Raw genomic sequence first — 57,671 nt, forward strand, 5'->3', positions numbered from 1 at the left:
AATGGATCCGGCCGCAATGGTCTATCACTACGGCCAAACCGTGTTTGAAGGGTTAAAGGCTTACGTGTCAGAGGATGACCATGTTCTGCTTTTCAGACCGGAAAAAAATATGGAACGCCTGAATCAATCAAACGACCGCCTTTGCATCCCGCAAATTGATGAAGAACAGGTTCTTGAAGGCTTAAAGCAGCTTGTCGCAATTGATAAAGACTGGATTCCAAATGCGGAGGGCACGTCCCTTTACATCCGTCCGTTCATCATCGCAACCGAGCCTTTCCTTGGTGTTGCGGCATCTCATACGTATAAGCTCTTGATCATTCTTTCTCCGGTCGGCTCTTATTACAAAGAAGGCATTAAGCCGGTCAAAATCGCTGTTGAAAGTGAATTTGTCCGTGCGGTAAAAGGCGGAACAGGAAATGCCAAAACCGCAGGGAACTACGCTTCAAGCTTAAAAGCGCAGCAGGTAGCCGAAGAGAAAGGATTTTCTCAAGTACTCTGGCTGGACGGCATTGAGAAGAAATACATCGAAGAAGTTGGAAGCATGAACATCTTCTTCAAAATCAACGGTGAAATCGTAACGCCGATGCTGAACGGAAGCATCCTGGAAGGCATTACGCGCAATTCAGTCATCGCCTTGCTTAAGCATTGGGGCCTTCAAGTTTCAGAACGGAAAATTGCGATCGATGAGGTCATCCAAGCCCATAAAGACGGCATCCTGGAAGAAGCCTTCGGAACTGGTACAGCAGCTGTTATTTCCCCAGTCGGCGAGCTGATCTGGCAGGATGAAACACTTTCGATCAACAACGGTGAAACAGGGGAAATCGCAAAAAAACTATATGACACGATTACAGGCATTCAAAAAGGCGCTGTCGCAGACGAATTCGGATGGACGACCGAAGTCGCAGCGCTGACTGAAAGCAAATAAGAAAAAAGCCGGCCCATTACAGGCCGGCTTTTTTTACGCTTCAATTTTGTTGAAAAACTGCGGCAGATACGCTTTGTGCGCCTCCAGCATTTCGTCTAAAATCTGTTTGGCCACAGTATCGGACGGGACAAGCGGGTTAATCGTCATGGCAAGGAGCGCAGTTTGATAGTCACCTGTAACTGCCGCTTCTGCCGCGACACGTTCAAAGGATTTGATTTGCTGGACAAGGCCGCGGACAGACACCGGCAAGTCGCCGACAGCAATTGGCTTAGGGCCGGTTTTCGTCATCACACAGTTCACTTCAACTGCGGAATCGTCTGGAATGCTCGCTATTGCACCATTATTGATCGTGTTCACCGGCTGAATGTCATGTTTATCATTATAAATGGAGCTAATTAAGTTACATGCTGCATCACTGTAGTAAGCTCCGCCCCGTTTTTCCAGCTGCGGCGGTTTGATCGCAAGGTTCGGATCTTTATAAAGCTCGAACAGCTCTTTTTCGACCTTCTGTACGACTTCAGCGCGGGTGCCCTCCGTTTGTGAAGCTTCCAGCTCGTGCTCCAGCATCTCTTTTGTTTTGAAATAGTAACGGTGATAGCCGCAAGGGATGACATTGAGCGCTTTTAAGAAATCCGGTTCCCATTCGGCGCCCGAGATGTTTTTCATCGTCATCGCGTTTTCCGGGTCGCCCATCGCCTCGATGACTTGCTCCTTCACACTTACGCCGTCCAAGAAAACATCCAGCCCAAATACCATATGGTTCAGTCCGGCGAATTGGACTTCTACGCGGTCCACATCTACATCAAGCGCTTTGGCTACGCCCATTTTGATGCCGATTGGAACATTACAGAGACCGACGACTTTCTTCAGGTTGGAGTAGCGAAGCAAGGCTTCTGTTACCATGCCGGCAGGGTTTGTGAAGTTAACAAGCCAAGCGTTCGGGCAAAGCTCTTCTATGTCCTTTGCGATCTCAAGGATGACCGGAATTGTGCGCAATCCTTTAAACAGGCCTCCCGGGCCGTTTGTTTCCTGGCCAATCACTCCGTATTTTAGTGGAATGCGCTCATCCTTTGCTCTTGCCTGCAAAAGTCCGACGCGAAATTGAGTCGTGACAAAGTCTGCGTCTTTCAGCGCTTTTCTCCGGTCGAGCGTAAGATGAATGTCAATTGGGACGCCAGCTTTTTCAACCATCCGTTTGGCGAGTGTGCCGACAATATTCAGCTTTTCTTCGCCCTCGGGGATATCGACGAGCCATAATTCACGGACAGGCAGCTCATCATACCGTTTAATGAACCCCTCCACTAGCTCGGGCGTATAGCTTGAACCTCCGCCAATCGTTACAATCTTCAATCCTTTTGTCATATGCTTGCTCCCCTTTGCTCGGTGATTTTTTCATATAACTCAATGATCTCTGCAGCCATATCCTTCACTGTCATTGCATTCATTAAATGATCCTGTGCATGAACCATCAGAAGCGTCATTTCCGTCTTTTCTCCGCCCGCTTCATTTTGGATCAGCTCTGTCTGATAATGATGGGCTTTTGACAATTCTTCAGCAGCGTCTTGAAGCTTTTTCCGCGCTTCTTCTGCGTCACCGCTTTTCGCAGCGGCAATGGCCTCCATTGCGGAGCTCCTACCGTTTCCTCCGTGAAGGATGATTTGAAAAATGATTTGTTCCATTTCCTCATTCACGCGATTCACTTCCTTTCTCTACAGAGCCGCTTCTTTGTCATCTGATGCTGCAGGCGTTTGAACCAGCTCCAGATCGTTTTCTTCTTTCAGCTTCTGTTTATCCCACATTCTGAAGAACGGGTAGTAGACAACAAAGGATACGGCGATATTAATGGCTTGCATGACCGCGCCTGAGACTTTTCCTCCTGTCGCCAAGTAGCCTGAAAAGATTGGCGGCATGGTCCACGGCACTGCGATACCCGCCGGTTTGGCGACAAGGCCGGTGCTCATTCCGATGTACGTGAGTGTCACTGTGACAAGCGGCGTGATGATAAACGGAAGTAAGAGCATTGGGTTCATGACGATCGGCATTCCGAATATAATCGGTTCGTTAATATTGAAGATGGCCGGGCCGACCGCAAGCTTCCCGAGCTGCTTCATTTGTTTGCTTCGGGCGCGCAGGAACATCGTGACAACCAGTGCCAATGTGGCGCCGCTTCCGCCGATATTGACCCAGATATCGAAAAATTGCTGGGTGAAAATCTTAGGAAGCTCCTCACCGGCTTGGAATGCGATCCGGTTGGCATCCATTGCCCCGTACCAAATCGGTGCCATGACGCCGCCGACAATGTTTGCACCGTGAAGGCCGCAGGCCCATAAAAGCATTTTGACGGCTTCGGCGACAAGGCTTCCTCCAAGGCTTCCTCCCAGAATGGAAAGCGGAGTCCCCAATAAAACGCTTACAATATTATGAAGGCTTTCAAACGGTGTCGCTTCAACAATCAGCCGGGCTGCCCAAATCAGGAAGATGACGGCAAAGCCGGGGATTAACGCGACAAATGACTTGCTTACCGCCGGCGGGACACCGTCCGGCATTTTGAAGACTAAATTGCGCTGGATAATAAGGCGGTAAATCTCTGTGGACACCATTGCGATAATCATGGCGACAAATAGGCCTTTGCTTCCCATGAGCGAAAGCGGAATCCCGCCGCCAACCATGATTTCTTTCGTCGCGCCATCCGGCATAAACGGCACTTGATAAGGTGTTGCTAATAAAAATGCCGCAAGGGAAATGGCTCCGGCCGACAAGGCATCAACGCCGTATTTCTCGGCGAGCCGGTAGGCGATGCCGAACGCGGCGACAAGACCCATAATTTCAAAGGTCGCGTCGACTGGGTAGGCCAGTTTTTCAGACCAGGAGCTGCCAAACGTTTTTGCCATAAACTCAGCGTATCCCGGGATCGGGAGGTTGCCAATGATGAGGAAAAAGGAACCGATGATAATCAGGGGCATCGTGAGGATGATACCATCACGCAGCGCCTGCAAATGACGCTGTCCCGCAATTCTTCCCGCTATAGGCATGACCTTTTCTTCTAAGATCTGATTGACTTTATTCACATAGCCCGCCCCTCTCTATGACACATGTCCAAGCTGTTCAGCTGATTTCAGCACTTCCGCCCCGTTGCACGTGCCATAATGGACGGTATTAATGACGTCTACCGGAACCCCCTTTGACTCTCCTAATTTTTTGAGCTGCGGAAGCATGTAACGAACTTGCGGACCGAGAAGCAATACATCCGCTTTATCGATATGATTTTGTACAGAATCGCCTGAAACTGCCCAAATGGTATAGTCTTTTCCCTGTTCCTGCGCACTTTTTTCCATCTTGCTCACCAGTAAGCTAGTAGACATGCCTGCTGCACAAACGAGTAATATATTCATGTAAAAGACCCCCTAGAGTTTGATCAATTTTGTAATGTCCTGCTGTTGCTTTCATCATATTATGAAATCGCTTTCATAAACACTCAGGGTTTTTCCGCAGGCAACGGAAAAAAGGTATATACAGGCTGTCAGCTCAGCATTTTTTGGTCAAACACATCCGAAAGCTCTTGATACGAACGGCATTTGACCAGCTGGTTCACCGCCGCCGGGTCATCCAAAATGCTGCCAAGCAGTTTATACATGCTTTGCAAATCTGCTTTGTTCTCCTTTTCGACACAAAGCAGACAGACAAATTGAACTCGCTGACTCTCCCAATCGATCGGTTTTTTGAGCGTACAAACGGCCCAAAACGTTGTTTTCGTCTGCGGAACAAGCGGGTGCGGGATGGCAACAAGATTGCCAAAACACGTTGGCGACATGTCTTCTCTTTCAAAAATGGAATCTATGATTTCTTCATCGGCAAAGCCGCATTCGACCGCTTTCTGCCCTAAAAATTGAATCACTTCTTCTTTTGAGCGCAGATCCTCCTGAAAAAAAACGAGTTCTTTTTTTAGGTAGCGATTGGCTTTTTCCTTTTCATCACTCAGAATAGATTCTATTTTTGTAAAGTCAGTTCCGCCTAAGATGGTGTTAACCTTCAGTACTGGTACAGGGAGCTCTTTTTTAATCGGAATGGTGCTGATGACAAAATCAATTGATTCGTAGGACATTTGTTCAAGACTATAATACTCAGCCGTTCCAAGAATATCGAGCCGCTTGCCGAAATGGGAACGCAGTTTTTCGCGCAGAAGCTGGGCGCTTCCGGCACCCGATGCGCATACAATGATACAGCGTTTCGGCGGGCTTTCTGTTTTTTTTCGTTCAATCGCGGCGCCAAAGTGGAGAGCCAAATATCCAATTTCGTTTTCATGAATCTCAATACCCGTTTGTTCCTTTATCACGATTCCGGCAATGATCCCGGCTTCAAAAGCGAGTGGATAATGTTCCTTGATCGCTGCCAGCATCGGATTTCGAAGATTCATGCCGTATCGGTTGCGGCTGATCGCCGGCTTCATATGCAGTGCCAAGCCGATTTTCAACTCTTTGTCATGCAGGATGCCAAGCTTCAGTTCACGATCAACAGCTTCGATCATGGCAAGTGTCAGCTGATCGGTTTCCTCTTCTACTGAAAATGTGTCCTCTCCGCATTGTGATTGTGTCATTCGTTTTGTGCCAAGGAGATGCATGGTGATGTAGGCTGTCTCGTCTTTCGGAAATGTAACGGCAAGCGCTGATTCCAGCTCTTTTACGATGGCTTCTGCAGCCTGGTACTCCTTTTGATGCAGGATATGATCCATATCTTTCGGGAAAAGAGATACATAGTTTTCCGTTCTGATCCGTTTACAGGCGATAGCAATATGGATAATGAGGTTATTCAGTCCCATGTTGGACAGAGGGATGCGGTCGTTTTTCATTTTTTTCAAGATGGCGGAACGGATGATCTCAATTTCTTCTTTTGGCAAAATATCAGCCTTTTCATTTAAAACATCTATCTCCGTTTCTCTTTCATCGACAATGTACTCCGCCATGCAGTACCTCATCTGCACCTCGTCCCCGCGCAGCTTGAAGCCGTAATTCGGACGTGTTTCCATGACGATGCGGTAGGGCAGCAGACGTTTCTTTACTTCCTTTAAATCCGTTTGGAGTGTAGATTTTGAGATAAATAGTTCTTCAGCAAGTTCATCGAGCTTGAGATAATGGTCCGCCAGCAGCAGACGTTTCATAAGATAGGCCATTCTCTCCTCCGGCAATACCGGCAGGCCCTTTTTTTGCTGAAATTCATCTTGCAGCAGTGTTCTGAATACTTGCTCGTCATCAATGCGGAGCTTGTAGCCGGAGCCTCTTACAGATTGTACAAAGGCACCGTGACCGCTTAGCACACCTTGAAGTTCCTTTATATCATTGCGGACTGTCCGCGTCGTTACGTTTAATTGCGCGGCAAAAAACGAACTTGTCACCGGGGCTTCAGCCGCCATCAGCAAGCGCAGAATATCACGTAGTCGCCCATGAAGCATGAGAAAAACCTCCTAACTAGTAGATGCAGGGATTCAGTGAATAGGCAGAAAGGATGATGAAGGGATGCGAAATGTATATAAATTCTATAATGGAGAGAATGGCAAGTCAATGAACATCCGGAGGACGAGAGGGAAAACTGACCTATAAAAAAACAGCCGGGATCAGCCGGCTGTTCTAGATGCGGACATATTCTTTTGTTTAGACGCCTTGCGATCCTTCATGATTTTTCGAACAATCGGGTAAATGACCGGCGCCCATTTGATAACGGTTTTGATCATCTTTTTCAAAGCTCCGATTCTCCCTTCTTTTTTCTCAACCATTCCCCTGATTGCCTCTTCCTTAAACATTCTAACGCGACACGTACCTGTTTCCCGTCACCCAGAAACGCCATGGATAATCGCGTGCCTCCCCGCTGTTGTCAATGCCGATGCGCGGGCCGGTTGAAATTGCTTCCGGTATGTACCCGCTTTCGATGTAAAGCGGCTGTTCCGTGATCCAGCGTCCGTAGTCATTCATCGTGACGCCAAGCGCTTTCGTCAGCTTTCCTGGTCCGTTTGTCCATTCCCTCGGACTCCTGCCCGGCCTTCTCTCCTCCATTAACAGCTGGCCTTCATGTGGCTCAATCGCCCTGATTAATACCGCTTGCGGGACATCCTCTTCCGCGGCAACGACATTCAGCAATGTATGGGTGTGCATCACGTATGTATATACCCGCCCAGCTTCTGCAAACATGATCTCAGTCCGCTTCGTCCGGCGGTTGTTAAAGCTGTGTGCCGCTCTGTCTTCAGCACCCATATAGGCCTCTGTTTCCACAATATAGCCTGACGCTGTGCCTTCGTCTGTTTCTTTTACAAGAAGGCAGCCCAGAAGCGATGGGGCAAGCTCAAGAGCGGTTTTTTGATAAAACGTGATGGGCAGCGGATTTTTTTCTCTCGTCACGAATCGACCTCTCCTTTTACCGATTTTTGTACATTGTACCATTCCCGAAGCAGATCAAAAAAAACGGCTGTTTTAAAATTTTTCCATTCAGGGAATATTGTTACCGTTCAAAAAAGGAGGGCCAACCATTGAAAGATGATCATCAAAACAAGCAGCACCAATCAAATGCCCAAGGGGGCGAGGAAGCGCTTTCCCATAAGACATCCGGGAAAAACGAGTCAGAGGATACCTTAACGAATAGGCAGGGGCATCCTGTTACTGACAACCAGAATGTGAGAACCGTCGGGAATAGAGGGCCTACAACACTTGAGAACTATGATTTTCTCGAAAAGATCAGCCACTTCGATCGGGAACGCATCCCAGAGCGGGTTGTTCATGCCAGGGGAGCAGGTGCACATGGATATTTTGAAGCGTACGGAAGCTTCGGAGACGAACCGATTTCAACATATACACGGGCCAAACTCTTTCAGGAAAAAGGCAAGAAAACACCGGCATTTGTCCGTTTTTCAACTGTGAATCATGGAAAACACTCTCCTGAAACATTGAGAGACCCGCGCGGTTTTGCTGTAAAGCTATATACAGAAGACGGAAACTGGGATTTGGTCGGGAACAACCTGAAAATCTTTTTTATCCGCGATCCGCTGAAATTTCCGGATCTTGTACATGCATTTCAGCCTGATCCAGTGACCAACATCCAGGATGGTGAACGTATCTTCGATTTCATTTCTCAATCTCCAGAAGCGACACACATGATCACCTTCTTGTTTTCGCCTTGGGGCATTCCGGCCAACTACCGGCAAATGCAGGGTTCAGGCGTACATGCCTATAAATGGGTGAATGAGGAGGGCAAGGCCGTTCTCGTGAAATACCATTTTGAACCGAAGCAGGGCATCCGCAACCTGACACAGAAGGAAGCAGAAGAGATTCAGGGGAAAAACTTTAACCATGCCACACAGGATTTATATGACGCGATTGAAAATGGCGATTATCCAGAGTGGGAAGTGTATGCTCAAATCATGAGCGATGATGAGCATCCTGAACTGGACTTTGATCCTCTTGATCCGACAAAACTGTGGTATAAAGACGATTTCCCATGGAAACCGATCGGCAAATTGGTTCTGAACAAAAATCCGGAAAACTACCATGCGGAAGTGGAGCAAGCTTCATTTGGAACGGGAGTGCTTGTCGACGGGCTTGATTTTTCAGACGACAAATTGCTCCAGGGGCGTACGTTTGCCTACTCTGATACGCAGCGCTACCGTGTAGGCGCAAATTACCTGCAGCTTCCGATCAACTCGCCGAAAAAGCATGTCGCCACCAACCAGGAAGGCGGGCAGATGCAATATCGGGTCGATAGAGCAGAAGGACAAAACCCGCACGTCAACTATGAGCCATCCATTATGGGCGGGCTGAAGGAAGCGAAGCAGGACGGAAAAGACCATACGCCGCATGTCGAAGGTGATGTAAAGCGTGAAGCGATTGACAGAACAAACAACTTCGGACAGGCTGGAGAAACGTACCGGAGATTTACTGAATTTGAACGGAACGAATTGATTACGAATTTGGTGAATACGCTTTCTACATGCCGAAAAGAAATTCAGGATCAAATGATTGAGAATTTCACAAAAGCTGATCCTGACTACGGAAAACGCGTAGCAGAAGGGCTAAAAAAGGTTTCCGAAAACAACAGCAACGGGCCGATCGGCACAACTGAAACGGAACAGGCTGCAAAGCAGGCTGAACAGGAGAGTCATCCGTCTGATCCGTATTAAAAACAGCGAACAGGGCTTTTTTTGAAGCCCTGTTTTTTTATTTTTCTATTGAAACGCTTTCAACAATTGTGTTGTACTGGAAGGAAAGGGGTGGAGAGATACGATGGAATTACAGCAGGACTTGATTCCTCAGAAAAAAACAATCGGCGCTTTAGATCACGCCGTTTTTTTATGCATGGTATTTTGTTTTTGGTTTTCAGGCTATATTTACGTTCCTATATTCAGTCTGTATTTGGAGGATCTGCACTTTTCATATGGCGCAATCGGCATCATTCTCGGCAGCTACGGGGTCACGCAAATCCTTCTGCGATTCCCGCTCGGCCTTTTGTCAGACATCCTGTTTTCCTTGCGCAAGCAATTGCTAATTGCCGGGTTCGGCATTTCTGTCCTCAGCAGCCTGCTTTTTCTGATGTTTGATTCTTTCTTCTTCGTGCTGGCCGCCCGGCTTTTCGCGGGAATCACTGCTTCTATGTGGGTGATGGCGACCATTTTATACGCACATTATTTCAACAATGGCAATGCATCAAAAGCAATGGGCATCATGCAGTTTTTTACCGTCATGCCTCAGTTTGCCAGCATTGTGTTCTGCGGGCTTGCGGCAGCCCATTTAGGCAGGCAGGTCCCGTTTTGGATGGCGCTGGCAGCTTCTGTCGCAGGTCTGGTGTTCTGCTGCTTTATTAAGGATCCGTCTGCTCCTCCCGCAAACCGTGACACCATTCGTGTCAATCAGTACATCAAAGATACATTGCGGCTGCCAAAGCTGAAGCTTTTCACCATCCTGTCTATGTCGGCCCATGCCGTATTATTTATCACAGTGTTTGGTTTTACGCCGCTTTACATGAATCAGCTCGGAATGGGCGACGCGGAGCTGCTTTGGGTGATGAGCGCCTTTTTCCTCCCACACGCAGCCGCCACATTAAGCTTTGTGTTTCTGCGCTTTACAAGCCGTATCGCTTACTCCGCGATGCTCATTAGTTTCGCAGTCACCGGGGGCTGTTTGCTATACGTTCCTTTTTCAGCTGCATTGTTCACGGTTTGCATCACACACGCCTGTATCGGACTGGCGCTCGGCTTCGTTTTTCCTCTGCTGCTAAGCCATGTTGTCGAAATCAGTTCTGCCCGATTAAAAATGTCAGTGATGGGGTTTTATCAATCATTTTATGCGCTAGGCATCTTCCTCGGGCCCCTTCTTGCCGGAAAAATCGCACAGCTTATCGGGCTTGCGGGAGTTTTTTATGGAGCCGGGTCTCTGGCATTTGCCGCCTTTTTTGTGATGCTCGCGCAAAAACGTAACATGATCAATTAATAGCTTTCATACCGCCGGAAGCGCCACACAGAAAACACGACCAGAAGCATGATGCACAGAATGGAGAAAGTGAGTGACCATCCGAAAAAATCTGCCCGCTCTCCATGAAGAAGGATATGCTCCGCCTGCTTGCAAATCTCGGCCGGAAGCCACTTCGCACCATCGGGAAATAGTGAAACAGCAAAGGAAACGGCTGCTGTAAGCCCGATCCCGCAAGCCGCAGCTGCTCCGACAGACCGGAATATCGTACTTCCGGCAAGGCCGGCGGTCACAATAAATATCACCCAAAGCGCGTAAAGGCCAAGGCTTGCGGCAAAGCGGCTGAATGATGCGTCCTCAAACAGCAGCCGAACGTAATAATAAGCAAGCCCGTATCCAGCTGCAAACGACATAATGCCGATCACACTTTGGATGAGCCATTTACTCACGATATAATGGGCTGCCGTCACAGGCCGCGACATAATCAGCGCTGTTACCCCTTGATTTCTTTCATTGGCTACACTGCCCATCACGCTAAAGATGACCAGAGCCATGCCAAGCGTGTTGAATTGAGAAAGCGTGCTGACCATCACTTCAGACCCGGAGGGCGTCGTAAAACTAATCTTCATGCCGTCAGGAAGGTTCCCTCCATGTGCGATGATTTCCGGCATATAATAAATGGTCAGCGGCTGTGTCAGCCCCACGATCATCATCGCAATCGGCAGCCAAATCAGCTTGCCGCTTTTCCATCCTTCCAGCCACTCCTTCTGCAATAGCGCCATCATCACCTTCATGCGTGCACCACCTTTAGATAGACGTCTTCTAGAGACTCCGTTTTCTGTTCAAATCGGGTGACGGTCAATCCCTTTCGGATACAGTCACTTAATAATGACCGGCCAGCGTGTATATCAGGCAGCTCGAAAACAGCTTGGGACGGATTCTTATAGACAATAGCTGAGACGTAAGGCTTCTCTTCAAGCCAGCCTTCCAGCTTCTCTTTCACTGAAAGGGTAAAAACGTTCGTTTGCTGCTGTTGTTTCAGCTCCTGTAACTCGCCTTTCCATGAAATTTCACCGTTTTTCATAATCACCACTTGATCACACACCTGCTCTGCATCGTGCAAAACATGTGTAGAAAACAGAACGGCCATATGCTTTTTCAGCTCACGCATCATGTCCAGCACCTCGAACCGTCCTGTCGGATCAAGTGCAGACACCGGTTCATCCAATATCAAAAACTTCGGTTTATGGAGCAGTGCCTGTGCCAGACCGAGTCTTTGTTTCATGCCTCCTGAATAGCCTCCGATCCTTTTGTGCGCCACTTCGTGCAAACCGACAAATTCCAGCATCTCGCCAATTTCCTCTTGGCATTTTCTCTTCGAAAGGCCGGACAGTCTTCCGGCAAATGTTAAAAATTCGTTTGCGGTCATCCATGAATAAAAAGCAGGATACTGCGGGAGATACCCAATCAAACGCCGATCCAGCTTTTTTTCTCCTAACAGCTTAATGTTTCCGGACGTTGGCGAAAGCAGTCCGGCCAGCATTTGCAGAGTCGTGGTTTTGCCGGCTCCATTAGGTCCTAATAGTGCGACACACTCATTTTCATTCACGTGAAAACTGACATTCCTTACAGCTTCATGATGCCTGTACGATTTGCATAATGATTCAATAGACAGCATATCGGCTTACCTTTGCTTTCTGCCGACGGTAAAAAATAAAATCGGCCCGATAATATTGATACATACGATGATTGCAGCCCACATCCACTTTGGCCCGTTCGTCCGCTCTTCTTTTATACAGCTGATGAGGGCAAACACCGCCAAAGCCAGCTGTAATACAATCAGCGGCAAAATCATTTCCCAAGAAATATTCATTGCTTGATCCCCCTTTTCTTCCGATCTGGCCTAATGACAAAAAAGTAATAACAAATCAGAGGCATCGGTGCTGTAATCAGTCCGACAATCCCCCAAACCCATGCCATGCGATTACGTTTTTTCGCATCAATAAATAAAAAGATTCCCTGCGCCAATACGATGAGATAAGCCGCAACCGTTATGACAATTTCTGTTTGTGTCATCTGCGTTTCACCTCGCATTCGCCGAGATGTCTTTTTTTCTCAGCCGCAATCAAAATCGGCAGCACCGCAAGCACACAAACCTGAAGCACAATAAACACAGCAGGAGCTTGAGTGAAAGCAAAGATTGCAGCACTCACAACCATCAGTGCGCAGAATACAAATAAAATGATCTCTTGAAGAAGTTTTTTTCTATATTCAGCTTTCATTTGTGACAGCTGGTGAAGCAGTTCTTTTTGAGTCGGTATAGAGGGATTGGCTGTTTGATCAATTTTTTTCCATTCTGACTTTAAATGATCAGAAAGCTTTTCTTTATTCATCGTCCCACTCCTTTCTGATTTGCTGGAGCCCTTTATGAACTCTGGACTTTACAGTGCCTTCTTTGATTTGAAGCATCCCCCCGATTTCGGCGTAGGTATAGCCGTAGTAATGCCTTAATAAAACCGGTGTGCGCAGTTTAGGGTCCAGCTTTGAAAACAGATCAAGCGTCTCGCTCCATTCTGCCCCTTTCACTGACACGTCCCACTTGATCTTGCGGATTGTTTCCTCCGTAACTGTCTGATTCCGTTTCCATTCTCTCTTTCTCTTTTTCTGGTGATCGAGATAGAGCCGCGATGCAATGGAGATCAGCCATGTGGAGAATTTTGAACGGCCCTGAAAGCTTCTTAAATGGATGTACCCTTTCAGAAAGGTTTCCTGAACAAGTTCCTCGCTGAGATCAGGGTGAAGGGAAAGCTTTAACAAGTATTTATATAAAAAAGAATAGTGATAGTGGAAAAGGGCTGTAAACGCCTCGTCGTTTCCCTCTTTCGCCTGCTGGATCAGCCGCTGTTCTTCATGTGTATGCAATGACCGTGATCCCCCCTTTTTTGTTTTTCTGCCTTATGAGACGACACCGGATTCAAAAGCGTTCATCTTTTTTACAATTCTTTTCAGCCATTGACAGATCAAGCTTCCCGGCCGTTTGGCTGCATATCCTTATTTGTAAACCCCCTTATAGTCTGTTAAGCTATGACTTTATGTCGATTTCAAAAAAACATCCAATATGGAGGACGATGCATTGAAAGTAGAAAGGCGAACGATTGAATATATTCCGAATGAAGAAAGACATGGTAAAGCGAAAGATTTATTTCCCGTATGGTTCGGGGCTAATATGCATATCACCACGTTAGTGACTGGCACGATTCCCGTTGCAATGGGACTTAATCTGTTTTGGAGTGTTGCCGCTATTATTTGCGGAACCTTAATCGGTGCCATATTTATGGCGTCTCATTCCGCGCAAGGCCCTCAGCTTGGCATCCCGCAAATGATTCAAAGCCGTGCCCAATTCGGCGTAATCGGAGCGATTCTTCCCCTCTTCTTAGTCATGTTTATCTACCTTGGTTTCTTCGCAAGCAGTACGATTCTGGCGGCTGGAACCTTAAGCAGCTTTGTTCCCATCCCGGGATCATGGAGCATTATAGGCTTAAGCGCCGTATGTTTTTTACTCACCATTTTCGGCCATGATTTGATTCACAAAATGCAAAAAATCCTTTCTTGGACCTCTTTTGCTGTATTTTTTGCTGCAACGATTCTTATTTTTCAATTGCCGATTCCGGCAGGCAGCTGGATACCCGGAGCGATTGATCTGCCAATTTTCTTGGTGGCAGTCAGCGCAGTTGCGACGTGGCAGCTTGCCTACGCGCCGTATGTTGCCGATTATTCAAGATATCTGCCAGTTAAAACACCGGCTTCAAAAACATTTTGGTACAGCTATGCAGGTACATCTGTCAGCTCCATCTGGATGATGCTGCTCGGCGCATTGCTGACAACCTCACTTCCTGACTTTACGGCAAACTCAGGCAGCCAGATTGTCCAATTGTTCGGTCCCTTCTCATTTATTATGCTGATCATTGTGTTATTTGGGCAAATGGCGATCAATGTTTTTAACCTGTATGGGGCTTTCATGTCCACGACAACAACGCTGGAGCCGTTTCTGAAATTAAAAGTAACGCCCAAAGTCAGAATCATCATGATCCTGGGTGTCACGCTTGTCGGCACAGTCTTAAGCCTACTGGGACAGAGCAATTTTATGGAGTTGTTTTTGAATTTTATCTTTTTCATCAGTTATTTCTTAATTCCGTGGACGGCAATCAATTTAGTCGATTACTACTTCGTCCGCCACGGAAAGTATCAAGTCAAAGCCATGTTCGACGTAAACGGGCCTTATGGAAAGGTCAATTGGATCACCACGATTGCGTTCGTTCTGTCTATCTTGCTGGAAATTCCGTTTATCAACACAAGCTTTTACATCGGACCGCTTGCCAAAATGTTTGGCGGCGGAGACATCGCATGGATTATCGGCTTGGCCGTGCCTTCTGTGCTTTACTATGTATTAATGAAACCGCGTCTGAAAAAACGGGCGGGGTATCAAGAAAAGCTGTCTTCTCTCTGAAGACAGCTTTTTTATCATTCAAATCGTTTCCACACGCGGGGCAACATGTCAGATAACTCATGAGCGAGCAGCGTATGAGCGGAGTGCTCGTCCGTCCAGAGCTCGGCGCACGCACCATGCAAATAGACCGCGTTTAATATGGCGTGCTTTGGATCTTCATGGCAGCAGAGCATCCCCAATATCATGCCCGTCAGTGTGTCACCGGTTCCGCCCTTGGCGAGCGCCCCGTTTCCGGTTGGATTGAGCCAGCAGTCTCCATCAGGAAACGCGATGACGGTTTGGTTTCCTTTTAACACAATGACAGTCTGCAGCTGAGCCGCCCATTCCTTTGCATATTCCGCTCTTTTTTTCTGCAATTCGTTCACGGGCATCCCTGTCATTCGGGAAAACTCGCCCGGGTGCGGCGTAAGGATGACGGGGGCCTCCCGTTTCGGATATGTGCGCTTCGCCAGCGCTCCGGCATCCAAAATAACAGGGCAATCAGCCGTAAGCACATGATCGACTGCCTGCTGTACGCTTTCCGTTTGCGGAAGGCCCGATCCGATGGCAATGGCCCGGTACGTCTCTTCAAGCTGAGCATCCGCCGCCTTTTTCCAGCCGTCACGCCAATAGGTCGCCTCGGGCAAAACAGGAACAATTAGCGGAATTACGCTTTCTGATGTACCGATGACAAGCTTGCCGAGACCGCTCCGCATGGCCCCAAGCCCTGCAAGCAGCGCTGCCCCCGGCATGTCGTCACTTCCAGCCAGCAGCAAAGCCGTACCGTACGTGCCTTTATGGCTCTCCGCATCTCTTTCAGGAAGCGTGGCCCTTACATGCTCTTCCGTCCAAAATGGAACATTCATCTCTATCCCTCCTCTGCTTTCTTTTCCTATTTTTCCTGTCCCTTTTCTTTTTCAAACAAAAAAGGCAGCCTTTTAGGGCTGTCTTTTATTTTACAGGAACATCAAGGTGATATAGGCGGCTGTACCGTTCGTTTGCCGCCAGAAGCTCCTCATGGGTTCCTTCCATTTCTGTTTTGCCGTTTTCGAGAAATACGATTTTATCAGCCGCTTCCACTCCCGCGAGATGGTGGGTAATCCATAAAATCGTTTTTCCTTTCAGCACCTCAAACACCGTTTCCATCAATTCACGTTCGGTAATAGGATCGAGGCCGACTGTTGGCTCATCGAGGATGATGATCGGTGTGTCCTGCAGCAAAATCCTCGCAAGTGCGATCCGCTGGCGCTCTCCACCGGAAAAACGGATGCCCGTTTCCTGTACAGAGGTATGATATCCGTCAGGCAATGACTCAATGTAGTCATGCAGCTTGACCTGCTTTGCGGCGCGGCGCACATCCTCGTCGCTTGCATCTCCGTTTCCGAGCCTGATGTTGTTCAAAATACTTGTATCAAACAGGTGCGGTTTTTGATTTAACACGGCCACCGCATCCGCAATCTGATCCTTTAACAGCGCTGTCTCCACTCCGTTTAACGTTACAGAACCGGAGTCCGGTTTCAAGGCGCCCTCGATTAATGCAAGCGATGTTGATTTCCCAGAGCCGCTTCGGCCGAGCAGCGCCATTTTTTCTCCTTGGCGCAGCGTAAAGGAAAAGTTGTCAAGCACTTGGCTGCTGTTGTCATAAGAAAACGTCACATCACGAAAGGCCAAGGTGACATCTTGAAGATCGAGCATTTGATCCCCTGATTCAGTTTGTGACGCCTCCGGCTGAGGAGCCACCTTGTTCATGCGTCTGATAGAATCCTGATAGCCCGGCACTTCGCCTAAGGCATCCGAAAGCGGCAAAAAGGCTTCCGTCAACGGAAACACCACTAGCACAAAAGCGGCAATCATCGTTTTAGCGAGCTCGCCGTCCGCTTGCTGTCCCGCTGTCCAAAACAGCATCAGCAAAATAAGGCCGGCGACAAGGCATTGCGCAGCAAAGTCCCGCCATCTCATAAAACGTTGTTTTTTCCGTTCAAGCTCAAACCAATCATGTTCCTCTTTTTCATAAGCATCAATAAAAGCATGCCGGCGTCCGCTGAACATCCAGTCGCTGACACCCATCACGGCATCTGTCAGACGGCTGTACAGCACATTCCGTCCGCTTTTCAGCTTCGCATTCTTCGCTCTCGTCACGAGCAAAGACACAACCGGAAACAATACAACAAGAACAAACAAATAAAGCGCAAGCAATATGGCAAACGGCCAAGAGAAGAAGCCGAGCGCTATCACTGACACAGCATACAGGAGCAAGGCTGAGATCGCAGGAAAAATCGTTTTTAAGAAAGCATCCTGCAAATGCTCAATATCCTCAGACAAAATGCCGAGCATATCCCCCGTGCGAAAACGGGAACGCAGCATCAAAGCACCCGGCTCAAGCATATTGTAAAGGCGGACGCGCATGTCGGATACGATTTTCAAAATGATGTGATGCCCGACGAGCCGTTCCACATATCGCGATACAGAGCGCGCAATCCCAAAGGTGCGCACTGCGACAATCGGCACATAAATGAGCAGAATGTTTTCCGGCCTTGTCGCCGCTTTAGAAATCAAAAACCCTGAGGTGAACATGAGAAAAGCAGCAGAAAAAATCGTCACCGCGCCCAAAAAGATAACCAGAACAAACAGGCGGGCATTTTGCTTGATATACGGCAAAATCCATTCTTCTTTCTTCATGCTCTTTCCCCCAGTTGTGCCTTCACGAGTTTGGTATACACACCGTTTTTCTCCAGCAGTTCATTGTGAGTCCCGATTTCCGCAACCCTGCCCCCGTCCAGCACGATAATTTCGTCCATATCGAGCATCCAGTGAAGGCGGTGAGTCGCGAGAAAGACGAGCTTATCCTCAAATAAATCCAGCATCGTTTCTTTTATTTCATATTCTGTTTCGATATCAAGATGGGCGGTCGGCTCATCCAGCAGCAGGATCGGACGGTTTCCCAAAAAGGCGCGGGCCAGCGCGACACGCTGTGCCTGGCCGCCGCTGAGCGCCCGGCCGCCTTCCCCGATCCGCCCCTCTAATCCTTCAGGAAGGCTATCCACCAGCTCCGCCAGTCCCGCCGCAGCAGCGGCACGGGCTGTATCCTCTGCCGAAGCGCTTGGATGGTAGAAGCGAATGTTGTTCCCAAGCTTATCATCAAAAATGTACGGATGCTGAGGGATGTAAAGAAGGTTCTTCTGCCAGCTGCCGTCCTGCAAATGGGACCGGCTTGTACCATTAACCTCAATCATCCCGCCATCCGGCTCTAAAAATCCGCCGAGAATATCAATTAATGTTGATTTTCCGGCGCCGCTTGCACCGATAATGCCAATTTTTTTCTTTCCTTTAAATGACAGATCAATATCGGACACTGATCGGCCGACTGACACGCCTGACAGCTTCAGCTCATCCTGATCGGACCAAGCTTCGAGCTGAAGCGGCGTCTCTTCTTTAAAACTAGGCTGCGACAAAATCTCTTGAATGGTTTTTCCTGCTTCTTGGCCGTTCAGCGTTGCATGATAATCATTCCCCACTTCCCGCACCGGCAAAAAATACTCAGGTGCCAGAATAAGCGCTGTTAAAGCGGGGCCAAGCAAAATATCGCCGTCAATGAGGCGCAGGCCCAGAAATACTGCGACTGTCGCCACCGACAGCATCGTGAAAAAATCGAGGGCAAATGAAGATAAAAACGCCACCCGGAGCGTGCTCATTGTTGCCTTGCGATACCGCTCACTCACGTAGAAAATATTTTTGCTGTGTGACTTGCTCAAACCTAGGAAACGCAATGTCTCCAGCCCGCGAAGAGAATCAACAAAATGATTGGAAAGTCTCTGATAGGATTTCCACTGACGATCTGCTTTTCTCTGCGCGACAAGGCCGAGAAGAATCATAAAGATGATCAGAATCGGCATAGCAGCGACTAAAATGACCGCTGATGTCCGATCCTGAAAAAACACATAAATGACAACTGCCGCAGGCACAATCGCCATGCTGACCATTTTCGGCAGAAACAGCTCCAGGTAGCGGCGGAACTGGCTGATGCCTTCCATCGCCAGCGTCACCATTTGCCCCGTCCCCTCTTTCTTTGCAAAGCGGGGGCCTAATCGGAACAGCTGATCAAGAAAACTTTTTCTCAAATCTGCTCCTGTCCGGGCGGCGTATTGATAGACGATTTTCTGTCGCGCCACCGTCACCCCGTGCCGGGCGATAAAAGCGATGAGGAAAAAGCCGATCACCGGAAAAAGGGAGGTAATGCCCTTCCCGTTGAACAGTCCGGTTACGGCCTCACTCAGCCACTCTGCCTGCATAATAATGGCGGCTGTCTGAATCAACGTTAAACTAGTAATCAAGGTGAGAATCCGCTTCATTCCTTTATATCGAAACAGGTCTTTTCCCATTAATAAGTCATAGGCTCCTTATGGCTGACGCGCTTCCGGAAGACATAATAGCTCCAGATCTGGCTGCCGATGACGAACGGCAGTAGCGTTAATGCTGCAATTGACATGACTTTAAGCGAATAATCTCCGGAAGAAGCGTTAGCTACTGTTAAATCGTATGCGCTATGAAGCGAGCTGACCATTACCCGAGGGAATAGGGAAATAAAGATCATTCCCACGGTCAGCGCCAGACCAGCGCCTGTCATCCCAAATGTCCAGCCGTCTTTTTTCTTACGAATCAATACAGCCGCGAGCATAAAGCAGATGACAATCAAAACAGCGAGCGGAATGGTAATCTCGCCGCGGCGTGTAAACATGTCTGTCTGATACGCAGAAAGGGCCGCGAAGGCAAGAACCGCTACAAAAACAACACCCATTATCTTTTGTGCCATTTTCCGGGCGCGGTTTTGCAAATCACCAATCGTACGCAGCGTAATAAACATTAAACCGTGCTGGAAGCAAAGAAGGGTTACCGTCACACCGCCAAGTATAGAATATACATTGATATAATCAGATACATGTGCGTGAATGTTCATGTCGGCATCAATCGGCATTCCGCGGAATAATGTCGTGAACAGAACACCAAGCACAAACGGAGGAATCAGACTGCCGAAGAAAACGACCCAGTCCCAAACCTTTACCCATTTTAAATGATCCACCTTGCCGCGGAACTCAAACGCGACCCCGCGGCCCATTAACGCAAGCAGCACAATGACAAACGGAATGTAGTAACCGCTCAGCATCGTTGCATACCAGTTTGGAAATGCCGCGAAAATAGCGCCTGCGCCAGTCAAAAGCCACACTTCATTCGCGTCCCAGAACGGTCCGATCGTGTTGATCAGCACTCTGCGTTCTAATTCATTATGGCCAAGAAAACGGGTCGCCATGCCGACCCCGAAATCAAAGCCTTCCAAAAAGAAGAATCCTACAAACAATACAGCAACGAGTATAAACCAAAGATCATGAAGAGATGCCATGGTATACCTCCTGACTAAATGGATCTGTTGATACAGGCACATCATGATGATCATCATGCTCGGCACCTTTTTTAATCTCACGGATAAACAAGAAGACAAGCAGCGCGCCCAGAATCATGTACATCACACCGAATGCGATGATTGAGAATAACAGGGAGCCCGCAGTTACGTTAGGCGACACAGATTGAGCGGTTGTCATTAAACCCATAACCGTCCAAGGCTGACGTCCGATTTCTGTCATAATCCAGCCCGCGGAGTTCGCAAGAAACGGGAAGGAAATCAACGCGATCATGATGCGCAAATACCATTTGCTGTTTTCTAGCTTTTTGCGGCGGTTTAACCAGAGGCCGCCTAACGCAGCAAGGATCATGACAACGCCTGCGCCAACCATGATACGGAAGCTCCAGAATGTCGTTTTCACTGGCGGAATGTAGTCGCCTTTTCCGTATATTTTTTCGTACTCAGCCTGAAGGGTTTTCATCCCTTTGACACTTCCGCTGAATTTCTGATAAGCCAAGTAGCTCAAGGCATAAGGAACTTTGATTTCATTTGAGCTTTTTTCATTTTTTGTATCGATCGTCGCAAAAGCGGTCCAAGCAGCAGGGTCACCGCTGTCTTCCCATAGGCCTTCACTGGCAGCCATTTTCATCGGCTGTGATTCCATCAAGTGCTCAGCCTGCATGTGTCCGCTAAGGCCGACGCCAAGACCGGCACAAAGGCCGACGATCATTGCGAGTTTAAAAGATTGCTTAAAGAACGGCACTTCTTTTTTCTTCAGCAGTTTAAAAGCACTCACTCCGGCAATAAAGAAAGCTCCAGTGGCAAGCGCACCGAAAATAACGTGCGGGAATTCAACCCAAAGCTGAGGGTTTGTAATCAACGCGCCAAAATCATTCATTTCCGCACGGCCGTTTTTGATCGTAAAGCCGACCGGCTCCTGCATAAAGGAGTTTGCTGTTAAAATCCAGAAAGATGACATGATCGTTCCGAATGATACGAGCCATATGCAGAGAGCGTGAATTTTCTTCGGCAGGCGGTCCCAGCCAAAAATCCATAATCCGATAAAAATAGACTCCATGAAAAACGCCAATAATGCTTCAATCGCAAGCGGAGCGCCAAATACATCTCCGACAAAACGGGAGTAATCAGACCAGTTCAGTCCAAACTGGAATTCTTGCAGAATCCCCGTTACAACACCGACTGCGAAATTTATTAAGAATAAGTGTCCCCAAAACTTTGCCATTTTGAGATACAGCTCATTTTTCTTTACAAGATAAAGAGTCTCCATCAACGCAACCATAAACACAAGCCCGATAGACATCGGCACAAACAAGAAGTGAAACAACGTTGTTGATGCAAACTGTATGCGGGCTAATACCAATTCACTCATGCTTTCTCCTCCATTTCCGGTTAAAACTGTAATTTGCTCACTACTTCACAAATAGAACCGAGACTTTGATCAGTAATTCACAAAATAGACGAAAAAAATATTGCTCAATATTTCACAAATGTGTCAAAAAGTCATCCAATATGATGCAAGATTGCCAGACTGACCAAATGACACAATCTCTGACTGGTTCATATTAAGTACTTTACAACGATTCATTTCAAAAATAAAGCCTAAAATACCTAAAAAGTCCCGCACTATGTGACGGATTTTTGTCTATTTTGTTGCTTATTTATGTCGGCTGCTAGGATAAATGACCCTTTATTATCGTACATCAACACATCGTTCCTTGCGAACAAAATGCTTGCCCCCGCCCCAGCACTCGAGTCTCAGCATTCCGTCTTAAACCGATTTTAGTCAGAATGCCTCTTTTCATTTGAACCGGCAAGAGGAGGAAAGTTGAATAGTAAATTTTTAATATATTAATAATTTCAATTTTTAAGTATACTTAACATAGTGAACAATTTCACTGCATCAAGAATAGGGGGGTTTTTCAATGGGAGAGCTTCAAACACCCATGCAATTGCAAACGGATACAATTCACGAAGGGGTTCGAAAAGAGAATTGGTTTGCGAAAGCCATGAATATAAAAGTAGGCATCATACCGCTTCCTGTGTATGCCTTGCTGTTTATATTAATCACTGTTTTTGTTATGCATCACGATGTAAAAAGTGACATTTTGACATCCATCGCCGTCATGGCGTTTTTCGGGTTTACCTTTGCCCAAATCGGCAAATCGATACCGATAGTTCGTTCTATCGGCGGCCCGGCCATCCTAGCTACTTTTATTCCGTCCGCTGTCGTGTACTATCACCTGCTGCCTAATGATATCGTCAAATCCACCACAGAATTTACAGAAAACTCAAACTTTCTATATTTGTTTATCGCCGGTATTGTCGTCGGAAGCATTCTCGGCATGAAAAGAGAAACACTCGTAAAAGCATTCATGAAAATCTTTATTCCGCTTATTGTCGGTTCTGTCACAGCCGCTATTGTCGGACTGGCTGTCGGGACATTGCTCGGACTCGGATTTCAGCATACCCTGCTGTACATTGTCATTCCGATCATGGCTGGAGGAGTCGGAGAAGGCGCTATCCCGCTGTCCATCGGATATTCTGACATCATGCCCATTTCTCAAGGGGAAGCGTTTGCACTTGTTCTGCCATCGATTATGCTGGGCAGCTTGTGCGCGATTATTCTAGCGGGATTGCTGAACCGCATCGGAAAGAAAAAACCGGAATGGACAGGCAACGGCAAAGTGGACCGCTCCGAAGAAGAGTCTCCTGCGCTGGAGGAATCTCAAAGCGGACAGCAAATGTTCAACCTTTCTTTATTTGCGTCAGGCGGTATCCTTGCTGTTTCTTTATACTTAGTCGGCATGCTTGCTCACGATTTTTTCGGTTTTCCGGCACCCGTTGCCATGCTGTTACTGGCTGTTCTAATCAAGCTGTTCAGATTGGTGCCTGCCTCAATTGAAAATGGCGCGTTTGGAGTGTCCCGCTTCTTTTCAACAGCTGTGACCTACCCGCTTCTCTTTGCGATTGGGGTATCCATGACGCCGTGGGACAAGCTTGTCGCCGCTTTTAACCTCAGCAATATTATTACGATTCTGTCTGTCGTTGTGACCATGATGGCCGTCGGCTTCTTCACTGGAAAATGGCTGAACATGTATCCGATTGAAACCGCCATTATTAATGCATGCCATTCTGGGCAAGGCGGCACGGGTGACGTTGCCATTTTAAGCGCCGCTGAAAGGCTTGAGCTAATGCCTTTCGCCCAAGTGTCTACCCGCATCGGGGGCGCGATTACAGTATCCTTAACCTTATTGCTGCTGCACCAGTTTTATTGATCCCCGCAAGCAAGTTCTTCGTCAAACGAAAGAGCTTGCTTTTTTGCATGTCCATATTTTTGCAAGTTCCCGCCTCATGCTATAGTAATAGTTGGAAATACTAGATAGAAAGGAATATGGCATGCCTATGGGAACTCATCTATTTCTCTTTATGCTTCTCGGGCTGGGATTTTATTTGATATCAGCCCTGGCAGCAAAATTCATTCCGGCCGTAGACTTCTGGATTGATATTGTTCTTTGGGTCGGCGCTGCGGTTTACATCTTCTCTCATCTCTCATTCATGGACGGCATAGTCTCGATGGCGACAATGTTCTTCTGCTATTGGACCGCAATGGATCTCATTGTTTCAGAGCGTGCGGAAAAACCTTCGGGAGACTGGCAGGAAATCGAGCTGGCCAGAAACAAAACACGTCTCCTGTCAGACATTACGCTGACCGCCATTGTGTTTGCAGGGGCTGTTATTTTTTTCATCTATGGACCTGACACAAGCCCTCTCAAATATGTGATCCTTCTCGGCATGATCTCCGGCGGAGGGGCACTGGTGAAGCGTATACTGAATGTTTTCAGCGTAAAGGTTTTTTATTCAGCAGCCTTAGAAAAATTGCATATCAGCTCACACTATGAAACCCGTACATACCCGCTTTCCGATTTGAAGGACATTCAGCTTGAATCAACGGCTGATCTCTTAAAGCTCCATCCGCTTCTGACGATGTATTCATCCCGTTTAGATTTGACAACAAGCTTTCAGCAAGTTATTAAACTGTCTCTTCCCGGCGAAACACTGTTTTTGACGGTGAAGGAACCGCAAAAATGGAAAACAATTCTCCAGGAATACACAGATGCAGAAAACAATGTGGACAATGTGATTTCTGTTTTGCCGTTTTATCATCGAAAAAATGTGAAGCGGCTGCTCGGTAAGCTTTATTTTGCCGCCAGCGTAAAAGGGGTATCCGCTTACGCCTTATTGGTGCTCGCGTTATACGCATTACACGCCTCTCCATGGGTCATGGCTGTTGCCGTAATCCTGTATTGGGTATTCAACATGTATATGTCAGACCGTGTGTTGCGGGCGGCGATGGACGCCAAGCCTTGTCATCATCCGCATGTACAGGCAGCGGCCGATAAGATTTGCCGATCGGCCGGCATTTCCCATGTCCGCATATACGAAACGGAGAGTGATGATTACAACGGAATGGCAGTAGGCATGAATGTCGGGAGGTCAATGGTCATCCTGACAAGCGCCACACTAACACTTCCACAGCTTGTCATTGAAGGCATTCTGGCCCATGAGGCGATTCATATCAAAAAACGTGACGTTCTGTCATCACAGCTTTTGCGTTTTCTATATCTTGGAGCTGTCGTTGGGATTTTCCTCTTGTTTGAGCAGCGTATCACCCATCCCGAGGCCCACAAAATTGCGCTTTGGGCTTTCATTATGGCAATCATTATCCTATTCCAGCTCTATCAATCCTTTTGTTCACAATGGATGGAGGTGCGTGCTGACAACCTTGGCGCATCCTTGCTGGAGGGCGGTTACAAACAAATGGCTGAAGCCTTGAGAATCTTGGCGGTTCGGCAGGATGAGGACATACAGAAACAAAGCGCCTACAGCTCTGAAGCAGGTGAAGACGAGCTTCAAATTGACTCTCTCACCCGTGATAAAAGCTGGTTTTTCAGATTGATTGATTTTCAGTTCGCTCCTCATCCCCCTATGTATTGGCGTGTCGGCACTTTATTGTCAAACAAAGGACATGGGGTGCTAAAGCGCTGGCTCAGAGACCGCCTGAAAGAATCGATCACTTTGAAATGAAACCGGTCAGCGTTTCATCCGTATAACAGATATGGTGAAAAAAGGGAGTGACCAGAAGTGATAGTGATCTTATTGATAATAGCTATTATTGTTTTTCTTTCAGTCATTCAGCCACAGTCATCGGAAAATAAAAGCCGCCAGCAGGCAGACAGCGGGTATTTCGGTTATTCAGATCATAGCTCGCACCATGATGGATGCGGCTGTGGCGGCGGAGGGGGCGGCGATTAAACGCCGCCTTTTTTTATTTCATTGATTCGATGTACGCACCAAAAGCCGAGCCTGACATGCCTGGGGACACGCGCACACGATGGAGGGCATACATTCCCTGGTCTCTTGAAGCCGCGCCTAGTTCTGTCGTCACGCCCATTTGATAGCCCGTTTTTTCAGCGGCCTTCAGCGTCTCCTCATTGTAGCGCCCTACCGGATAGCTGATGATGGTGGTTTGCTGATGAAACATGTTGTCAAACAGCTTTTTCGAATCAGCCATCTCACTTTGCTGCTGTTGAGGCGTTAATCCGTTCAGCTCAAGGTGGTCAATCGTATGGCTTTCAATCGATATGCCGTGCTGTGCCATTTCCTTCATTTGTTCCTCTGTCAGATGGTGCTTATGTCCGATCGATTTGCCGATCATAAAAATCGTTGCCTTCATCCCGTACTTTTTCAGCACCGGATACGCATCTTGATAATTGTCGGTGTACCCGTCATCAAATGTGATCAGCACGCACTTCTCACTCGGTTTTTTATCCTGCGTCAGCATGAGATATGCCTCTTTCGGCGTTAATGTCTGATAGCCGTTATCATGAAGCCACTTCATATGCGCCTCGAATTCTTTCTTTGGCACACGGAGACTGTTTCCTGAAGAAATGCTGTGGTACATCAAAATCGGCAGCTTTGCCGGTTTCTCTGTTTTGATCCATGCGGATGTATCGTCTTCTTTTTTCTGAACTTGTACTGCCTTTTTTTCCGGTTTCTTTTGTTCCGCTTTTGGCATCGGCTGCTCTGCATTCGCCTCTTGATCAGCGCAAGCCGCAAGCGCCAAACAGCTGCCCAAAAGAAAGATGCTTAAAAACAATCGTTTCATCGTTCTCCTGCTTTCTGTCTATTTCTTCCTCCTTTTTCATCGGTTTGATTCTGAGATTTTCAATAGCAAAAAAACCGGACATGTCTCCATGTCCGGTTTTTTTGATCTTATCGAATTCTCACTTCTGTCTCACTGTCAAAGAAATGGCCTTTGTTCATATCAAATGCGACCGTCAGCTCATCGCCCGATTGAATATCGAGGCGGGCGTCGATCCGCGCAATAAAGTCTTGGTTGTCGATTTGCGAATAAATCATGATTTCAGAACCGAGCAGCTCTGCAACATTGATTTTCGCCTTAATCGAAGAGTTCTTATATGATTCCACGACAATCAATTCATCATGTATATCCTCAGGACGGATGCCGAAGATGACCTCTTTGCCGATGTAGCCTTTTTCACGCAGCACTTTCATTTTTCCTTCCGGGACGGTTAATGCCGCAGAACCGATTTTGATTAAACCATCCGTGAGCTTTCCTTTGAAAAAGTTCATCGCCGGTGATCCGATAAACCCGCCGACAAAGACGTTTTCAGGGAATTCATAAACATCCTTCGGCGTCCCGATCTGCTGAATTTTCCCATCTTTCATGACTACGATCCGTGTCGCCATCGTCAGCGCTTCTGTCTGGTCATGCGTCACATAAATCGTAGTAGTCTGCAGTCTCTGGTGGAGCTTAATGATTTCCGCCCGCATTTGCACCCTCAGCTTCGCGTCCAAGTTTGACAAAGGCTCATCCATCAGGAACACCTTTGCATCCCGCACGATTGCCCGGCCCAGCGCAACCCGCTGTCTCTGTCCGCCTGACAGCGCTTTCGGTTTACGGTGCAAATATTCCTCCAGCCCGAGAATTTTAGCCGCTTCTTCTACTCTTTTTTTGATTTCAGGCTTCGGCATTTTCCGAAGCTTGAGCCCGAACGCGATATTATCGTAGACCGTCATATGCGGATAGAGCGCGTAATTCTGAAATACCATCGCGATATCCCTGTCCTTTGGCGCTACATCATTGACCCGTTTTCCTTCAATATAAAAATCGCCTTTCGAAATTTCTTCAAGTCCTGCGACCATTCGCAGCGTCGTTGATTTCCCGCAGCCGGACGGGCCGACAAATACGATAAATTCCTTATCGGCAATATGAAGGTTAAAGTCATCAACCGCCGGTTCCTTTTGATCATAAAATTTATAAATGTGCTCCATCCGCAATTCAGCCATCTAACATCCCCCTTTGTTATTGTAAACGCTTTCTTATATTGAGTGTAACAGCAATTCCCTCTCGCTAAAATGGGCAGCGTTCATAAAATCACCCAGCCATTTTTCGTGCATATTTCCAATTTATTCTGAACTTTCACTTTGCAGGCAGATAAAATAGGCAAGAAGCGCGCCTTTGTACGATTTGATATCTATCCCTGACCGCTCAATAAATTTATCAATCCGATATTGCAGGCTGTTACGATGCAGATGCAGCTTTTTCGCTGTTAATGTGACGTTTGAGTTGTTTTCAATAAACAGCTTAATGGTCTTCCTTAGCTCAGATTCACTTCCAAATAAAAGCTCAGCTTCTTCAGAGAGCAGCGTTTCCAATTTTTCTTTTTCTGTCTCTAATAATAGAAAAGGAAAGATCATCTCAAAGGTCACACTCTGTACCTGAGGCAGCCGTTTTTCAGCAAACAGGAAATACGCCTGTTCACGGGCGTAATGCTTTCGCAGACACTCATCCGGCTCGTAAAATCTTCCGGCGTAAAAACGGACACTGAAGTAGAAATCACTTTCAAGAACCTTTGCAAGTGATTCCAGTTCGTCCTTCTCCGCCGCCGCTTCACTTTCCTGCTCTACAATCACGCCTCTGTCCTCATGGATCCACACAATCACAAAAGACACCGGCCAAAAATGGCGAACCGCTTCCGTAAAGGACGTCCTTTCTATTTTGCCGAATAAATGAAAGTGAACAAATCTCGTCCGTTTCTTTATGTACGCCGGCAATTCCCCTCTGGAAAAAAGGAACGAAAACCACTTGTTTTCCTCAGGTGATTTCATAGACATTTGATTGCCCTCATCCGCAGGCGTCAAAAATGACTGCAGCACCAATACTTCTTTTTCACTGATCTCTGTTTTCGGAATGGAGATATATCTCTGATTGCTCTCATCAAAAAAACATAGACAGCCTTCCCTTATGCAAAGCTCCTCAGACACAATCGAACCGGGATAAATAGCCAGCAGCGATTTCATAGAGTCTCCTCTCTTATGTAAGGATCTGTATATTCAGTATAAGGCGAAACACACATGTTCTCCACTAAAAAAGAGTATATCCGGTATAGATAGACGAGAAACTGAAAGGGAAACCTCATTCGTTTACATATTGGCTTCAGCGGAAATAGAAAAGGATATGCAGGACCAAAGGAGGGTCATCTTATGAGTTTCGAAACGTTAAACAAAAGTTTTATCAACGGAAAATGGACTGAGGGAGAAAGCGGACGTACGGAGGACATTTTGAATCCGTATGACCAGTCTGTGATCACAACAGCATCTTTGGCAACGGGCAAACAGCTGGAGGATGCGTTTGACATTGCACAGAAAGCCCAAAAAGAGTGGGCCAAGAGCACGACGGAAGACCGAAAAGCCGTCCTGCAAAAAGCGCGCGGCTATTTACAGGAAAACCGTGATGACATCATTATGATGATCGCCCGCGAAACTGGCGGAACGATCATTAAATCAACAATCGAGCTGGAACAAACGATTGCGATTTTAGATGAAGCCATGACGTATACTGGTGAATTAGGCGGCGTCAAAGAGGTGCCATCCGACATTGAAGGGAAAACCAATAAGATTTACCGCCTTCCGCTTGGTGTCATTTCATCGATTTCTCCATTTAATTTTCCGATGAATTTATCTATGAGATCCATTGCGCCCGCAATTGCGCTGGGTAACAGCGTTGTTCACAAGCCTGATATCCAAACCGCTATTTCCGGCGGAACCATCATTGCGAAAGCGTTTGAACACGCCGGTCTTCCCGCCGGTGTCCTTAACGTCATGCTGACGGATGTAAAGGAAATCGGGGACGGCATGCTCACCAATCCAATCCCGAGATTAATCAGCTTTACAGGATCAACAGCAGTCGGGCGCCACATCGGTGAAATCGCCGGTCGTGCCTTCAAACGAATGGCCCTTGAACTCGGCGGCAACAATCCATTTGCCGTCCTTTCAGATGCGGATGTCGATCGTGCTGTGGATGCCGCGATTTTCGGAAAATTTATTCACCAGGGACAAATCTGTATGATTATCAACAGGATCATCGTTCATCAAGATGTGTACGATGAGTTTGTAGAAAAGTTCACCGCCCGTGTCAAACAGCTTCCGTACGGCGATCAAACCGATCCGAAAACCGTTGTCGGCCCGCTGATCAACGAGCGCCAAATCGAGAAAGCGCTGGAGATCATTGAGCAGGCAAAGGCAGAAGGCATTGAGCTTGCGGTTGAAGGAAAACGCGTCGGAAACGTGCTGACGCCGTACGTCTTTGTCGGTGCGGACAACAACAGCAAAATTGCCCAAACGGAGCTGTTTGCCCCAATCGCAACCATTATTAAAGCTGGCAGCGACCAGGAAGCGATTGACATGGCAAATGATACTGAATACGGCCTCAGCTCTGCGGTTTTCACTTCTGATGTAGAAAAAGGCGAAAAGTTCGCCCTGCAAATTGACAGCGGCATGACCCATGTCAACGACCAGTCCGTCAATGATTCGCCGAATATTGCCTTTGGCGGAAACAAAGCAAGCGGTGTCGGCCGCTTCGGCAATCCGTGGGTCGTCGAGGGAATTTACCGTGACGAAATGGATTTCGATACAGAAGCAATACCGCAAATATCCGTTCTAAATGAAAAAATCCCTCTGCTTCAAGTACAGAGGGATTTTTCTTTATTTAGATATATCTACAAACCCTTCTCCAAACACATCGCGTACATCATGAACGATCACAAACGCTTTTTTGTCGCAGCTTCTAATGATTTTTTTCAGCATAGACAGCTCCTGTTTGTTAATGACGATATACAAAATCTCTTTTGATTGGCCCGTATAATTTCCCTTCCCTGATAAAATCGTCACGCCCCGATCCATCAAGGTATTTACCTGCTCTGCAATCTCACTCTTATTTTCTGAAATGACCGTAATGGCTTTTTTCGTATTCAAACCTTCAATAATGAAGTCCATCACTTTGGTACCGATATACAGCATCACGATCGTAAACATCATTTTTTCTGCACCAATAATAAAATAAGAGCTAAATACTACGATTAAATCAAAAAACAAGAGTGCATAGCTGATATTCCAATCTAAATATTTATTAGCAATTCTGGCCAAAATCGCGGAACCGGCCGTCGTCCCGCCGACCCGGATAATCATGCCGATCCCGACTCCCGCAAATACACCTGCGAAAATCGTATTAATGATCAATTCATCAGACGGAATGCTCCACCCATGTGTCAGATGAAGAAAAAGCGAATTTGCCGCAACCGCAATGATCGTATAAACCGTTGTTTTTCCATCCAGAAACTTGTAGCCGATTAAAAGCAAAAACGCATTTAAGATAAAGTTCGTGACACCAGGAGACCATTGAAACAGATAATACAATATCAGCGTAATCCCAGTGACTCCGCCTTCCCCAAGATCATTGGGAATCGCAAATAAATTAACCGCAAGCGCGAAGAAAAAAGCGCCAATCACAAGCATTAGTACATCCAGCATTCTCTTTTTCATCACGAAAACACTCCTTCTCATTGTTCTGTTCTAGCAAATAAAAAAACCCAGGAGAACGCTCTCGAAAAAGAGCAGAAACTCCTGGGCTTTTATCCCACCGTGTCATAACAGCCAAGCTGCTATGTGTTTTCTCTCGGTCACAGTCCAATTTGCATTGCGGAACCCTAGAAAACCACTGTTTTTATCATATCCTTTTCACTTTCCAATATTAGCATTATAAGGGACGGTTCGAATTGGTTCAAGGGGTATTTGCGGAGTTTTCATCAGATAAGCTGGAAGAAAAAACGAGTTATCTATTAAAAAAGAACAGATATAACCGATAAGAAAAAAAGCATATATTTTACAAGTGAATTTAACTATAAATGATAATAATTATAAGAAATTCATAATTTTATATTGACTAAGCGAAATAATATAGGCATTATAGTACATATGTTTCGTACATTTTATTACATAGGAGGAAATATAATGGCAGGAAAACTAGTACCCTGTAAAGCTTGCGGTCAAGAAATTGCAAAGGGTGTAAAAAAATGTCCTAACTGCGGTAAAGATCAACGTAACTTTTTTATGCGACATAAAATCATTACGTTTATTCTCGCAGTTGTTGTCATCATTATTATCGGTAATATGATTGGCGGCGGAGGCGGCTCAGAAGCCACTTCCAAAACATCAAGCAGCAGCAAAGCAGAAACTGAAAAAACATACAATATCGGTGATACCGTAAAAACTGAAAAAACTGAAGTGACAGTTACGAAGGTAGAGGACAGAGATACTGTCGGTACTCAATATGTTGAAAAGAAAGCATCTGATGGTGGTACAATTGTAGCAGTTCAATATACAATTAAAAACGTATCTAAAAAGCCGATTAGCTCTTTTTCAATTCCAACTGTTAAATTAGTTGATGCTGATGGCACTTCTTATGATGCTGATATCGATGCTTCTTCAACCTATGCAACTGAGACAAAAGTTGACAACTCTAAAATATTAAGTGATCTAAATCCTAATATTAAAGTAACAGATGTGAAAGCATTTGAGGTGGACAAGGAAGCTTATGCAAAAGGCACTTGGAAACTAAAATTCAGTAATGATGTTATTGTGAAAATCAAATAACAGCTAACAAGGGTGCCTGTTCAGGCACCCTTGTTCTTTAAAAAAGGCCTTCTCTATTGAGAAGGCCTCCATTCTTATTCCGCACTCTTATACCCATTCACATTTGAAGACTGCCATCTCCAGGAATCAGCACACATTTCCTCAAGGCCGCGTTTCGCTTCCCAGCCCAGTTCCCGCTTGGCTTTCGCAGGATCTGCAAAGCATGTGGCGATGTCTCCCGGACGGCGGTCCGCAAAACGGTACGGAACCTCTTTCCCTGACACTTTTTCAAAGGCTTTGACCATTTCAAGCACGCTGTAGCCTGTGCCTGTTCCAAGGTTGTATGCATCGGCTCCTGTAGAGTTCAATACTTTTTCCAGCGCCTTGACGTGGCCTTCTGCGAGATCAACGACGTGAATATAATCACGTACGCCTGTCCCGTCTTTTGTCGGATAGTCGTTTCCGAATACGCTTAATTGCTCGAGCTTCCCGACAGCTACCTGTGCCACATACGGCATAAGGTTATTTGGGATTCCGTTCGGGTCTTCACCGATCCGTCCGCTTGGATGCGCGCCGAACGGGTTAAAGTAACGAAGCAGCGCAACGCTCCACTCATTGTCGGCTGTATGCAAATCACGCAATATTTGTTCAAGCATGAGCTTTGTCTGCCCATAAGGATTTGTCGCGCCTAATGGAAAGTCTTCCGTAATCGGCGATGTTTCCGGAACGCCGTACACTGTCGCAGATGAACTGAATACGATTTTCTTGACGCCGAATTTCTCCATGGCCTCGCATAAAATAAACGTTCCTGTCAGATTGTTATGATAATATTTGAGCGGAATCGCCACAGATTCACCGACTGCTTTTAACCCAGCAAAATGAATCACAGCTTCGATTTCATTTTCAGCAAAAACCGCATCTACCGCTTCCCGGTCCAATAAGTCCGCTTCGTAGAACGTTAAATCTTTTCCCGTAATCTCCTTGACACGGTTCAGCGCCTCAGCCGAACTGTTGGACAGATTATCAAGAACAACAATCTCGTAGCCGCTGTTCAATAATTCAACACATGTGTGGCTGCCAATGTACCCGGCACCGCCAGTAACAAGTATTGCCATGATGTAACCCTCCTAAAAAATGACCTGTTTTCATTATATAGTGTTTAAAACCGGTCCACATCCATTTTTAAGAAGTTTAATCGTTTATTAATAGTTTTTTCATATGTTATCAGCATTTTCACGCCATGTTACATGACTTTATGCAGCGCGAACAAGTATAGCAGCTGAAAAATCAATCTGCCGGTTGACGATTTCCTTTCCTATTTTCGCTATGCTTAATCCAGAAAGGATTTGATGACATGGCGATGAGCCCTTATATTTTTATTGTATTGATTCTTATTATTTTATCGATGTATCGAGAAAGAACGGTAAAGCCCGGGAAGTTGCTGATCATTCCGCTGCTGCTCTTATGGGGCGTATCAGCATCGTTTCAGCCGGCGTATTTTCATTCCGTATTACATGTGGCGATCAGCGGCATTTTATTACTGATCGGGCTGGCCTGCGGGTTTGGCATTGGGAAGATGGTAAATGTGCGGATTCACCCGGAAACAGGAAAGGTCACTTCACGCGGCTCACTTGGGAGTGTTATCCTCATTCTAGTGATACTTTCTTTGCGCATGGCCGCGAGAACATGGCTGCCTGAGAGCAACGAGATGTTTATTGCCATTATTCATTCTATGTTCTTCGTTCCCCTCGGCACCATCACAGCCCGCAACATCATGCTTTACAAAGCATACAGACGGCTGACCGCCGGCAAAGTATCCATTCAATAACCGAAAGAAGGACCAGCATGAACGGACAAACTCCGGCTCGGCACTACTACAAGAAGCTTGTGCCGAGCCTTATTCTCATTTTGAATTGCATACAATTTTTATCTCATCCAACTAAGGCTGATCCCATTTTGTTAGCATTTGTATTTGCGGTATACTTAGCATTCATTTGGATCACTCCCTATGTGGCATCCACTGCTGTTAGTTTGAGCATATTCATCGGACTCTGGCTCCTGACCGATTTCTTTTGGGCTGTTTCCGGCCAAGAGCAGGGTGCCGCCTATTTTTTGATTGTATTTTTAATGATATATGCCGCCTTTAGACTCCCTTCACGGCTATCCTTGATCTTCACAGCATGTTTAATTGGAGGCAACATATTACTCCTATCCTCACAAGGGGGAAGCTTGAATACCATCATCAGCAACATCTCGATCATGATCGGACTCTACGTCTTCTTCTCCTCCATGCGTTTCAGACGAGAAGCAAGAAGGGAGGCTGAACGGAATCATGCTGAATTGGCAAAAATGCATGTGCAGCTGGAGCATGCTCATAAAGAACTCCAGAAAGCGCATGCAGAGCTGCAGGAGGCTTCTGTTCTTTCATTAAGGTACGCGGTCCTTGAGGAACGTACAAGAATCGCCCGCGACATTCATGACAGTATCGGTCACGAGCTGACTTCTGTGATTGTTCAGCTTCAATCTCTTCCCTATATCCTCAAAAGCAGCAAGGAGGATTCAGAAAAAGTCATTCAAAATGTACTGAGTGTCGCCAGGGAATGTCTTCAAGAAGTACGGTCTGTCGTTCACCAAATGGGCCGTAGTGAATCGATGGTGGGGCTTACCGCTTTGCGGGGGCTCATTCATCAAGTGGAGGAACGGAGCGGCTTGCACGTTTCTTTAGATACTGCCGGACTGTCAGAAGAGTCTTGGCCTCCAAACGTGAGCGAAACGATCTACCGCATCTTGCAGGAAGCGCTGACCAATATCATTCGTCACGCTGACGCTTCTCATGCGGCGGCCGTCATTTCTAACGACAAGTCCCATCTCTATATCACAGTCACCGACGACGGACAATTCACCGGCAGCCTTACTTATGGATTTGGCCTGACAGGAATGAAAGAGCGCGCAGAAAAAGCAGGCGGTTCCCTTACTTTCAGTGCCGTACAGCCGAGCGGCCTGAAAATTGAGCTGTCATTGCCGCTCATGACAACGAATAAGGAGCAAAAAGATGAACAAAGATAAAATACGCGTCGCGCTTGCCGATGATCAGCCGCTTGTGCGTGAAGGCTTCCGCTACGTCATCAACGCACAGACGGATATGACGGTTTCTGGCGAGGCCGGCGACGGTCACGATATTATAGCACTCGCAAAACAAACAAAACCCGATGTCATCCTCATGGATGTCCAGATGCCGCATTGCTCAGGCATCGAAGCGGCGAAAGACATTATGTCCGCACTTCCAGATACAAAGATAGTCATTTTAACTACCTTTGACACGGAAGAATACGTATTTGAAGGCATCCGTGCGGGAGCAGTAGGCTATCTGCTGAAGGATACACTTCCTGAAGAGTTGATAGATGCGATTCGCGCTGCGGCGAGAGGCGAGGCGATTTTTCGTACAGTCACAGCTGCTAAAATTATCAGTGAGACATTTCGGGCGAAGCAACAGCCCCATGCCGAAGAACTGGCAGAGCCGTTCACCAAAAGAGAGCTTGAGGTTCTTCAGCAAATGGCCTACGGACTGAGAAATGAGGATATTGCTGAAAAGCTTTTCGTCAGTGAAAGCACTGTGAAAACCCACGTGCACCGCATCCTGCAAAAATGCAATGCCCAAGACCGGACACAGGCAGTCGTTTTTGCCATTCGAAACGGTATTGTGCAATAGAAATCTCTCATCCCGCCATGCTAAAATAAGACAAAGGAGATGATTGGAAATGAAAGAAGAAATCATTGAACGGTTTACTACATATGTAAAAGTCGACACACAGTCCGATGAATCCGTTGACACTTGTCCTTCCACCCCCGGCCAATTGACATTAGGAAACATGCTCGTTGATGAATTGAAGTCCATCGGCATGCAGGATGCAGCTATTGATGAAAACGGCTATGTCATGGCAACTCTTCCCTCCAATACTGAAAAAGACGTGCCGACAATCGGCTTTCTCGCTCACGTCGACACCGCTACAGACTTTACCGGCAAAAACGTGAATCCGCAAATCATCGAAAGCTATGATGGAAAAGACATCGTTCTTAACGAACAGCTGCAGGTCACCCTGTCACCTGATCAATTCCCTGAGCTGTCTGGCTATAAGGGCCATACACTCATCACCACAGACGGCACCACCCTTCTTGGCGCAGACAATAAGGCCGGTATCGCTGAAATCATGACAGCCATGGATTACCTCATCAAACACCCTGAAATCAAGCACGGCACAATCAGAGTCGCCTTTACGCCTGATGAAGAAATCGGAAGAGGGCCGCACAAATTTGATGTGAAACGGTTCAATGCTTCCTTTGCCTACACGGTTGACGGCGGGCCGCTCGGCGAGCTTGAATATGAAAGCTTCAATGCCGCTGCCGCAAAAATTACGATTAAAGGCAACAACGTACATCCCGGAACAGCTAAAGGAAAAATGATCAACTCTGCGAAAATCGCGATGAAGCTGAACAGCCTGCTGCCGGCAGACGAAGCGCCTGAATATACGGAGGGCTATGAAGGCTTCTACCACCTGCTGTCGATTCAAGGAGACGTAGAGGAAACAAAGCTCCACTACATTATTAGAGACTTTGACAAAGAGAATTTCCAAAACAGAAAAGAAAAAATGAAGCGTGCCGTTGAAGAACTTCAAAACGAATACGGGCAAGACCGGATTCTGCTGGATATGAACGACCAATACTACAACATGAGAGAGAAAATTGAACCTGTCATCGAAATCGTCAACATTGCCAAGCAAGCGATGGAAAACCTCGGCATCGAACCGAAGATTTCTCCCATCCGCGGCGGCACCGACGGATCACAGCTGTCCTACATGGGGCTTCCGACGCCAAACATCTTTACAGGCGGGGAAAACTTCCACGGCAAATTTGAATACATCTCAGTTGATAACATGGTCAAAGCCGTAAATGTCATCGTTGAGATTGCAAAACAGTTTGAAGCGCAAGCATAATGCCAAAAGCCAGTCCAAAAAAGGACTGGCTTTTTTGTGTGAAAGTGAAACATTTTAAACGCGTCCTCCGTAAAACAAGTATCAACAAATGAGGAGGAAAAACAATGACAAAACATGCAATCGCTGCAAAGAGTCTCTTGAAAAAATGGATCATTTCCAGGCCGCTTAACATGCAAAAGAAATCCAGCCCATTTCAAAAAATCAGAAAAATGTTCAAACGCTTCTTCAAATAAACTATTCAAATCCCCTAAATACAATCCGTATTCACCCGTACCGCCCAAATGCTCCGTAATTTGGGTTTTTTGTGTTCAATTCCGCAAAATAGGGTATAAACCAAACAAGCAAGAAAACAACACCCAAAAACAGGCAATTTGAATTACGTAAACTTAGGTTAAAAGTTATATAAAGGAATTTATTTTATCGTCGATAGTAACTATAGAACCAATCATCAACAAGAGCAAACAGCGTGATCCAAGACTATTTTCAGGTCATCAGGTTATACTGTTTTAGAGGGACAGTTTCTTGTTATTTATTGATTTTGAATTTTTTGAATACTTTTTGACTTTTTATCCGTACAATAGAGAGTACCAAAACTTTTTTTGGGAGGTATGTAATATGATCCTATTTATTATCATCGCATTATGCGGCTATCTTCTTTTTTCTTTCAGCAAGGACAATCGCCGCAAACCGCAAAAGACAAGCCCTCTGCCAGCAGCCGCACCTCATCACAACAACCTAATCGACCTTGACGCCATCCGCCAAAAACGCCGGATGCATCTTTCCTAATTCTATATTTCAAATGAAAAGGCTGCTGAATCACGCAGCCTTTTAAAATTGTTTTGATTTAGAGCCTGAAACCTTTTCGCCACCTATCCGTAATTTCATACAAGGCAAACCCAAAGGAGACTTCAGCAATGATCGAGTTATTTATGAAACAAAAAATGTTCTCATTTAAAGATGCATTTCACATTTATGACCGGGATGAACAAGAAACATTCAAGGTGGAGGGGCGTTTTTTCTCGTTAGGAGACTCATTACAAATGACAGACTCATCTGGGAAAACGCTCGTTTCCATAGAACAAAAACTAATGTCTTTATTGCCGCGCTATGAGATTTCAATTGGCGGGAAAACAGTTTGTGAGGTAACGAAGAAAGTAACGTTTTTCAAACCGAAATTTGTGATTTCCGGGCTTAACTGGGAAATCGATGGTGATTTATGGAGGGATGAATTCCAGCTGACGGACGGGGAAAATGTCCGGATGTCAGTGAGCAAAAAGTGGCTCAGTTGGGGTGATTCCTATCACTTGCAGATTGCAAACGAGGAAGATGTTCTGATTTGCACTGCCATCGCTATCGTGCTTGATATGGTTTTATATAACGATGAAGATGAAAGTATTTTCTAAAAAGCATTGACAATTGATCCAAAAGTAATAATATTAAGATAATTGAAATCTGAATATGAAGTTGTACCTTATCAAGAGAGGTGGAGGGACTGGCCCTATGATACCCGGCAACCGCTGTTTCAAACAGAATGGTGCTAAATCCTTAAGAACATTGCGTTCTTGCAGATGAGGCGGAGATTTGATCGTTCAAGCTCTTCCTTCACAAAGGAAGAGCTTTTTACATGCTCAATATTTCAGAAAAGAGGCGAATAACATGGCTCAACAAACGAATGTTGCAGGACAAAAAACAGAAAAACAACGCAAAGCACCTTTCCGCGCCGATCATGTCGGCAGTTTGCTTCGTTCCGTTCCGGTGAAGGAAGCCCGGCAAAAAAAAGCGGCAGGTGAGATGACAGCGGAACAGCTCCGTGATATCGAAAATCAAGAGATTTCCCGCATCGTGGAAAAACAAAAAGAAATCGGTCTCGATGTGGTAACAGACGGGGAATTCCGGCGTTCTTGGTGGCATTATGACTTCCTGGAAGGGCTTGACGGTGTGGAACCGTTCATCCCAGCTGAGGGGATTCAGTTCCATAACACAAAAACGAAAGCGCGCAGCATCAAAGTGACGGGAAAACTCGATTTTACGAGCCACCCAGCGCTTGCTGATTATCAATTTTTACATGAGATTGCCGGTAACGCGACGCCAAAATTGACCATTCCCAGCCCAAATATGCTGTTTTTTGGCGAAAAGGCGGATAAAGGGATTTATGACGATCAAGAGGAATATTTTCATGACCTGGTCCAAGCATACAAAAAAGCAATCAAAGCCTTCTATGATGCTGGCTGCCGTTATCTCCAGCTCGATGATACGTCATGGTCTCTCTTCTTTGAGGAAAAAGGCAGAGAGGTTGTCCGGGCGCTCGGCGGTGATCCAGAAACATTGCCAGCCATATTTGCCAAAACAATTAACGATGCCGTCGCAGACCGGCCTGACGATTTAACGATCACAATGCACATTTGCCGCGGCAACTTCCGCTCAACCTGGGCGGCATCAGGAGGGTACGACGCTGTAGCGGAAACGATTTTGGACGGCTTAAACCTTGACGGCCTTTTCTTGGAATACGATGATGACCGCTCCGGAAACTTCGATCCGCTCCGTTTTGTGAAACGCAAGGATCTGCAAATCGTGCTTGGCTTGATCACATCGAAATACGGCGAGCTTGAAAATCCAGAGGATGTGAAACGCCGTATCAATGAAGCGGCGCGTTTTGTCAGCTTGGATCAGCTGTGCCTCAGCCCGCAGTGCGGTTTCGCCTCTACAGAAGAAGGCAACCTTTTGACAGAGGAACAGCAATGGGCCAAGCTTCGCCATGTCATCGACATCGCCAACGATGTGTGGAGATAATCTATCATTGACAGAAATAGAAAATGTGTGAATAATAGATACTATCAGAAAATTTCATAAAAAGGTTTTCCTTATCAAGAGAGGTGGAGGGACTGGCCCTGCGATACCCGGCAACCGCTGTTTAACAGAATGGTGCTAAATCCTTTAGAGCAATGATTGCTCTTGAAGATAAGGTTGAGGTTGTCACGCAAGCTCTTCCTTATCCAAAGGAAGAGCTTTTTTATATTTGAATGGAAAGAAGGAATGGACAACATGTCACAACAAACAACACCCGCAGAACAAAAATCACTTCAAAGAAAAAAACCGCCGTTTCGCGCGGATCAAGTCGGAAGCCTGCTGAGATCTGAGCCCGTCAAAAAAGCGCGGCTGCAAAAAGCGGCCGGCGATATTACGGCTGAGCAGCTTCGCCAGATCGAAAACGATGAAATCATCCGCATTGTGGAAAAACAGAAGGAAATCGGCCTGAACGTCGTGACAGACGGGGAATTCCGCAGAGCATGGTGGCACTTTGATTTCCTTGAAAACTTAGATGGCGTTGAGCCGTTTACTCCTGAGCACGGAATCCAATTCCATAACGTACAGACAAAAGCACGCGGCATTAAAGTCACAGGTGATATCGATTTTTCAACTCACCCAATGCTTGAAGATTATTCATTTCTCCATAGCATTGCCGGTGACGCGACGCCAAAGATGACCATTCCAAGCCCGAATATGCTGTTTTTCCGCGGGAAATTGGAAAAAGGTGCATACAAAAACGACTATCACCTTTTCCAGCATGATGTATCCAAAGCATATAAAAAAGCGATTCAAGCGTTTTATGACAGAGGCTGCCGCTACCTCCAGCTTGATGATACAGCGTGGGCCGTTTTCTTATCAGAAAAAGGCTTAAAACAAATCGAAGCGTTCGGAACAACGCCTGATGAGCTTCGCCAGCTGTTTGCGAAATCGATTAACGACGCGATTGCAGACCGCCCGGATGACTTAACGGTAACCATGCATATTTGCCGCGGCAACTTCCAGTCCACTTGGACAGCGGAAGGCGGCTATGACGCAGCAGCCGAAACCATTTTTGACGGCTTGAATCTTGACGGACTTTTCTTAGAGTATGATGATTCACGCTCAGGCGGATTTGAGCCGCTCCGTTACGTAAAACGGTCTGATCTTCAGCTTGTTCTTGGCTTAGTGACATCTAAATTCGGTGAGCTTGAAAATCCGGATGACGTGAAACGCCGTATCGAAGAAGCGTCCCGTTATGTAAGCTTAGACCAGCTTTGCCTCAGCCCTCAATGCGGATTTGCTTCAACTGAGGAAGGCAACAAGCTGACTGAAGAACAGCAATGGGCGAAGCTCCGCCATGTGGTTGAGATCGCTAATGATGTTTGGAAATAAGCAAAGAAAAAACACACTTGATTCCCTAGCGGAGCAAGTGTGTTTTTTATGTCATTGTGCGGTGTAGCCCCCATCAAGGACGACAGCCTGCCCAGTGACGCCCTTCGCCTTCTCGCTTGCCAAAAACACGGCATAATCCGCAATTTCCTTGACGGAAAGCAGTCGCTTTTGCGGCACAAGCGGAAAAATGACTTGTTCAAGTACAGAGTCGTAAGGGACATTTCTCGTTTTCGATAGATCGCTAAGCTGATTGCGTACAAGCTGGGTATCGACATAACCCGGACAGAGCGCATTGACTGTTATGCCGTGGGGCGCGCCTTCCAGCGCCCCTACTTTTGTGAGTCCAATGACGCCGTGCTTGGCGCTATTATAAGCGGATTTCCCTGCAAAGCCGACTAATCCATTAACAGACGCGATATTAATGATTCTGCCAAACTGCTGTTTTTTCATGATCGGAAAAACATGCTTCATTGCAATAAAGGGCGCTGTCAGCATGACCTTGATCAGCTGTTCAAAGGTGTCTGTCGGAAACTCTTCAATCGGAGCGACGTGCTGAATACCGGCATTGTTCACCAGAATATCCAAGCGGCCGTATTGTTTTTGGATGACGTTCACCGTATCAGCAACTTGCGCTTCCTTTGTCACATCATACGGAATGGCCGCCGCGTCAAAGCCTTCTTCTGCAAGTTTGGAGGCTGCTTTTTCACATGCTTCCGGACGGAGGTCTGAAACGATGACGCTGGCACCTTCCCGGGCGAATTCTCTTGCCATTTCGAATCCAATTCCGCCAGCAGCCCCTGTCACCAAAGCGACTTGTTTTCTCATGTCAAACACCTTCCCATTAAGAATTGAGTACAGACTGGCTTACAGCGAAATCAGCTTCTGTTTTTTCATAAACCTCTTCAATTGTGACACCATCCTGAAGCTCCGTCAGTGTCATGCGGCCGTTCACAAAATCAAATACAGCCAAATCCGTAATCAGCCTGTGTACGACTTTCTGGCCTGTCAGCGGTAGGGAGCATGTTTTTTTCACCTTTGATTCACCATGCTTATTGACGTGCTCCATGATGACAACGATCCGTTTCGCCCCGTTGACGAGATCCATAGCGCCGCCCATCCCTTTTACCATTTTGCCCGGGATCATCCAATTGGCCAAATCACCCTGCTCCGAAACCTCCATTCCGCCAAGAATAGCCAAATCGATATGCCCGCCTCTTATCATCGCGAATGACTCAGCGCTGTCAAAATAAGAGGCGCCCGTCACTTCAGTGATCGTTTCCTTTCCCGCATTGATCAAATCCGCGTCTTCCGTTCCTTCCAGAGGATAGGGGCCAATTCCGAGCAAGCCGTTTTCCGACTGAAGCATGACGTGAACGCCATCGGGTATCTCATTTGCGACAAGCGTCGGCATGCCAATCCCGAGATTCACATTCATGCCGTCCTTGATTTCTTGTACAGCCCGTTTGACCATTCGTTTTCTCGCTTCCTTCACTTGGCCTCACCCTTTCCCGATGCTTGCTGAACTGTTCGTTTTTCAATCCGTTTTTCTTGGCTCGCCCCAAGCACGACATGCTGTACGTAAATTCCCGGCGTATGGATGTGATCTGGATCGAGCTCTCCTGCTTCCACGATTTCTTCCGCCTCGGCAATCGTGATCTTGCCTGCCATGGCGGCAACGGGATTGAAATTTCTCGCCGTTTTCCGAAAAACCAAATTGCCCATGGTGTCCGCTTTCCACGCTTTGACGATCGCCACATCGCCGGTAATGCCTCGCTCCAGCACATAAGTCCGGCCGCCGAATGTTTTATGTTCTTTTCCCTCGGCTATGGAGGTGCCGACGCCTGTCGCCGTATAAAATCCCGGTATGCCTGCACCGCCTGCACGAATTCTCTCAGCGAGCGTTCCTTGGGGAACAAGCTCGACCTCAAGCTCTCCGCTTAAAAACTGCCGCTCAAAAATTTTATTTTCACCGACATAGGAAGCGATCATTTTCTTGATTTGCTTGTTAGCCAGAAGCAAACCCAGCCCCCAGTCATCGACTCCGCAGTTATTGCTGACAACGGTCAAATCCTTTACTCCCCGATCTCTTATAGACAAAATGAGCTGTTCAGGGATGCCGCACAGCCCAAACCCTCCCGCGATCAGCGTATCCCCATCATGAATCAATTTCGCAGCTTCCTTGCTTGATGACAGCACTTTCCCCATATTGATGCCCCTTTCGTTTTCTTCTACACTAGACCAGTCAGGCTGTAAATCGCGATCACAGCAAATACGGCAGCCGTTTTAATGAGCGTGATCGCAAAAATATCGCGATAGGATTGCCGGTGTGTCAAACCCGTCACGGCCAGAAGCGTGATAACGGCGCCATTATGCGGCAGTGTATCCATCCCGCCTGATGCCATTGAAATGACCCGATGCATCACCTCTGGCGGAATATTGTAAGCCTGAATCGCCTGTAAGTATTGTTCTGACATCGCGCTTAACGCAATGCCCATTCCTCCTGAAGCCGAGCCGGTGATTCCTGCCAGCGCAGTTGTCGTAACGGCGCCATTTACAAGCGGATCGGTAAAAGTATGTGAAATTCCGCTGCTCAGCTTATGAAACCCCGGCAGCGCGGCGATAATGCCGCCGAACCCGTACTCGGCACCCGTATTCATAGATGCCAGCAAGGCGCCGCCAATCCCTTCATTCAGCCCTTCCTTCAATTGGGCAAACACACTTCTCCAATCAAATAAAATCGTTGTGATGATGCCAATCACTAAAGCAATCTCCACCGACCAAATAGCAGCCGCTGAAGAAATATCAAGCCTGCCGAACTCCTTTAATCCTATGGAAGAAAAATCAAATCCATTCGGATACCACTTTGGCAGGTAAATGGTAAAATATTTATTCACTGCACCGACGAGAATAAGCGGGACAAAGGCAAGCGCGTGCCGAATCGGGCTTTTGTCCGGTTCAGCCGCGGACTCAATCGATTCAGGAGCAGCAGCATTCTGCGAATCAAAACCGCCATAGCCTTCGCCAGATGCCTGCGCTTTCTTCCGCCTTGATTCCAAATAGAGCATCCCAGCTGCCAGCACAATCACTGCGCCCATCAAGCCCAGCCAAGGGGCGGCATAAATGTCTGTTTTGAAAAAAGCCGTCGGGATGACATTTTGGATTTGCGGCGTCCCCGGAAGTGCGTCCATCGTAAACGTAAAAGCCCCTAAAGCAATCGTTCCCGGGATGAGGCGTTTGGGTATGTTTGCTTCTTGGAACATGTTTTTCGCAAAAGGATATACGGCAAATACGACAACAAACAGGCTGACACCGCTGTACGTCAAGACAGCACCCATCAGCACAATGGCAAGTATCGCTCTTTTTGCCCCGACAAGCCGGACAATTGTTTTCGCGATTGATGCCGCAAGCCCGGCCATTTCAACGACCTTTCCAAAAATGGCACCGAGCAAAAACACTGGGAAATACAGCTTAATAAAACCCGCCATCTTCTCCATAAAAATTGATGAAAAAAAAGGAAGCACATGGCTTGGATCTGTCAGGAGCACCGCGAATAACGCGCAAATCGGCGCAAACAATATGACAGAAAATCCCCGATACGCCGTAAACATCAGCAAACCTAACGCCAATAGAATGATGATCAGTTCCACACACACATCCCCCGTTTCCGCGAACTAGAAAGCGTTTACATAAACCTGTCCGCATCGGCTGTTTCCGTCCCCTTTCCATATGTACGAGAAGCGTGGGCCAACTATTCCGATTAAAAAAGGAAAGCTCCTTTTTTCGGAGCTTTCCTCTGCCATTCATTTCATTCCTATTAGGATATCAACATCAACCGTAATATCGGCTGATTTCATCTCTTTCAGGAGGCTGACTCGATCTTTCGGCGCCGACCAGGCAAGCGGCGTCATCTTGAGAAGCCAGTGGATCGCCTGCTGGTCAAGCGTTTTAACATAGCGCAGCCTGACAGGACGGCTGTGTGCTGCATTTGCTGTAAAACGCTCAACAGCTGCCGCGTTGGAATACGTGCGCCTTGGTGAATCAGCATATAAAAATTGCCTTAATTCTATTAAATAATCGCTTCGCGGCACTACTTTTACGAGCATGCCATCATTCTTCAGCAGTCTATGAAACTCTGCATAATTGGACGGCGAAAAAATAGACAGCACAACATCAAATTGGCGATCATGAAAAGGAACACGCGCCACATCGGCAACCGCCCATATCTGATCTTTGAATGCCTTAGAAGCTTTTAAGATCCCATCCTTCGAAAGATCTATACCGGTTCCTATCGCTGCTTTCCCTGCATAATCAAACCCGCAAAGCGCATTCAAATGAGAACCCTCACCGCAACCGCTGTCCAGGATGGTGAATGCCTCATGACCAGATTTGGGATGGCTGATGAGTTCTGCAATCGCATCATGGAGCGGGTCAAAAAAACCACATTCTCCAATCAGCCTGCTCCTCGCTTCAAAAAGCTCAGCACCGTAACTGGTTTTGACCGGCTTCGTCAGAAAGTTCACGTAGCCGTGCCGAGATAGATCAAATGTATGTCCTCGTTTTGTACAAATCAAGCTTTTCCCTGATGCCGCATCCATAGAAGAATCGCAGAGCGGGCATCGAAACATGCTGAAATCAACTGTTCGCTTCATGATCAAAAACACCCCATTCATTCATTTTTAGATAAATAAAAAAGGCATAGACAAATAAACCTAGGCCTATCTCAAAAATTGGCCAGGTCTGGCAGTTTGTCTACACCTGTCATTATCTATAACGAATGAATTGGATAATCATGAAAAAAACTCCCTTTCTGCTGTATGGGTTTCCCCGTTTCCATCATACAACAAATATCCAGGAGCTGGAACCTTATAGTGAAGAAAAATCAGTACTGACATGCTGATATCCCGCCAACATCATATCAGCATAGCAATCCAGCATGTTTTTCCTTTATTTTCTCATTTCAGAATATAAATTTTATTATTGTGAAAATAGTTAAAAAGGTTGATTTTCAAAAAGTGAAAGGATAAAATACTGCTATCATCTTAGAAAAAGACATTCTTGTATATGATCAGTAATATGGTCTGATTGTTTCTACCTAGTAACCGTAAAAAACTAGACTACAAGAAAGTTTGAATAAATTTGAACGAGTTGAAAAGGACAAGTTCTTTTCTGTTTGCTCTTATTTTTCACACTTTCTGCACTTCCAGAATTTGTGAAGAATAAGAGCTTTTTTTGTTTCCATAATAACCCTCATAGGAGTTGCTATCATGTACTTTTTACTAAACCTTGTCGGTCTCATTGTGATTATGGCAGTTGTATTCCTATGTTCTCCGCAGAAAAAGAAAATCAAGTGGCGCCCGATCATGACGTTAATTGTTCTGGAATTGCTGATTACTTGGTTTATGCTGGGAACAAAAGTCGGAAGCTGGGCCATCGGTAAAATCGGTGATTTCTTCACTTGGCTGATTGCTTGCGCCAGTGACGGTATCGCGTTTGCCTTTCCGTCAGTGATGGCGAATGAAACAGTAGACTTTTTCTTTAGTGCGCTTCTTCCAATTATCTTTATCGTCACATTCTTTGATATTTTAACGTATTTCGGCATTTTGCCTTGGCTGATTGATAAAATCGGATGGGTGATTTCAAAGGCTTCCCGCTTGCCGAAATTAGAAAGCTTTTTCTCTATTCAAATGATGTTCCTGGGAAATACCGAAGCACTTGCGGTTATTCGCCAGCAGCTAACGGTTTTAAGCAACAACCGCCTGCTCACATTCGGCTTAATGAGCATGAGCAGCATCAGCGGCTCCATTATCGGATCTTATCTGTCAATGGTGCCTGCGACATACGTGTTTACAGCCATTCCTTTGAACTGCTTAAACGCGCTGATTATCGCAAACCTGCTGAATCCTGTTCACGTGCCGGAGGATGAAGATATCATCTATACACCGCCTAAAGAAGAGAAGAAAGACTTTTTCTCTACGATTTCTAACAGTATGCTTGTCGGCATGAACATGGTGATCGTTATTTTGGCAATGGTGATCGGATATGTCGCATTAACGTCAGCAGTTAATGGCATTCTTGGCGTTTTCGTACACGGCCTGACCATCCAGACGATTTTTGCTTATCTGTTCAGTCCGTTCGCATTCCTGCTTGGATTGCCAGTGCACGATGCGATGTATGTTGCTCAGCTGATGGGCATGAAATTAGCAACGAACGAGTTTGTTGCGATGCTTGACTTGAAAAACAATCTCAAATCCCTTCCGCCTCACACCGTTGCAGTGGCGACGACATTTCTGACGTCCTTTGCAAACTTCAGTACGGTCGGCATGATTTACGGCACGTACAATTCGATCCTTGACGGAGAAAAGTCAACGGTCATCGGGAAAAACGTGTGGAAGCTGCTCGTCAGCGGAATTGCGGTATCTTTATTAAGTGCTGCGATTGTCGGCCTGTTTGTGTGGTAGAAACATTGAGCCATATCCCTTTTCGGATATGGCTCTTTTCATTATTGATAAATAGAGGCTGGCACCTGCACATTCCGGATTCCCGCTGCATAAGGCCCCAAGTCATACTGGCCGAAGACGATGGCGATCCCGTTTGCCGTAAAGTAAAACATTGTGTCTTTGTTTAGGGTTATATCCTCTTTCTTAACATCAGGGAAAAACAGCTCATCGTGTTTTTTGATATAGCTATATAGGTAATCTCTCGTTTTGCTGACTTTTGTTTTGGTGTTCAAAATCTGATCCAGCGTCACCCGCTTTTGTGCTTTCAAGTCATAGTTGAAGGACTGGACAGACGTTAAACCGTGGGCGCCCCCTGAATAGATATAATTGAGTGTTTGAATGCTGAGCTTGCCTGCCGCATTGTATTTGACGCTGAAGGATGTTTGATATTCCGTTTTAAAGCCCTGCTGTTCGCCTGCTTTTTTGTTTTTCAGGTATTCCTGATACGATTGTTCAATGTAGGCTTTCAGCTCTTGATTGATTTTCTTTTCAAACGCGGCATTCCCGACGTGATGCACTTGTGGATACGTTAACTCCTTGATCTTTTTGTACGTATGGGTGCTGACAGTCGGTGTTTTCGCTTGAACTGCGTTTAAAGATGGGGCCGCATATGCAAATACGGAAAAAAGCAAGACTGCAATCCCCGCGGCTTTCAGCATTTTATTCCATTTCATACAATCTCCTCCTTTGATGTCGTTGTTTATCATTCCCTTATTTAAGCAATACACACTTTTATAGACTGATTAAATCGAAAGAAGTTTCTAGGTCTAACAGCATGATTTTCCCAATAAAAAAAGAGACACAGGATGTCTCTTTTTTTATTGTTTGCGCCCAGAAATCGCTTCATGAACGGCTTGTGCCAAATCTGTATTTCCGAATATCTCTAATACCGCAATGACAGTCTGGTTCGGAATGTGCTCTGCTTCGTGTTTTGGCACGACCAGATCGTCCATGGTTTTTTTCAAGCTTTCATTCAGCTTTTGCTGCGGATACGCTTTGGCGTACAGCTCCATCGGATCAAGATCATGGTTCACGCACCATTGGGCAAACACCAAAATCATCATATTTTCATCGCGTTCGTAAGCTTCAGCGAGCTGTTTTTCGTTCATTTGTCATGCTCCTTATGAAAAGTATCTTCCTTAAAGATACAGGAGCCGGTCAAATTCGTCTATCCCAATGGCGATGAGCGGCAACCGCATCGATAAATGCCTTGCTGAAAGCGGTGTAGTCAGGTTCTTCTTTAGCCGTTACGATGCCTGGTCCCTCTGTTGTCCCGACAGAGGATTGAAGAAGGTCAATTCCTTCATTTGCCGCACCGATCGCCTTGTAGTGATTGTAAGCTTCTCTGATAAACGCCATCGCTTGTTTGTTGTCTTTTAACTCCAGCCCTCCTGCGGCATAGACGGCATCATACAGAACAGAATCAACCGTCAGGAACGTGCCGTTGGCCTCAAGCTGCTGTCCGCTGCCGCTTGTCATATACCCCAGATTTTGACTGATGATATCTACTGTGATTCCTTCTTGCTTTAAGGCTTCCAGCACTGTTTGCAGCTCTTTTTCATGAAATCCGTTTCCGGCGAGTACAGCGACTTTTCTTGTTGACGCGGTTTTCACTGTACGGGCTTGGCTTAACGCAGGCGAAGTAAGAATTTCTTTAGATGCTTTACGCTTCGCGGGCGCCGCCACGCCTACTCCTTTGGCGATTTCTTCTGCTAAATCTGCATCGACATTGCTGAAGACATCAACGACCTGCCGCTGTACGTCTTTGCTTTTGACCTTCCCGACCTCGAAGCAGAAAGCAGAAATGATGTGCTGCTTCTCCACAGGAGACATGCTGTTCCAGAACAGCTTCGCCTGTGAGTAATAATCGTTGAAGCTGTCGCTTCGCTGGCGGATTTTTTTGCCCTCGACTTTTTCCTGATAGTGGACGTATCCGCCTTCTTCAGCTGTCGCAGGCGACGGATCATTGTTTTGCAGAGAGTTTTTATGATAAGCGACAGGTCCCTTATTGATCGTCATCCGGTGATAGCCGTCGTATTGATTGTTATGGAATGGACATACCGGCCGGTTAATCGGAATCTCATGGAAGTTCGGACCGCCAAGACGGATGAGCTGTGTGTCTGTATAAGAGAAAAGCCGTCCCTGCAGGAGCGGGTCATTTGTAAAGTCGATGCCCGGCACGACATTTCCCGGGTGGAATGCGACCTGTTCTGTTTCTGCAAACACATTATCCTGGTTGCGGTTCAGCGTCATTTTCCCAATGATCTTCACCGGCACAAGCTCTTCCGGCCACAGCTTAGTCGGATCAAGAATATCAAAATCAAACTTGAATTCATCTTCCTCATCAATCATCTGCACGCCGAGCTCGTATTCAACCTTGCCGCCGTTTTCAATTGTTTCCCACAGGTCACGGCGATGGAAATCCGGATCTTTCCCGGCAATTTTCTGCGCTTCATCCCATACGAGAGAATGCACGCCGAGCACCGGCTTCCAGTGAAATTTCACGAAACGTGCCTTTCCTTGTTCATTGACAAAACGGAACGTGTGCACGCCGAAGCCTTCCATCATTCTGTAGCTGCGCGGGATGCCTCTGTCTGACATCGTCCACATCACCATGTGAGCCGACTCAGGGTTATTGGCGACAAAATCCCAAAACGTATCGTGAGCAGTCGCTGCCTGAGGCATTTCATTGTGAGGTTCAGGCTTAAACGCATGAACCAAATCCGGAAATTTGATCGCATCTTGAATGAAAAACACCGGAATGTTATTTCCCACAAGGTCATAGTTTCCTTCTTCAGTATAAAATTTAGTCGCAAAGCCTCTGGCATCCCGCACCGTGTCTGCGGAGCCTTTAGAACCCGCAACCGTAGAGAAACGGACAAATACCGGTGTCTTCACCGAAGGGTCCTGAAGAAATTTGGCCCGTGTGTACTCCGTCATTGGTTCGTAAACCTGAAAAAAGCCATGCACGCCAAATCCGCGCGCATGCACAACGCGCTCCGGAATCCTCTCATGGTCAAAGTGCGTCATTTTCTCCCGGAAGTGAAAATCCTCCATCAGCGTCGGGCCGCGAACCCCGGCTTTTAACGAATGCTCATCCTCTGACACCCGCAAGCCTTGGTTTGTCGTCATTTTCTTCCCACTGTTATCGGCCCTGTACTGCTCAAGCTGCTCGTCCTTTGAGTGTTCATTTACACGTTTGTTTTGGTCATCACTCATGTCTGCTCCCCCTTTTTAAAACGAAACATTCTACAGCACATTTACCCGTGGCGTTCTTCATATAAACTGCTAATCCGCTCATTAGGATTTTTGGTCTACATATAAATATGCGGTCATACACATTTGAAATAAGCCTTCTTCACAGAAAGAAAGGATGGAAGCGCTTACCAAAAAAGCTGTTGAATAGGGGAGGTCATATCATGCTTGCCATACTCGGTTTTGTGATGATGATTGTCTTTATGTACCTTATTATGTCTAACCGGCTTTCCGCTCTTATTGCTTTGATTGTCGTTCCTATTGTGTTCGCCCTGATCAGCGGATTTGGCAAAGATCTCGGCGAGATGATGATTCAGGGCGTTACAGACCTCGCCCCTACCGGTATCATGCTGTTATTCGCCATCCTGTATTTCGGCATTATGATTGACTCAGGCCTGTTTGATCCTCTCATTGCCAAAATCTTATCGTTTGTCAAAGGAGATCCGTTAAAAATCGCCGTAGGCACAGCGGTTCTGACAATGACCATTTCGCTGGACGGAGATGGGACAACAACCTATATGATTACCATTGCAGCGATGCTGCCTCTTTACAAACGGCTCGGCATGAACCGTTTGGTGTTAGCGGGAATAGCGATGCTCGGTTCGGGGGTTATGAATATTATCCCGTGGGGCGGGCCGACTGCGAGGGTTTTGGCTTCCTTAAAATTGGACACGTCAGAGGTCTTTACGCCCCTGATTCCTGCTATGATCGCCGGCATTCTCTGGGTGATCGCCGTTGCTTACATCCTCGGAAAGAAAGAGCGGAAGCGGCTCGGCGTCATTTCGATTGATCACGCACCGTCTTCCGATCCGGAGGCCGCACCACTCAAGCGTCCCGCTCTTCAATGGTTTAACCTGCTGCTGACTGTCGCTCTGATGGCCGCACTGATCACCAGCCTGCTGCCGCTCCCTGTTCTTTTTATGACTGCGTTCGCCGTCGCCTTGATGGTCAACTATCCAAATGTCAAAGAGCAGCAGAAACGAATCTCGGCGCATGCGGGTAATGCGTTAAACGTTGTCTCAATGGTGTTTGCTGCGGGCATATTCACAGGCATTCTCTCCGGCACAAAAATGGTCGATGCCATGGCGCATTCTCTCGTTTCACTCATTCCTGATGCCATGGGCCCGCACCTGCCGTTGATCACTGCGATCGTCAGCATGCCATTCACCTTTTTCATGTCGAATGACGCCTTTTACTTCGGTGTCCTTCCCATCATCGCCGAAGCCGCTTCCGCTTACGGAATAGACGCCGCTGAAATCGGAAGAGCCTCCTTGCTGGGGCAGCCTGTGCATCTGCTCAGCCCGCTTGTGCCTTCCACCTATCTTTTGGTTGGAATGGCAGGCGTCAGCTTTGGCGACCATCAAAAATTCACTATTAAATGGGCCGTGGGAACAACGATTGTGATGACGATTGCGGCGCTTTTGATTGGGATTATTTCGTTTTCTTGAACTTTTGAGTGCTGAAAATTCACTGTTTAAAAGATTATAATAAGAAAAAACTAGAGGTGACGGTTCATTTAGAAAAATAATAAACAAAATAAAAAAGCATCCTTAAAAGGAGCTTTTTTATTTTGTGCTGAGTAGGTAAATTACAACAATAACAGATGGTATCGCGAGTATTATCAAATTTAACGTGTTTTTTATTCTAAACTGTCTGTTTTCCTTTGTTTCAGAGTAATGGTTTGCTCGTTGTCTATCACCACTTACCGCTAATCCTGAGATTAAAACAGCTATCCCTATTATAATAATTGATACTGTACCAAATATTGATTCATAAGATATATTTCCTCTAAAAAGGTAACCAATAACGCCTTCAACTGCTGCCAAAATTACACCTAAAATTAAAAATTTCATTGAAATCGTCCTTTTCTAAAGTATTAGGGTTATAAAAAAAGCCTCATAGAGGCTTTTTTATTATAACACTTACCACATTAGATTGTTTAAGAAAAGTTCCCAAGATTTACTGCCTGATTTTTTCAGTTTAATATAAGATGTAGCTCCAAATTTACTTGCGCTAACCCCAGTTCTGGCAATAGGATACCATGATGGTGGAGTATAGCTATAAGTCAAACCCTTAGGATATTGATATTTAGCTTTGTTTATTACACCATGACTTTCAGTTACTCCTATTGCTGCAAATCCAACTTTCATGCCAGATGCTGTATAGTGCCAATCACTAATTTTCCAGCCTCCAGAAACTTTTGTAAGTTTGTAATAAATTCTTCCACCAGAACCTCTGTACTTCTGGTATTTTACTGTTTGATATGCTTTTGCTCCATGTGTAGAATCCCATTTCTCATCAGAATAGCTCCCACTACCGTCACTTACCGCTAACGTTGTAAAGTTATATGTTTCGATTTTTTCGCCTTTGTTATTTGTTTTGGTTTCTAATAGTTGAGAAGTTTCATATGTTTTCTGGTTGTTTTTAAAGTCTACTGATTGTGTTGAGAAAGTTCCTGTTCCACGTTTTTGCTTTACTTTATCCGTATCTTCTAAAATATGTTTTTTTGCTCTATCTAACAATTTTGAAGGATCGGTAATTTCTTTGTTTTTCTTTACTACTTTAAATTCATCTGTCCTTTCAGCAGCTACTGCTGAGTTGATGTTTAAGGACAGAATGATAGTAATTGCGAGTAAAGTTAAAATACAGGACTTTAATACTTTCATTGTGTACCACCTTTTTGAAATTTATAGATATATTTAACAACTATTTAATAGTACCACTTTTTATATAGGTAAATCCTTAAAATTACCTTAAAAGATATTGTTGGAATCGGGTCCATTTATATGTAATAACTAAAACAAAAACAGAACCCTTTATTGGATCTGTTTTTGTTTTAGTTCAGATGATAGAAATCGCTTTTATAACTCCTCAAAAATGCGCGATCCACTTAATCAAAAATCCAACTTGACTAATAAATCCAAAATCTAAAAACTACACAATTTCTTCATAGAATCTCTCCAATTATTCACACAAAAAACAGGCTGTTCTACAGTAGGGGTTTCGGTTGAACAGCCTGACTTTTTATTTTAATGATCCACCGTTTGCAGCAATCAGCTCTTTATACAAGAAAAGCTTTTCTAGAGGATACAGCGCAGGTCCTTCAGATCGAATTCAACATGGTTCACGTAAATATCGTTGTAGCGTTTCGAGTAGCCATGGACTAGATATCAAGTCAATGGCTGACCAGGGAAGTAGCAGAACTCATCTACGCCGTTTGTGATCGTCCACTGAATTTGTTCGATATGCTGTCTTATATAATCAATGCGGTAATTATCATTATCTTAACGTTTTCTTCTAATTGATCGAAAGCGCCAAGCCCGTTTTCCATAATGATCAAAGGCAGCTTATAACGGTCATATATTTCTCTTAGCGTGGAATGGAAACCGACCGGATCAATCTCCCAGCCAAGTCATTTTCTTCAAATGCGGGTTGCCGCTGCCGTGGGAACAACGATTGTGATGACGATTGCCGCACTTTTGATTGGGATTATTTCTTTCTAAATGTATGAGCTTGATCGTAGCATTGAGTGAGTACGTGATTTACAGAGGGGAGAAGATCAAATAGGATATTATGAGTGAATAGAAGATTCATGCCAACAACTCCTCATTACAATCATAAGAGCCTGCTATATTGCAGCAGGCTCTTTCACATTTGGCATTATTTTTTTGTATAGCGCACCCAGTCATAATGAGCGTATAGCGGATTTACACCATTGTAGGAGCCAAGCCATTCATCGACACCCGTGCCATTCCACAAGTTCATCATGATCTTTCCAGGTGTTGTCGGAATTTGGTTTGTTGCAGTATGTTTTAATTGCCCATCGACATACCATTTAATAGAGTTTGGCTGCCAATCGAATGCATACGTATGATAGGCATTGGCTGCATCAAACCCGAGATCAACAATCTTCTCATGGTTTCCTGCACCATTTGTATAATAGTTAAATTGAACCTTTGTTGTATCTTTTCCTAAAAATTCGATATCAATCTCATCCCAAGGAGTTCCATCTGTTGGACCTGTGTAAGTGAAGAACGATGAAACGATCCCTGTGTTTTTAGCTGGTTTCATTCTGACTTCATAAAGTCCATAGCCATATGTTTGAACAGAACGGTTTTCCCCGCAGTCAAACTTGTTATAGGATGGGCTTGTTAGCGCTAAACGCATTTCACCCAATGACGTCATTGATACATTATTAGCCCGCCACGTGCAGTTGAACATATTTCCATTCGAATAACCATCTGCTTTTTGCCAAAAACCGGAGTTATAGCCGTTAAAAGGGTCAAAAAACGATCCACCTGTTTGAGCCGAGGCAGTAGAAGTGACTGCAAACAAACTCATAAACAATCCAGTGACAAGAAGCAGCAACACTCGTTTCAGATAAGGCATATTGGCATTCCCCTTTCATCGAAAGCGTTTTCTATGTTGATCTTACATGATTCTTCTAAAAGGGAACATCGGTCAAAATAATGATAATACCGAATCTTACTTACTTGAATCCTGTAACTATCATCATCTTCCCTCTGAAAAAAATAAAAACCTAAATTACCATCAGCACAGACAGAGATGATCCGCACTCATTGTAATTTAGGTTTTGCCTGCTTTATCAGTAACAATCCTAACATTATCATATGGAAATGTAAGAAAAAAACGAACACACGAAAATAAAAATGTCAGCGCTCTCATTATGCTTGTTTAACTACCCTTTCTATGTGAATGGTTAAATACAGCAGCTCGTCACTTGTGAGCTTGTGCTCATACTCCCGCTCAATGTAGGTTTGGATTTTCTTCGTGCATTCATACGCGCGATGATACTTTTCTTTCACTGTATCCAGCAAAAAATCGTCCTGGCTTTCCATGTGAGTGCCGTTAAAAAGACGCTGCGCGAAAAATTTTAAGTGGGTGACGAACCGATAATAGTGAAGCGATTCTTCGTTGAATTCAATCTTAAAATGGTATTTTACAATACTCAAAATCTCTTGCATGACTTTTGTAATGTTGATAATATTGGGCATCTCTTCATTCAGCTCGGCATTTACAATATGCAGAGCAATAAAGCCTGCTTCATCCTCTGGCAGAGACACACCTGTCTTGTTTTTTACCATAACCAACGCTTCTTTGCCGATCGCAAATTCGTCTTTGTACAGCCGTTTTGTTTCCCACAGCAAGGCGTTTTTGATATCAAGCCCTTTCTGGTTGCGCTGGATGGCAAAGTTAATATGGTCGGTCAGCGACACATAGATGCTGTCGTTGAGCTTTTTGCCGAGCTGTAATTTTGCGTAGCTGATAATCTCTTCGGATACTTCCATACACTCGATCGGTATATCATACAAAAGGGTTTTGAACTTTTCTGATATATCCTTGTTATCGAGCGTGAACACTTTCTCAATGCGGGCTTCATCGACATCATCGCCGGACTTTTTCTGAAACGCGAGCCCCCTGCCCATGACGACCAATTCTTTCCCTTGTTCATTGACCACGCTGATCACATTATTGTTGATCACCTTCGCAATTTTCATGACATGTCCCTCCAATCAACTAAGAACAGACTATATCTTGATTGTACATTCTTTTTGTACTAGGTCAATATCATCAGGGAAAGACGGAAGCTGATCAGTACAATTCACTCCGTACCTGCTGTCCGGGCTGTTTTTGAAGCAGCGCCTCCAGATGGCGTTCAAATGATGCCTTGTCAGCTTTCTGCTTTCTGACAATGCTGTTCATGATTTTGACGCTTTCGGCGCTGTATTGTGTATATTGTTTTTTCAGCTGATCCAGCTGCTGTCTTGTCTTCTTCGCGTTTTTCGGTGTGACTTGGCCGATGAGTTTGATCATATTGTCTGCGGTCTCAAAAAAAGCGGCTCTATTTTCTGTCAGCTGCTGAATTTCGATGCGGCTCATGTCTTGATTACGCGTTTTTTGAAGCAAGGCGACCGCCTCGCTGTTTTGTTTTTTGAGCGATTTGTTCTCAAGCTTAATCGATTCGAGATTCTCCTTCGCAATGTCTGCTTCTTCTTCAGTCATGCTGCTTCGCACGAAGTATTCTGGATTGCCGATTCCATAATCAAATGCTTCGCTCACTTGTATCATGGAACTGAACACAATGGCCAGCTGCCTGTCGCTTGCGAGGGCTTGGAAATCCTGCTTTTTCTTGCTGCTCATCGGTTTGGCTGCGGTTTGTTTTACTGTCTTTTGATCACAGTCTGCGAACATCTGAGCCTCACCTTCACTTTCGCATGCGCTCATCACAAGAACTGTGACCAGCAGGCTTATACACAAGCCTATTCGCCTCATGCTCTGTCTCCTCTCTGCTGAATTCCTTCTGGAAAATACCATGAAATATAGTTAAATGGTACCAGATACACCTAACCCCAGCAATAAATCAAAAGTATGATTTGAAGCGAAAAAACATAAATATTTTGTAAAAATTGACGTGCATTCCATTCTTTTCAGGCCCATTTTTCGTACAATAGAAGTATCGTTAC

55 protein-coding genes, 2 pseudogenes and 4 riboswitches (1 of these 61 only partly in view) are annotated in these 57,671 nt (G+C 46.0%); of the genes and pseudogenes, 20 read left to right on the forward strand and 37 right to left on the reverse strand.

What is annotated here, in order from left to right; all coding sequences use genetic code 11:
* Positions 1-925, forward strand: the 3' portion of a protein-coding gene (locus NYE53_RS19515) for a branched-chain amino acid aminotransferase (protein ID WP_003244231.1). The gene continues 167 nt to the left of window position 1, outside the view; the window shows 925 of its 1,092 coding nt (coding positions 168-1,092); the start codon falls outside the window, past its left edge; it ends in the stop codon at positions 923-925.
* A gap of 33 nt (positions 926-958) precedes the next feature.
* On the opposite strand, the gene licH is transcribed toward NYE53_RS19515, so the two are convergent.
* The 7 genes from licH to NYE53_RS19550 all read right to left on the reverse strand — a co-directional run bounded on the left by licH (position 959) and on the right by NYE53_RS19550 (position 7,311).
* Positions 959-2,287: a 6-phospho-beta-glucosidase LicH gene (licH, locus tag NYE53_RS19520; protein WP_339246333.1), complete on the reverse strand. Its 1,329-nt coding sequence runs from the start codon at positions 2,285-2,287 to the stop codon at positions 959-961.
* Positions 2,284-2,616 (reverse strand): PTS lichenan transporter subunit IIA, encoded by a 333-nt coding sequence (gene licA, locus NYE53_RS19525; protein WP_003227313.1) that lies wholly within the window; start codon positions 2,614-2,616, stop codon positions 2,284-2,286. The genes licH and licA overlap by 4 nt, the downstream gene beginning before the upstream one ends.
* Before the next feature lie 18 nt (positions 2,617-2,634).
* Positions 2,635-3,993 (reverse strand): PTS lichenan transporter subunit IIC, encoded by a 1,359-nt coding sequence (gene licC / locus NYE53_RS19530; RefSeq protein ID WP_015250911.1) that lies wholly within the window; start codon positions 3,991-3,993, stop codon positions 2,635-2,637.
* Between the two features lie 15 nt (positions 3,994-4,008).
* Positions 4,009-4,317 (reverse strand): PTS lichenan transporter subunit IIB, encoded by a 309-nt coding sequence (gene licB, locus NYE53_RS19535; protein ID WP_003218755.1) that lies wholly within the window; start codon positions 4,315-4,317, stop codon positions 4,009-4,011.
* Between the two features lie 128 nt (positions 4,318-4,445).
* Positions 4,446-6,371 (reverse strand): transcriptional regulator LicR, encoded by a 1,926-nt coding sequence (gene licR, locus NYE53_RS19540; protein WP_339246336.1) that lies wholly within the window; start codon positions 6,369-6,371, stop codon positions 4,446-4,448.
* Between the two features lie 162 nt (positions 6,372-6,533).
* Complete coding sequence (locus NYE53_RS19545) at positions 6,534-6,692, reverse strand: hypothetical protein (protein ID WP_009968374.1); 159 nt, start codon at positions 6,690-6,692, stop codon at positions 6,534-6,536.
* 28 nt (positions 6,693-6,720) lie between these two features.
* Positions 6,721-7,311 carry a DNA-3-methyladenine glycosylase gene (locus NYE53_RS19550; RefSeq protein ID WP_339246339.1) on the reverse strand — a complete coding sequence of 197 codons (591 nt, stop codon included), beginning with the start codon at positions 7,309-7,311 and terminating at the stop codon, positions 6,721-6,723.
* Between the two features lie 128 nt (positions 7,312-7,439).
* On the opposite strand from NYE53_RS19550, the gene katX reads away from it, so the two are divergent.
* Positions 7,440-9,083, forward strand: coding sequence for a catalase KatX (katX, locus tag NYE53_RS19555; protein ID WP_339246342.1), 1,644 nt, complete (start codon positions 7,440-7,442; stop codon positions 9,081-9,083).
* Positions 9,084-9,186: 103 nt separating this feature from the next.
* A complete protein-coding gene (locus tag NYE53_RS19560; protein WP_339246345.1) occupies positions 9,187-10,389 on the forward strand; it encodes an MFS transporter in 1,203 nt (400 codons plus the stop codon).
* Here the strand turns inward: NYE53_RS19560 and NYE53_RS19565 are convergent.
* The 6 genes from NYE53_RS19565 to sigY are packed head-to-tail and all read right to left on the reverse strand — an operon-like array spanning position 10,386 to position 13,290.
* Complete coding sequence (locus NYE53_RS19565) at positions 10,386-11,162, reverse strand: ABC transporter permease subunit (RefSeq protein ID WP_339246348.1); 777 nt, start codon at positions 11,160-11,162, stop codon at positions 10,386-10,388. The two genes, NYE53_RS19560 and NYE53_RS19565, sit on opposite strands and share 4 nt — an antisense overlap.
* Positions 11,159-12,046, reverse strand: coding sequence for an ABC transporter ATP-binding protein (locus tag NYE53_RS19570; protein WP_339246351.1), 888 nt, complete (start codon positions 12,044-12,046; stop codon positions 11,159-11,161). The genes NYE53_RS19565 and NYE53_RS19570 overlap by 4 nt, the downstream gene beginning before the upstream one ends.
* A gap of 6 nt (positions 12,047-12,052) precedes the next feature.
* A complete protein-coding gene (yxlE, locus tag NYE53_RS19575; RefSeq protein WP_003227293.1) occupies positions 12,053-12,241 on the reverse strand; it encodes a sigma Y negative regulator YxlE in 189 nt (62 codons plus the stop codon).
* The gene (gene yxlD, locus NYE53_RS19580; RefSeq protein ID WP_134974920.1) at positions 12,238-12,444 is read right to left on the reverse strand and encodes a sigma Y negative regulator YxlD; all 207 of its coding nucleotides are present in this window, start codon (positions 12,442-12,444) and stop codon (positions 12,238-12,240) included. The genes yxlE and yxlD overlap by 4 nt, the downstream gene beginning before the upstream one ends.
* A complete protein-coding gene (locus NYE53_RS19585) occupies positions 12,441-12,761 on the reverse strand; it encodes a YxlC family protein (RefSeq protein WP_327828889.1) in 321 nt (106 codons plus the stop codon). The genes yxlD and NYE53_RS19585 overlap by 4 nt, the downstream gene beginning before the upstream one ends.
* Positions 12,754-13,290, reverse strand: a complete 537-nt coding sequence (gene sigY, locus NYE53_RS19590; RefSeq protein ID WP_339246358.1) for an RNA polymerase sigma factor SigY — start codon at positions 13,288-13,290, stop codon at positions 12,754-12,756. Before sigY ends, NYE53_RS19585 begins: the two co-directional genes overlap by 8 nt.
* Before the next feature lie 211 nt (positions 13,291-13,501).
* Between sigY and NYE53_RS19595 the strand changes: the two genes are divergently transcribed.
* Positions 13,502-14,875 carry a cytosine permease gene (locus tag NYE53_RS19595; RefSeq protein ID WP_003244111.1) on the forward strand — a complete coding sequence of 458 codons (1,374 nt, stop codon included), beginning with the start codon at positions 13,502-13,504 and terminating at the stop codon, positions 14,873-14,875.
* Between the two features lie 14 nt (positions 14,876-14,889).
* Here NYE53_RS19595 and NYE53_RS19600 read toward each other — a convergent pair whose 3' ends face one another.
* From NYE53_RS19600 to cydA, 5 genes are all read right to left on the reverse strand, one after another.
* Positions 14,890-15,720 carry an NAD(P)H-hydrate dehydratase gene (locus NYE53_RS19600; protein WP_327828888.1) on the reverse strand — a complete coding sequence of 277 codons (831 nt, stop codon included), beginning with the start codon at positions 15,718-15,720 and terminating at the stop codon, positions 14,890-14,892.
* An 85-nt stretch (positions 15,721-15,805) separates the two neighbouring features.
* Entirely contained in the window at positions 15,806-17,533 is a 1,728-nt protein-coding gene (gene cydC, locus NYE53_RS19605) for a thiol reductant ABC exporter subunit CydC (RefSeq protein ID WP_339246361.1), read from the reverse strand.
* A complete protein-coding gene (cydD, locus tag NYE53_RS19610; protein WP_339246364.1) occupies positions 17,530-19,233 on the reverse strand; it encodes a thiol reductant ABC exporter subunit CydD in 1,704 nt (567 codons plus the stop codon). Before cydD ends, cydC begins: the two co-directional genes overlap by 4 nt.
* The gene (gene cydB / locus NYE53_RS19615) at positions 19,233-20,249 is read right to left on the reverse strand and encodes a cytochrome d ubiquinol oxidase subunit II (RefSeq protein WP_251187445.1); all 1,017 of its coding nucleotides are present in this window, start codon (positions 20,247-20,249) and stop codon (positions 19,233-19,235) included. The genes cydD and cydB overlap by 1 nt, the downstream gene beginning before the upstream one ends.
* The gene (gene cydA, locus NYE53_RS19620) at positions 20,233-21,639 is read right to left on the reverse strand and encodes a cytochrome ubiquinol oxidase subunit I (RefSeq protein WP_339246369.1); all 1,407 of its coding nucleotides are present in this window, start codon (positions 21,637-21,639) and stop codon (positions 20,233-20,235) included. The genes cydB and cydA overlap by 17 nt, the downstream gene beginning before the upstream one ends.
* Before the next feature lie 553 nt (positions 21,640-22,192).
* Here cydA and cimH point away from each other — a divergent pair.
* From cimH to NYE53_RS19635, 3 genes are all read left to right on the forward strand, one after another.
* Positions 22,193-23,545, forward strand: coding sequence for a citrate/malate transporter CimH (gene cimH, locus NYE53_RS19625; protein ID WP_339246371.1), 1,353 nt, complete (start codon positions 22,193-22,195; stop codon positions 23,543-23,545).
* Between the two features lie 121 nt (positions 23,546-23,666).
* Entirely contained in the window at positions 23,667-25,355 is a 1,689-nt protein-coding gene (locus tag NYE53_RS19630) for a M56 family metallopeptidase (RefSeq protein ID WP_339246374.1), read from the forward strand.
* Positions 25,356-25,412: 57 nt separating this feature from the next.
* On the forward strand, positions 25,413-25,583 hold the full coding sequence (locus tag NYE53_RS19635; protein WP_339246377.1) for a hypothetical protein: 171 nt from the start codon (positions 25,413-25,415) through the stop codon (positions 25,581-25,583).
* Between the two features lie 13 nt (positions 25,584-25,596).
* On the opposite strand, the gene NYE53_RS19640 is transcribed toward NYE53_RS19635, so the two are convergent.
* From NYE53_RS19640 to NYE53_RS19650, 3 genes are all read right to left on the reverse strand, one after another.
* Entirely contained in the window at positions 25,597-26,436 is an 840-nt protein-coding gene (locus tag NYE53_RS19640; protein WP_339246379.1) for a polysaccharide deacetylase family protein, read from the reverse strand.
* Between the two features lie 107 nt (positions 26,437-26,543).
* A complete protein-coding gene (gene msmX, locus NYE53_RS19645; RefSeq protein WP_003242648.1) occupies positions 26,544-27,641 on the reverse strand; it encodes a maltodextrin ABC transporter ATP-binding protein MsmX in 1,098 nt (365 codons plus the stop codon).
* A gap of 120 nt (positions 27,642-27,761) precedes the next feature.
* Positions 27,762-28,655, reverse strand: coding sequence for a PucR family transcriptional regulator (locus tag NYE53_RS19650; protein WP_217000442.1), 894 nt, complete (start codon positions 28,653-28,655; stop codon positions 27,762-27,764).
* A 183-nt stretch (positions 28,656-28,838) separates the two neighbouring features.
* On the opposite strand from NYE53_RS19650, the pseudogene NYE53_RS19655 reads away from it, so the two are divergent.
* Positions 28,839-30,297: pseudogene (locus NYE53_RS19655) on the forward strand (aldehyde dehydrogenase family protein).
* Between the two features lie 41 nt (positions 30,298-30,338).
* On the opposite strand, the gene NYE53_RS19660 reads toward NYE53_RS19655, so the two are convergent.
* Positions 30,339-31,175, reverse strand: a complete 837-nt coding sequence (locus NYE53_RS19660) for a YitT family protein (protein WP_003242615.1) — start codon at positions 31,173-31,175, stop codon at positions 30,339-30,341.
* Positions 31,176-31,251: 76 nt separating this feature from the next.
* Positions 31,252-31,354, reverse strand: a riboswitch (guanidine-I (ykkC/yxkD leader).
* 388 nt (positions 31,355-31,742) lie between these two features.
* On the opposite strand from NYE53_RS19660, the gene NYE53_RS19665 reads away from it, so the two are divergent.
* Entirely contained in the window at positions 31,743-32,285 is a 543-nt protein-coding gene (locus NYE53_RS19665) for a DUF4352 domain-containing protein (RefSeq protein ID WP_120028571.1), read from the forward strand.
* A gap of 74 nt (positions 32,286-32,359) precedes the next feature.
* Here NYE53_RS19665 and galE read toward each other — a convergent pair whose 3' ends face one another.
* Positions 32,360-33,379, reverse strand: a complete 1,020-nt coding sequence (galE, locus tag NYE53_RS19670) for a UDP-glucose 4-epimerase GalE (RefSeq protein ID WP_069322994.1) — start codon at positions 33,377-33,379, stop codon at positions 32,360-32,362.
* Between the two features lie 239 nt (positions 33,380-33,618).
* On the opposite strand from galE, the gene NYE53_RS19675 reads away from it, so the two are divergent.
* From NYE53_RS19675 to NYE53_RS19715, 9 genes are all read left to right on the forward strand, one after another.
* Positions 33,619-34,092 carry a DUF1453 family protein gene (locus tag NYE53_RS19675; protein WP_003243313.1) on the forward strand — a complete coding sequence of 158 codons (474 nt, stop codon included), beginning with the start codon at positions 33,619-33,621 and terminating at the stop codon, positions 34,090-34,092.
* A 17-nt stretch (positions 34,093-34,109) separates the two neighbouring features.
* Positions 34,110-35,330 (forward strand): two-component system sensor histidine kinase YxjM, encoded by a 1,221-nt coding sequence (gene yxjM / locus NYE53_RS19680; protein WP_339246384.1) that lies wholly within the window; start codon positions 34,110-34,112, stop codon positions 35,328-35,330.
* Positions 35,317-35,973, forward strand: a complete 657-nt coding sequence (yxjL, locus tag NYE53_RS19685; protein ID WP_071577813.1) for a two-component system response regulator YxJL — start codon at positions 35,317-35,319, stop codon at positions 35,971-35,973. Before yxjM ends, yxjL begins: the two co-directional genes overlap by 14 nt.
* 49 nt (positions 35,974-36,022) lie before the next feature.
* On the forward strand, positions 36,023-37,255 hold the full coding sequence (gene pepT / locus NYE53_RS19690; protein WP_339246389.1) for a peptidase T: 1,233 nt from the start codon (positions 36,023-36,025) through the stop codon (positions 37,253-37,255).
* A 104-nt stretch (positions 37,256-37,359) separates the two neighbouring features.
* On the forward strand, positions 37,360-37,488 hold the full coding sequence (locus NYE53_RS19695; protein WP_003227241.1) for a hypothetical protein: 129 nt from the start codon (positions 37,360-37,362) through the stop codon (positions 37,486-37,488).
* Between the two features lie 289 nt (positions 37,489-37,777).
* On the forward strand, positions 37,778-38,041 hold the full coding sequence (locus NYE53_RS19700; RefSeq protein ID WP_339246392.1) for a hypothetical protein: 264 nt from the start codon (positions 37,778-37,780) through the stop codon (positions 38,039-38,041).
* Positions 38,042-38,169: 128 nt separating this feature from the next.
* Positions 38,170-38,658 carry an LURP-one-related/scramblase family protein gene (locus NYE53_RS19705; RefSeq protein WP_032725093.1) on the forward strand — a complete coding sequence of 163 codons (489 nt, stop codon included), beginning with the start codon at positions 38,170-38,172 and terminating at the stop codon, positions 38,656-38,658.
* Positions 38,659-38,723: 65 nt separating this feature from the next.
* Positions 38,724-38,830: riboswitch (SAM riboswitch) on the forward strand.
* Between the two features lie 81 nt (positions 38,831-38,911).
* A complete protein-coding gene (locus NYE53_RS19710) occupies positions 38,912-40,045 on the forward strand; it encodes a 5-methyltetrahydropteroyltriglutamate--homocysteine S-methyltransferase (RefSeq protein WP_339246395.1) in 1,134 nt (377 codons plus the stop codon).
* 68 nt (positions 40,046-40,113) lie between these two features.
* Positions 40,114-40,220: riboswitch (SAM riboswitch) on the forward strand.
* 77 nt (positions 40,221-40,297) lie between these two features.
* Positions 40,298-41,434, forward strand: a complete 1,137-nt coding sequence (locus tag NYE53_RS19715) for a 5-methyltetrahydropteroyltriglutamate--homocysteine S-methyltransferase (RefSeq protein WP_339246398.1) — start codon at positions 40,298-40,300, stop codon at positions 41,432-41,434.
* A gap of 51 nt (positions 41,435-41,485) precedes the next feature.
* On the opposite strand, the gene NYE53_RS19720 is transcribed toward NYE53_RS19715, so the two are convergent.
* From NYE53_RS19720 to NYE53_RS19740, 5 genes are all read right to left on the reverse strand, one after another.
* Positions 41,486-42,259 carry a 3-hydroxybutyrate dehydrogenase gene (locus tag NYE53_RS19720; protein WP_014481333.1) on the reverse strand — a complete coding sequence of 258 codons (774 nt, stop codon included), beginning with the start codon at positions 42,257-42,259 and terminating at the stop codon, positions 41,486-41,488.
* A 16-nt stretch (positions 42,260-42,275) separates the two neighbouring features.
* Positions 42,276-42,926: a succinyl-CoA--3-ketoacid CoA transferase subunit B gene (locus tag NYE53_RS19725; RefSeq protein WP_003243049.1), complete on the reverse strand. Its 651-nt coding sequence runs from the start codon at positions 42,924-42,926 to the stop codon at positions 42,276-42,278.
* Positions 42,923-43,639 carry a CoA transferase subunit A gene (locus NYE53_RS19730; RefSeq protein ID WP_339246400.1) on the reverse strand — a complete coding sequence of 239 codons (717 nt, stop codon included), beginning with the start codon at positions 43,637-43,639 and terminating at the stop codon, positions 42,923-42,925. Before NYE53_RS19730 ends, NYE53_RS19725 begins: the two co-directional genes overlap by 4 nt.
* Before the next feature lie 23 nt (positions 43,640-43,662).
* Complete coding sequence (locus tag NYE53_RS19735) at positions 43,663-45,081, reverse strand: GntP family permease (protein WP_335388032.1); 1,419 nt, start codon at positions 45,079-45,081, stop codon at positions 43,663-43,665.
* 153 nt (positions 45,082-45,234) lie between these two features.
* On the reverse strand, positions 45,235-46,083 hold the full coding sequence (locus NYE53_RS19740; RefSeq protein ID WP_339246403.1) for a methyltransferase domain-containing protein: 849 nt from the start codon (positions 46,081-46,083) through the stop codon (positions 45,235-45,237).
* Positions 46,084-46,469: 386 nt separating this feature from the next.
* Positions 46,470-46,571, forward strand: a riboswitch (purine riboswitch).
* Positions 46,572-46,698: 127 nt separating this feature from the next.
* On the opposite strand from NYE53_RS19740, the gene NYE53_RS19745 reads away from it, so the two are divergent.
* Entirely contained in the window at positions 46,699-47,892 is a 1,194-nt protein-coding gene (locus tag NYE53_RS19745) for a NupC/NupG family nucleoside CNT transporter (RefSeq protein ID WP_015714968.1), read from the forward strand.
* A gap of 41 nt (positions 47,893-47,933) precedes the next feature.
* Here NYE53_RS19745 and NYE53_RS19750 read toward each other — a convergent pair whose 3' ends face one another.
* The 3 genes from NYE53_RS19750 to NYE53_RS19760 form a co-directional block, all read right to left on the reverse strand.
* On the reverse strand, positions 47,934-48,605 hold the full coding sequence (locus NYE53_RS19750; protein ID WP_326131617.1) for a DUF3298 and DUF4163 domain-containing protein: 672 nt from the start codon (positions 48,603-48,605) through the stop codon (positions 47,934-47,936).
* 144 nt (positions 48,606-48,749) lie between these two features.
* Complete coding sequence (locus NYE53_RS19755; RefSeq protein WP_336155363.1) at positions 48,750-49,040, reverse strand: hypothetical protein; 291 nt, start codon at positions 49,038-49,040, stop codon at positions 48,750-48,752.
* A gap of 49 nt (positions 49,041-49,089) precedes the next feature.
* The gene (locus NYE53_RS19760) at positions 49,090-51,150 is read right to left on the reverse strand and encodes a catalase (protein WP_339246407.1); all 2,061 of its coding nucleotides are present in this window, start codon (positions 51,148-51,150) and stop codon (positions 49,090-49,092) included.
* Between the two features lie 200 nt (positions 51,151-51,350).
* Between NYE53_RS19760 and citH the strand changes: the two genes are divergently transcribed.
* Positions 51,351-52,634 carry a citrate transporter CitH gene (citH, locus tag NYE53_RS19765; protein ID WP_277736814.1) on the forward strand — a complete coding sequence of 428 codons (1,284 nt, stop codon included), beginning with the start codon at positions 51,351-51,353 and terminating at the stop codon, positions 52,632-52,634.
* Positions 52,635-52,751: 117 nt separating this feature from the next.
* Here citH and NYE53_RS19770 read toward each other — a convergent pair whose 3' ends face one another.
* From NYE53_RS19770 to NYE53_RS19795, 6 genes and pseudogenes are all read right to left on the reverse strand, one after another.
* The gene (locus NYE53_RS19770; protein ID WP_339246410.1) at positions 52,752-53,039 is read right to left on the reverse strand and encodes a DUF5316 family protein; all 288 of its coding nucleotides are present in this window, start codon (positions 53,037-53,039) and stop codon (positions 52,752-52,754) included.
* Positions 53,040-53,108: 69 nt separating this feature from the next.
* On the reverse strand, positions 53,109-53,852 hold the full coding sequence (locus NYE53_RS19775; protein WP_243571685.1) for a hypothetical protein: 744 nt from the start codon (positions 53,850-53,852) through the stop codon (positions 53,109-53,111).
* 414 nt (positions 53,853-54,266) lie between these two features.
* Positions 54,267-54,629 (reverse strand): annotated as a pseudogene (locus tag NYE53_RS19780) (family 1 glycosylhydrolase); the annotation flags it as partial.
* Positions 54,630-54,846: 217 nt separating this feature from the next.
* Positions 54,847-55,575 carry a beta-glucanase gene (gene bglS / locus NYE53_RS19785; RefSeq protein ID WP_015483903.1) on the reverse strand — a complete coding sequence of 243 codons (729 nt, stop codon included), beginning with the start codon at positions 55,573-55,575 and terminating at the stop codon, positions 54,847-54,849.
* 296 nt (positions 55,576-55,871) lie between these two features.
* Entirely contained in the window at positions 55,872-56,705 is an 834-nt protein-coding gene (gene licT, locus NYE53_RS19790; RefSeq protein WP_187953915.1) for a transcriptional antiterminator LicT, read from the reverse strand.
* A gap of 94 nt (positions 56,706-56,799) precedes the next feature.
* Complete coding sequence (locus NYE53_RS19795) at positions 56,800-57,480, reverse strand: hypothetical protein (protein ID WP_187953914.1); 681 nt, start codon at positions 57,478-57,480, stop codon at positions 56,800-56,802.
* Positions 57,481-57,671: the final 191 nt, after the last annotated feature.

It is taken from the genome of Bacillus sp. FSL R5-0523, from assembly GCF_037975295.1.
In the GTDB taxonomy this organism is placed as follows: domain Bacteria; phylum Bacillota; class Bacilli; order Bacillales; family Bacillaceae; genus Bacillus; species Bacillus subtilis.

Bases quoted from the DNA above. Each gene is read 5' to 3' on its own strand.
- licH (WP_339246333.1), bottom strand. From the start codon at position 2,287: ATGACAAAAGGATTGAAGATTGTAACGATTGGCGGAGGTTCAAGCTAT.
- licB (WP_003218755.1), bottom strand. From the start codon at position 4,317: ATGAATATATTACTCGTTTGTGCAGCAGGCATGTCTACTAGCTTACTG.
- licR (WP_339246336.1), bottom strand. From the start codon at position 6,371: ATGCTTCATGGGCGACTACGTGATATTCTGCGCTTGCTGATGGCGGCT.
- NYE53_RS19545 (WP_009968374.1), bottom strand. From the start codon at position 6,692: ATGGTTGAGAAAAAAGAAGGGAGAATCGGAGCTTTGAAAAAGATGATC.
- NYE53_RS19560 (WP_339246345.1), top strand. From the start codon at position 9,187: ATGGAATTACAGCAGGACTTGATTCCTCAGAAAAAAACAATCGGCGCT.
- NYE53_RS19565 (WP_339246348.1), bottom strand. From the start codon at position 11,162: ATGAAGGTGATGATGGCGCTATTGCAGAAGGAGTGGCTGGAAGGATGG.
- NYE53_RS19570 (WP_339246351.1), bottom strand. From the start codon at position 12,046: ATGCTGTCTATTGAATCATTATGCAAATCGTACAGGCATCATGAAGCT.
- yxlE (WP_003227293.1), bottom strand. From the start codon at position 12,241: ATGAATATTTCTTGGGAAATGATTTTGCCGCTGATTGTATTACAGCTG.
- yxlD (WP_134974920.1), bottom strand. From the start codon at position 12,444: ATGACACAAACAGAAATTGTCATAACGGTTGCGGCTTATCTCATCGTA.
- NYE53_RS19585 (WP_327828889.1), bottom strand. From the start codon at position 12,761: ATGAATAAAGAAAAGCTTTCTGATCATTTAAAGTCAGAATGGAAAAAA.
- NYE53_RS19600 (WP_327828888.1), bottom strand. From the start codon at position 15,720: ATGAATGTTCCATTTTGGACGGAAGAGCATGTAAGGGCCACGCTTCCT.
- cydC (WP_339246361.1), bottom strand. From the start codon at position 17,533: ATGAAGAAAGAAGAATGGATTTTGCCGTATATCAAGCAAAATGCCCGC.
- cydD (WP_339246364.1), bottom strand. From the start codon at position 19,233: ATGGGAAAAGACCTGTTTCGATATAAAGGAATGAAGCGGATTCTCACC.
- cydB (WP_251187445.1), bottom strand. From the start codon at position 20,249: ATGGCATCTCTTCATGATCTTTGGTTTATACTCGTTGCTGTATTGTTT.
- cydA (WP_339246369.1), bottom strand. From the start codon at position 21,639: ATGAGTGAATTGGTATTAGCCCGCATACAGTTTGCATCAACAACGTTG.
- cimH (WP_339246371.1), top strand. From the start codon at position 22,193: ATGGGAGAGCTTCAAACACCCATGCAATTGCAAACGGATACAATTCAC.
- NYE53_RS19630 (WP_339246374.1), top strand. From the start codon at position 23,667: ATGCCTATGGGAACTCATCTATTTCTCTTTATGCTTCTCGGGCTGGGA.
- NYE53_RS19640 (WP_339246379.1), bottom strand. From the start codon at position 26,436: ATGAAACGATTGTTTTTAAGCATCTTTCTTTTGGGCAGCTGTTTGGCG.
- msmX (WP_003242648.1), bottom strand. From the start codon at position 27,641: ATGGCTGAATTGCGGATGGAGCACATTTATAAATTTTATGATCAAAAG.
- NYE53_RS19650 (WP_217000442.1), bottom strand. From the start codon at position 28,655: ATGAAATCGCTGCTGGCTATTTATCCCGGTTCGATTGTGTCTGAGGAG.
- NYE53_RS19660 (WP_003242615.1), bottom strand. From the start codon at position 31,175: ATGAAAAAGAGAATGCTGGATGTACTAATGCTTGTGATTGGCGCTTTT.
- NYE53_RS19665 (WP_120028571.1), top strand. From the start codon at position 31,743: ATGCGACATAAAATCATTACGTTTATTCTCGCAGTTGTTGTCATCATT.
- galE (WP_069322994.1), bottom strand. From the start codon at position 33,379: ATGGCAATACTTGTTACTGGCGGTGCCGGGTACATTGGCAGCCACACA.
- NYE53_RS19675 (WP_003243313.1), top strand. From the start codon at position 33,619: ATGGCGATGAGCCCTTATATTTTTATTGTATTGATTCTTATTATTTTA.
- yxjM (WP_339246384.1), top strand. From the start codon at position 34,110: ATGAACGGACAAACTCCGGCTCGGCACTACTACAAGAAGCTTGTGCCG.
- yxjL (WP_071577813.1), top strand. From the start codon at position 35,317: ATGAACAAAGATAAAATACGCGTCGCGCTTGCCGATGATCAGCCGCTT.
- pepT (WP_339246389.1), top strand. From the start codon at position 36,023: ATGAAAGAAGAAATCATTGAACGGTTTACTACATATGTAAAAGTCGAC.
- NYE53_RS19695 (WP_003227241.1), top strand. From the start codon at position 37,360: ATGACAAAACATGCAATCGCTGCAAAGAGTCTCTTGAAAAAATGGATC.
- NYE53_RS19705 (WP_032725093.1), top strand. From the start codon at position 38,170: ATGATCGAGTTATTTATGAAACAAAAAATGTTCTCATTTAAAGATGCA.
- NYE53_RS19710 (WP_339246395.1), top strand. From the start codon at position 38,912: ATGGCTCAACAAACGAATGTTGCAGGACAAAAAACAGAAAAACAACGC.
- NYE53_RS19715 (WP_339246398.1), top strand. From the start codon at position 40,298: ATGTCACAACAAACAACACCCGCAGAACAAAAATCACTTCAAAGAAAA.
- NYE53_RS19720 (WP_014481333.1), bottom strand. From the start codon at position 42,259: ATGAGAAAACAAGTCGCTTTGGTGACAGGGGCTGCTGGCGGAATTGGA.
- NYE53_RS19730 (WP_339246400.1), bottom strand. From the start codon at position 43,639: ATGGGGAAAGTGCTGTCATCAAGCAAGGAAGCTGCGAAATTGATTCAT.
- NYE53_RS19740 (WP_339246403.1), bottom strand. From the start codon at position 46,083: ATGAAGCGAACAGTTGATTTCAGCATGTTTCGATGCCCGCTCTGCGAT.
- NYE53_RS19745 (WP_015714968.1), top strand. From the start codon at position 46,699: ATGTACTTTTTACTAAACCTTGTCGGTCTCATTGTGATTATGGCAGTT.
- NYE53_RS19750 (WP_326131617.1), bottom strand. From the start codon at position 48,605: ATGAAATGGAATAAAATGCTGAAAGCCGCGGGGATTGCAGTCTTGCTT.
- NYE53_RS19755 (WP_336155363.1), bottom strand. From the start codon at position 49,040: ATGAACGAAAAACAGCTCGCTGAAGCTTACGAACGCGATGAAAATATG.
- NYE53_RS19760 (WP_339246407.1), bottom strand. From the start codon at position 51,150: ATGAGTGATGACCAAAACAAACGTGTAAATGAACACTCAAAGGACGAG.
- citH (WP_277736814.1), top strand. From the start codon at position 51,351: ATGCTTGCCATACTCGGTTTTGTGATGATGATTGTCTTTATGTACCTT.
- NYE53_RS19770 (WP_339246410.1), bottom strand. From the start codon at position 53,039: ATGAAATTTTTAATTTTAGGTGTAATTTTGGCAGCAGTTGAAGGCGTT.
- NYE53_RS19775 (WP_243571685.1), bottom strand. From the start codon at position 53,852: ATGAAAGTATTAAAGTCCTGTATTTTAACTTTACTCGCAATTACTATC.
- bglS (WP_015483903.1), bottom strand. From the start codon at position 55,575: ATGCCTTATCTGAAACGAGTGTTGCTGCTTCTTGTCACTGGATTGTTT.
- licT (WP_187953915.1), bottom strand. From the start codon at position 56,705: ATGAAAATTGCGAAGGTGATCAACAATAATGTGATCAGCGTGGTCAAT.
- NYE53_RS19795 (WP_187953914.1), bottom strand. From the start codon at position 57,480: ATGAGGCGAATAGGCTTGTGTATAAGCCTGCTGGTCACAGTTCTTGTG.